This is a genomic window from Streptomyces sp. NPDC058457 (assembly GCF_042720695.1).
GTDB lineage: Bacteria > Actinomycetota > Actinomycetes > Streptomycetales > Streptomycetaceae > Streptomyces.
The window spans coordinates 1-43027 of the sequence record NZ_JBHXLU010000057.1; the positions used below are offsets into that span (position 1 = coordinate 1).

Below are 43027 nucleotides of genomic sequence, written 5' to 3' on the forward strand. Positions count from 1 at the left end.
GGTACGCCCGTGAGGTTCGCCCGCTGGTACACCGACTGGCTGCAGAAAGCCGAGCACACAGCCCTGTCAGCACCATAGGCCCGACGCCCTGTGCTGCTGAGCAACGTGGTTGGCCAAACGGGCCAAGTAGGGCGCTCAGTCACACGAACGGCCCGCGGGCACCTGGCCACTGGGTGCACCACTCGCCTCGTGGCCCCTGGTGCAGGCGCCAAAGCCAAGCTCACCTCAGCGGACCGGGTCCTGGTCACCGTGCTCCACCTGCGAAAACACGCGACCATGGACCTCCTGGGCCAGCTCTTCAACACCACCGCCATGACCATCAGCCGCGCAGTGAAAGACGTCCGCCCGCTCCTGGAAGCCCAGGGTGTTCATCTCCCCGCCTCAACAGCCCGTTTCCGCACACGGGGAGACGTCGCCAGGTTCCTCGACCCCGACAACACCAAGATCAAACCGACGGGTTGATTCCCGGCAAGCCCTAAGCAAGAGGCCGAAATTGGCCCGGCCGAAACCCATGCGCTTGAGGAAGTCATGTGTCCCTCGACCTGGCCAGAGCTGCAGGGCGTGGACAGACTGGCGGTGACCGCGTCCAGTGACAGGCTGGGGCGCAGGCTCGTAGCGCTCCGCCCCAGGCCCCTCCCCGCGGTGTGGGCTACGACGCTGAATCGAAGGTACTGACGTGGCCAACTGTGACGCTCAGAGTGGCCAACTGTCGCGCTCAGTCACAACCGCCCCCCTGAACGACGACCAGCGCGCCCGCCCCCACAAGGGCGAACGCGCTGGGCCGGTCGGTCCGGCAGCGCTCCGAAGGGGCGCGGGGCCGTATCCGATATGCGGCTACCGCCGCGTGGGCGCGACCAGCCACGACGGCGCCGCAGTCGCACGACGGCCTGTCGCGGCACTCACGGATGCCGCGGCCCTTCCAGCGGAGCGCCTAGTCGACGTCCACCGGACCGTCGTCCGACTTCCGTCCCTTGCTGGTGGGCAGCTGGAGCAGGCCGCCGCCCTCGCTCTCCCCGGAGCGGCGGCCGTCGGGGCGCTGCCCGTCGGAGTCCTGGCCGCCAAGGTTCTGGCGGACCGAGTCGAGGATCGTCAGGCCCTGGGACACCAGGCCGGCGGCGAGCTCGCCGAGGCCGTCCGCGCCGTTGAGGACGTTGACGTTGGCGCCCGCGAGACCGCCCGCGGCCTCCTTGACGATCTGCGGCAGCTGGTCGATCAGCATCCGGTCGAGCGCGACCCGGTCGTAGGACGCGGCCGCCTCCGCCTGGATCTTCATCCGCTCCGCCTCGGCGGCCGCGAGGATCCTGACCCGCTCGGCCTCGGCCTCGGCGGGCCGCACGATCTCGGCGACCAGCTGCTCCTGGCGCAGCTTGGCCTGGCGCTGGGCCAGCTCCGTCTGGGCGGCGAGCACCTCCTGCTGGGCGTGCGCCTGCGCCAGCGGTCCGGCCTGCGCGGCCTGCGCCTGGGCGCGGTCCACCTCGGCCGAGTACTCGGCCCTGACGATCGCGGTCTGCCGGGCGTACTCGGCCTGGTTGCGGGCCGCCACCTGCTCCGCCTCGACCGAGGCCTGGGTGGCCTGGGCCTGGGCGATCTGCGCCTGGCGCTGGATGGCCGCCTTGTGCGGGGCGGACATCGCGTCGATGTAGCCGGTGTCGCCGTCGTCGATGGACTGGATCTGCAGCGAGTCGACGATCAGCCCGATCTTCGCCATCTCCGTCTTCGAGGTGTCCAGCACCTCCGCGGCGAGCTTCTGCCGCTCGGTGACGATCTCCTCGACCGTCATCGAGCCGATGATGGCCCGCAGGTGACCGGCGAAGATCCGCCCGGTGAGCACCGACATCTGCTCCTGGTCGGAGAGGAAGCGCTGACCGGCGTTGATGATGCTCTCGTGGTCGTTGCCGACCTTGAAGGCGATGACCGCGCGGACGTGCAACGCGATGCCCTGCTTGGTCACGCAGGTCTCGGTGACCTCGGACTCACACATGGACAGGGTGAGGAACCGGACCTTCCGGAAGACCGGCAGCACGAACTTCCCGTGCCCCGTGACCACTCGGAACGGCGCGCCCCCCAGTCCCCGCCTGCCCCCCGAGATCAACATCGCCTCGTCGGGAGCGGGTACGCGGTATCCGAACATTCCTGTTTCTCCTCAGCTGGCCTCGGCACTGTCGCCGAGCGCGTCCAATGGATCCACCCACTCGATGACGCCGACCTCGCGGCATCCCCGTGATTCGATCACGAGCACCGTCGCGCCGACCGGCAGGGGCTCCTCCGACCAGGCGAGGAACGTCTCCGAGCCGCCTCTGACCCGCACCAGGACTTCGCCGGGGCCTGTGGCACCGCGGGTTCCGATGAGCACCTTCCCCGTGCAGCCGATCACGGCCTCGTCCTGCGGCATCACCGGCCGTCCTCCTCGTTCTGGCCCGATGATTCCGACGATAGACCCGTTCCGTGCGGGACCCAACGGTCAGGGGGGACCGTCCTGCGCCACCGGCTGTCCGCCCCGGCGGGACGGAGCAGGCGAAGCCGCTGTCCTGGCCGGTGGGATGCCGCGCGACATGAAGGACGATACGGTGTAAATGCTGTCAGGCCACGCACAGTTGCCCGCATGGTGGGCGGGATGGATCGCTCCTGTGGGGCGGCATGTGCGCGACGCGGCGGAGTCATCACGTCCGTCACGTCCGTCACGTCCCACCGGTCGCATCAACGGCATCCGAAGCAGGTTGAATGATGAACCGAACACGTCGTCTCGCAGCGTTCGCCCTCCTTGCCGCCCCCGCGCTCGCGGCGGGCCCCACGATGACCGCACACGCCGCTGCCGCCGCAGCTCCCGCTGGCACGCCGCACGCTCCGTCCCGCGCGGCGTGCCATGTCGAAACGGAGTCCGACGGCAGGTACCACCTCTGGGGTGTGGGGTTCCCCGGCGGTGCGAAGGTGACCTACTCCGGTTCCGCCTCGGGCACCGTCGCCACGGACCGGACGGGGCGGTTCGACATCGGCGGCCTCAGCGGAAGCAGGTTCGTCGTCAACACGGCCGACGGGAAGGCCACGGTCACCTGCACCATGGTCCGTCACTGAGCGCGCCGCGCGCCGGCGGGTGCGGCAGGTGCGGCGGGACCGCCGGCGGGGGCGTCCCGGAATCGGATCGGAAGCGGTTGGCGGGTACCGGCGGAAGCGTCCGGGGTGGTCTCGTGGACAGCGGTGGGGCCGGGCGAAGCGGCGCGAGGCGTGGCCGGCGGGACGATGCCGCCAAGGGGGAGTCTGGAGATGTGGAGCAGCCCGCCGGCCCGGGGGACACGCCCGGGCCTCCGCCCGGTCCCGCCTTCGCCGTCAGTCCGCCGCGCGCAGCCCGAGCACCAGGTCCTCGAACCGCTGCTCCACCGGGGCCAGGTCGGTCCGGGCCAGCTCCTGGGGCAGGATGACGATCCGGAGTTCGGGGGTCAGGGCCGGGTAGCGGCGGCAGGCGTCGATGAACGAGTCCACGATCAGCGCGGCCAGCTGTCCCCGGTCCAGGTCGGTGACACGGGCGAGGCCGGAGCCGATCAGCGGGACGGCGACCGGCTTGAACAGGCCGTGCACCGCCACCGAGGCCCACAGGTTCTCCAGACTCAGCCGCAGGTCGAGGTGGTTGGACCTGGCCACCAGATCGTTGCCGAGCCGCGAGTAGGCCGTGGCGAACACCCGGCGGCCCTCGACCGGCACCATCACGGTCGTGCCCACCGGGTAACGGACCCGTCGGCCCAGCGGCTTGGTCCGCACGGTCTCGGTGCCCGCCGCCTTCACCGAGCGCAGCCCCGCCCGCAGCCGGTCGTCCAGCAGACGCCGCCGCCCGGCGAACAGCCGGTCGACGAGCTGGCTCTGCAGGCTCTCCCGGCTGATCACCAGGTCTTCCGCGGTCTCCGTGTCGAAGGTGTCGGAGAACCCGATCACCAGGTTGCAGTCCATCTGGTCGAACAAGTCGCCGCGGACCAGCACCACATCCGCCCGCTGGCCGGGCAACGGCACCCGGTGCCGCAGCAGTTCGGCCCCGTGCCGGGCGCGCAGCTCGGCGCGCAGCGCGTCGAGGACACGCGCGGCCTCGGCGTCGTCGGGACGCTCGTGGGCGATCAGTTCGGCGACCGGCAGGGCGAGTTCGGGCCGTCCCAGGTCGGTCTGCACGCGGACCAGTTCGCGTCGGGCGGAGTCCTGAAGGGTGGTCAGGCGGCGTACGAAGGGCACCGCGAACCCCTCGCCGTTGACCTCGGCCAGCGGCCGGCCGTGCACCAGGGACAGCGCCTCGGCCAGCCGGTGCGCGGCGGTGGCCGGCGGTGCGAGCAGGGCGTCGCCGACGATCGCGGTGAACCGCGCGCTGTCCAGTTCCTCGGGCCGCAGCACCAGACGGTAGGCGGTCTCCGGGCCCTGCACGGTGACCTGCTGCTCGGTGCGCAGGACCTGCGTTCCCGCGCTGTCCTGGCCGGGGGCCAGCGCCCGCCGCAGCTCCAGGACCCGTTTCTGCACCTCGTTGCGGTTGCGCTGGTCCAGGTGGCGCGGCTCGTCCGCGAGTCCCCATACGTCGCGGCGCAGCTGCCGTACCGGCACCGCCTCGCCCTCGGCCGCCACCAGGCGGACCAGCAGCCGTACCGTCAGCGGGGTCAGCCGGACCGGAACCCCGTCGACCTCGAGCTGGACCGGGCCCAGGACCTTCACCCGGATACGCGCTCTTGCACCGGCCATCCGCGTCGCCCCCCGGCGGTTGTGCGTCACTCTGCGTCAGCCATAGTGACTGAAAGATTATCATGATGCCTTGGGGAATCAATGAGTTCGGGTGATTCCGGCGGGCTGGACCCGATGAGCCCGATACGGCCCCCGGACGCGATCCGGCCACGCCCCCCGCGCCGCCACCTCCACCCGCATCCGCGTCTGCGTCTGCGTCTGCCACGGGGCACGCGGCGGGCCCGGCAGGTCTTCGTACGCGACACGATGGTGGCGTTCGGCGGGTTGTCCGCCGTGTCCCAGGTCGTGGGCCCGTTCGTGCCGTACGGCGCCTCCGGCGCGGTCGTCGGGCTGTCGGTGGGGGCCTGCCTGGGCTGGGGGCTGCTGCGGTCCCGTCCGGCGGCCCGGGTACGGCAGGTCTTCCGGCGGCCCGACATGACGGTGGTCGTCGAGACGGGCGACGTGTTCGACCAGCCGGCCCATCTCGTCGTCGGGTTCTGCGACACCTTCGACACCCTGTCGGCCGGCGGCCGGGTCATCAACGGCGACAGCGTGCAGGCGCAGCTGCTGGACCGCCGCTACGGCGGCGACGCGGACCGCCTGGACGCGGAGTTGGGCGCGGCGCTCGCCTCCGCCCGGCCCGTCGCGCGGGAGGAGCGGGCGGACAAGCCGCTCGGCAAGCTCGACCGCTACCCGGTCGGCACGGTGGCGGTGCTGGGCGCCCGGCCCCGGCTGGTGTTCGGCGTGGCCTACAGCCGGATCGGCAACGACTACGTGGCCTCCTCCGGCGTGGAGGACCTGTGGCGGGGCCTGGGCGGACTGTGGGACGCGCTGCGCGCGCACGCCCAACTGGAGCGGGTGGCCATGCCGTTGGTCGGTTCCGGTCTTGCGCGGCTCGGCCACCTCGACCGGGACAGCCTGCTCCGGCTGATCCTGATGTCCTTCGTGGCCCGCTCCCGGGAGAGCGCGATCTGCCGCGAACTGCACCTGGTCGTACGGCCCGAGGAACTGGAGGGCATCGACATGCGCGAACTGGCCGCGTTCCTGGACGCTTTGGCGTCGGGCCCGGAGCGATAGCACACAGGCAGGGGGGCGGGCGGCCCGCGGCCCCCGCCCCCCTGCCTGTGCCGTCCGTCAGGCCAGCCGCCGGTAGGCCGCCAGATTCCTGAAGTACGAGGTGTCACGCCAGTCCGGCCGGGTGTCGTCGAGATCGCACTCGGCCCCCTTGAGCCGTTCGACGATCTTCGAGACGGCGGTCTCGGAGCCGTCGAACTGGATCACGTTGCGCCCCGCGAGGTCCGCGGCGGGCCGCACCTGGCCGACCTCCACGATGATCGTCCGCTCCGGGTAGGCCATCAGCGCCATGCCGAGTTCGATCAGCACGTTCTGGCGGGGCTGGCCGGTCAACTGGGTCTCGTAGGGGTGCTCCCGGTCGCCCAGCAGGTGCGGATGGAGCTTGGCGACGTCGTCCGGGGTGAGCAGCACCAGCGCCGCCTGCGCCTGCGACAGCGCCGTCTCGATGACCTCGCCGAGGAACGGCGCGGTCCCCCCGGTGCTCCGCACCAGCCGCTCCCACTCCAGCGGGCGCAGGTCGAGCCGGCGCAGCAGCCCGAACATCGCCGTGCGGACCTCCTCGTCGCGGCCGTGCACGACGAAGACGCTGCGGCTGCGGCCGTAGTCCGCGCGGGCCTGTGCCGCGCGGGCCGCCTCCTGCTCGGCCTCCTGTTCGGCGGACCGCCCGTCCGGCTGCGGGGTGTTGTGGACGTTGTACCCGAAGTCGCGCTGCTCGCCGCCGAAGAAGTTCTGGCTGTTGTCGCCGCCGGTGTTTCCCTGGCTCATGGTCACGTCCCCGCTTTTCCTGATGAACCGCCGCTTGACGGCTGGTAGTTGTAGCCGAAGTTGCTCTGCTCGCCGCCGAAGAAGTTCTGGCTGTTGTCGCCCAGCAGGATGTTGGTCTGCGCGCGGTTGTGCTCGGCGAGGTCCACGTCGTGCTCGTGGAGGAACGCACCGATGTTCTCGAGCAGTCGGCGCTCGACGATCTGCATGTACTTCACCGCGTCGGACTGCTGGAAGAAGTGGTGGTACGTCTCGCTGGTGGCCAGTTCCCGGACGCTCGCCAGCGCACCGCAGTTGCGCCAGCGGTTGACGTAACGGCCGATCCGGAACTCGCTGGTGTCCGTCGTCCGGTCCGAGAGCAGCAGCGCGACCGCGGCCCGCCTGGCCCTGCTGACCCGCCAGGGCCGCATCCACTGGGCCACCCACGTCGGCAGGAACCGCTCCGGGACCAGCAGCAGCGGCCACATCCACAGCGTCACCCACCAGCGCACCATGGCCGTGAACATGTCCCACGCCACCCGCACCGCCAGCCGCCCGTCCACGGCGGCGGGCAACTGGTCCGCGAGGTGGAAGTCCGCCACGAGCGGCCCGAGCACATAGGTGTAGAACTCGGTGTGCAGCGTGTCGCCCTTGATGTCGAACCCGACGAAGATCGAGGTCACCAGCTCCTCGTCCCACGACCCGACGCGCACGCACAGGTACTCGCGGGCCGCGTCGTAGTCCTCCCGCCAGTGGATGCCGGGCAGGTCGTCCGCGCCGGGCAGTTCGGACCAGCCGGCGCCGGTGGTGCGGTCGTTGGTGCGGATCGCGGTGGTGTAGCGGCGCTGCTCGACGGTCAGCCCCTCGATCCGCTCGTCGGGGCGGGGCTCGTCGCGCAGATCGGCCCGCAGCCGGGCGGCGACCTCGCTGGTGATCTCGTCCACGGTGAACGGGACGACCCGCCTGCGCTCGACGGTGTCGAGGTCGGGCGGGGTGCCGTCCGTGCTCTTGCGCGCCATGATCCGGGTCTTCGGGGCGCCGAGCAGCAACTGCGCGTTGGACCAGTCGCGCAGCGGCAGGCCCGCGCCGACGAAGGGCCGGTAGCCGCCGTAGAAGACCAGTCCGCTGCGGCCTGCCTGCTCGTGGTCGATCTTCCGGGCGAGTGCGTCGGTCAGCCTGGGGTGCGCCGGGCAGGCGCCGTCGAAGCCGCCGTCCGGGCCGCTCTCCCGCACCCGGGTCATCAGGACGTGCAGGGTGACGATCCGGCGCAGATAGGCCGCCGCCCACGGCACCCAGCACAGCAGGACGACGCCGAGGAACGCGTTGAGCACCCCGTTGCCCAGCAGCACCAGGATCAGGACGTCCACGCCGGCCGCGACCGCCCACTGGATGCGGCGCAGCCGGCGCGCGGCGAGGGCGTGGGCGAGGACCGACACGGCGTCGTAGCCGTAGGAGGGCGCGACGACCCGCCACCGCCTGCGGAGCAGTTCCCGGATGACGGCGCGCCGGTAGCCGGGATGGAGGTAGGCGCCGGCGGACAGCAGCCGGGTGGCTCTGGTGCGCGCGTACGCGCGGTGTTCCGGCGGCTCCTGCGGTGCCGGGCCGGGAGGACTGGGGTCGAGTACCTGTGTGGCCATGGTGGTTCAGCGCTCCGCTCGTGCGGACGCACCCCTGCGGGCACGCCCCGGTGGGTGTCAGCCGGTCTGGGTGGCCGTGCCGCTGGTGATCACGCCGTCCTGGACGGTGTAGGTGGCGTCGTACGAGTGCGTCGTGCCGTCCGTCTGCAGGGCCTCGATGGTCAGCCGCACCTTGGTGCCGGTCACGGAGACGATGGCGATGGTGTCCTGCTCGGTGGTGGAGTAACCCGAGACGAAGCTGTCGTAGCTGGAGTCGAGGTTCTTGCCGCCGAGGGCCCAGGCGGTCTGGTAGTCGCGGGCGGAGATCGCCGCGAAGTAGGCGGTGACGACACCACCCGGCCCGCTGCTCGCGCTCGCACTCGGGGTGTCGGCGGCGGTCTCCGACGGGTAGCCGAACCCGTCGGCCGTGGTCGTGGCCGTCTCGGGGGTGCCGTAGACGTCCGTCGGTGTACTGGTGTCGCCGTACGGCCATGCGGACGCCGTGGTCGGATCCGCGTAGGTCGGCTGGCCGCCGGTGCCGCCGCCGTCCGACCCCGAGGTGCCCGAGCCGTACAGGCCGGAGCCGGAACCGGACGACCCGAACGCGTCGGACGACCCGGACGATCCGGAGCCGCCGGCCAGGCCGCCGATCAGGGCCAGGAGCAGGACGAGCAGCAGGGGCGTGGCGATGACCACCAGCCCCCAGGTGCGGGCGGGGCCGCCCGGCGGTATCAGCCCCGGGGCGCGGTAGGAGGGCGGCGCACGGTGGGTGGACGGCGGGTCGGGACGCTCGGCGGGCGGCGTCAGCCCTGGGTCGGTCATGGGTTCTCCAGCGGTCACGGCAGTGCACCGCGCTCCGCTCCGGCCGGCCCGGCGGCAGGCCCGTACGGTGCCGGACCTGTCCTGGGCCGACGGTGAACAGCGGGGCACGACAAGGCGGTTGACGCCTCCGATGCGACCAGCGCCACCGCTTCCGTGGCCAGAACCGAGCTGCTTCCGAACCGCTTCCGGCCCGCTGTGAACCCCTTCGGGCCGCCCGCCCCGCCGCCCACGCCCCAGACATGAATCAACTCCCCGCCCGCCGCCACGCCATCACCGGATCCGGCCATCGCCTCCCGGCGGCGCCATCCGCCTGCATCCGGGTACCGGTGCTCACCGGCCCGTTCCTCGACCGTGCGCCGGAGAACCCCGCCGCCGGTCGATAACGCCGCCGGTCGATAACCCTGGCGTTCTATAACTCCGTTGCCGGAGCAGGGGAGTTGATGTCTAGTGACCTCGCACATCAGCATCTGGAGAGGAGAAGAGAGTGATCGGACTCAGACGTCTGCTGGCGTCGATGACCGCCGCCGGGGTCGCGTGCCTGCTGGGTGCGGCTCCCGGGGTCGCGGCGCCCGCAAGGGCAGAGCACCACGCGACGGCCCCGGGCACCGCGTCGGCGATGGGCGTTTCGGCACTGTCGTTCAGCGCCAAGTCGGTCGATGCCACCTCGGGGTCGGCCACCATCGAACTCGACTGGACGATGACCTCGTCCAACCCGAGCGCCTCCGGCTTCGGGGGCGACATCCACCTGCGCCGGATGAATCCGAAGACCGGCGCCTACATCGGCACCGAACTCGCCGTCGACTACGACTCCCAGGGTTCGCCGTCCGGCGGCGTCACCGTCGGCTCCGGAGCCACGCCCGCCTCGGCCACGTACACATGGACCGTCGCCGTCCCGCAGTACGGCGCCACGAAGAAGACGACCTGGGCGGTCTCGGAGATCCGGGGTGCCGACGGCGCCGGGGACTCGATCGACTGGACCGCGCCCGAACTGTCCGCGTTCCCACGCACCTTCACCGCCACGACCACGGCGGACCAGGGCTCCCCGAGCCTCGATCAGATCGCTCTGGCGCAAGGTGCGCAGGCCACCGTCTACGAAGCCCCCGGCCAAGGCGCCGCGCTGCGGTACCAGCTGGACAGCCAGGAGACCAAGTCCGGTGTGTACGGCGGAACGGTCGTGGCCACCGGTCCGGACGGCCGTACCGCCCGTGGATCGTTCGCCATCGGCTGGGACTGGAGCGAGGGCTACCAGGGCTGCGGCTACATCGACTGGATGCAACGGCAGGTGCTCGACTGCGCCGTGACCGTGTCGCTGCCGGCCGGCCTGCCCGAGGGCGACTGGAAGGTCACCGAGGTGGACCTGACCAGCAACGCCGGAGTCACCCATGCCTACACCGGGCTGTCCGAGGCCGCGGTGCACGTGACCTCCGACAGCGTGCTGTCGGCGACCGGCTTCGCGTTCACGCCGAGCCAGATCGACAGCTGGCACTCGCCCGTCCCGACCGCACAGCTCTCGCTGCGGCCGTCCGGCGCCGTGGGCGGGGTCAGCTCCGTTCAGCTGACGAGCTGGGGGAACAACGCCAACGAGTGCACCCAGCTGTCCACCACCCCGACCGTGCAGGACGACGGCACGATCACCGTGCCGGTGCGCGGGCTGCCGCGCACGTTCAGCTGTCAGCTCACCGGTGTGATCATCACCGACGGTCACGGCGACCAGGCCGTCTACGGTTCGTCGCTGGGCGCCCCTGACATCGATGCCACGCTCACCAACATCCCCGACACCGTGTTGCCCACGGTGGACACGGTCACGGTCACCCCGGACACGATCGCGGCCGGGGACACCCAGACATGGATCAAGCTGACGATCGACGTGTCCGCCTCCACCGCCGGGGTGAACGGCCTCGACCTGTACCTGGTGGACGCCTCCGGGCACGCCGCCTCGATCCAGTCCGGTGGCGTGCCCACCACCTTCTCGGGCCCGATCGACGAGTACTTCACGCTGCCGCAGGGCACCGCACCCGGCCAGTACGCCATCGGTTTCCGGCTCCAGGACCAGGCCTACAAGACCGTGAGCTACGGCCTGCCCGGCAGCGGCAGCCAGCCGACGCCCGGCGGACCGGTCACCCTTACGGTCACCTGAGCCGGAGGCGTGCAGGAGCCGAGGCGGCGTACGCACGTCGAATGAGGCCCGCACCCGACTGAGGCCCGGCTCGGGAGAAAACTCCTCCCGAGCCGGGCCCTCCCGTCCTCATGTGGGCTGAACCCGCGCTGCGGGACGCCGAAGCGGGCGACAGCGGTGATCGCGGCCCGGGCGGGGAGCGGCTCGGCGACAGGATCGCAGCTGAGCCCGAGGGCGACGACAGTCACCTTGCCTACACGACCGACACCGTGACGAGCCTCTTCGTGGTCGTCATCGAGGCCGACATCTACGACGCGGCGCGCGGCTTCAACGAGGTGCAGTCGGCCACGAGAGGGCTCCGATCGCCGGTTGTAACGCATGCCGGCGAGTCGGCCGGGCCCCATGGATCGGCTGCTCAGGCAGAGGCGCCCCGGTCGTGCGTGGCCGCCCCGAGTCCTCCCACCCGTGCACGCCTGGCGGTTTTGCCACGATTGGGTGAATCCCTCCGGTTGGCGGCAACCGCACGCCATCTCCACATGTCACACATATCGCTTCCGGCAGGAGACACCTCAGGGGGACTCATGAGCAACCATCAGCCGCACCAGTCCGGACGGGCCGGCCCGCAGCAGCCCTACGGCCAGGCCTCTTACGGCCAACAGCCTTACGGGCAGCCGCCGTTCCAGCCGCAGCCGCCGAAAAAGGGACCCGGTGCAGGGAAGGTCGTCGGCCTCGGCTGTCTCGGCCTCGTCGGCGTGGCCGTCGTCCTCGGCATCGCCGCCGCGTCCGTCGGCGGCAGCGGTTCGAACGACTCCAGCAGCAGCACCTCGAAGTCCACGTCCACCACCACGACCGGCAACAAGGCGGCCGCCGGCGCCAAGGACGACAGCGAGAAGGCCGGCGACAAGAAGGCCGGCGCCCCGAAGACCGTCGTCTTCAAAGTCTGGGGGACCGCCCCGACCGAAGCGCTCGGCAGCCTCGACATCAACTACGGCTCCGACAGCGACACCCGCAAGGGCGCGTTCAAGGACGGCAGGTTCGAGGCCACCCTGCCCCTCGAGAAGGGGGCGATGTACTACACGCTCAACGCCCAGCTGCAGGGTTCGGGGGACATCAACTGCAGCGTGACCGTGGACGGGCAAACGAAGTCCGGGCACGCGTCGGGCGGCTACAACATCTGCGACGCCCAGCTCAGCAGCGACCTCACCGGCGGCTGGCAGTAGGAGCGGCCCCGGATCCCCGGCCGCCCACCCTCCAACCGACCAACTGCCCCTGGGGGAACCATGACCGACGCCGGCCCACCGCCGATGCCGTCGTACAGCCCGACACCACCGGTGACGAAGTCCCGCATCAACCTGATCGTCGCGGCTTCAGCAGCCGCCGTCATCGCGGCGGTCGTCGGTACCGGAATCGTCGTCGTCCACTCCGGTCACGACAGCAAGCCGGCCGCGGCCGCCAGGCCGACGGGCCGACGGGCGGCGCCACGGAGACACCGACCCCCACACCGTCGTACGAGATCACTTACGAGATCCACGGGGACGAGTCCGGCCCGGTCATCGAGACAGCCGAGCTGTCGGACCAGACGAGCCTGAACTACACGCCGTCCACGATCAGCACCGCTTCGGCGGGCACGAATGTGTCCCTCGATGGCGGACGGGACGGGACGGGACGGGAGCACCCTACGCACGGCACAACTCCACCGGCGCTCGCCGACGGCGCCCTCACCCTCTCGGAGCCTGGGGATGTGGCACCGTAGCGGCACCGCTGGCACTGCTGGCGCACGTTCGGCGCGGCCGTGATCACGGCGAAGGGCCAGTTCGAGGCGCGCTCCAGATTTTTCGGAGTTCGGCGGTCTGCGGGTGTCGAGAACGTGCCATCGGTTCCGTCCCAGGGGCATCAGCGGCCACCACCGGCCGTACGAGGAAGAAGGAGAAACCGGCATGGCGATTCAGCGGATGGACAACGTCGGCATCGTCGTCGAGGACATGGATGCCGCCATCGCGTTCTTCGTGGAACTCGGTATGGAGCTGGAGGGCAGGGCGGAGGTCGAGGGCCTCGTCGCCGACCAGTGCACCGGACTCGACGGCGTCCGCTGTGACATCGCGATGGTCCGGACCCCGGACGGTCACGGCCGGCTCGAACTGGCGAAGTACCGCAGCCCCGCGGTGATCAGCGCCGGGCCGCGCAACCGGCCGCACAACATTCTGGGCACGCACCGCGTCATGTTCGCCGTCGACGACATCGAGGACACCGTTGCCCGCCTGCGCCCGCACGGCGCCGAACTCGTCGGCGAGATCGCCCGGTTCGAGGACAGCTACCTGCTCTGCTACCTCCGCGGCCCGGAGGGCATCATCGTCGGACTGGCCGAGCAACTGCACTGAGAGCCACCTGCAGGTGCGGCAGCCATCGAGCCCGGCATCCGGGCCTCCCTCCACAGCCGACCGGCGGACGCTCCCTACGCCGATCACCGTGGGGTCGTGGCGCGACGGCCCGGGCGACGCCCGGCCAGGGCTGGGGATGTGCACCAACGTGACCTTTGGACCCACGTCCGCTTCGTCCGGAACCACCCGGCGCAAGGTCCGCCGAGGGGCAATCCGAATGGGCTCCTCGGACGTATTGGAAATAGGGCGCATCCAGGGAGTACGCACCTGGCCGGCTGGTTCCCGTACATCGGGATCTCGGATGCGGGGCGTGCTCCGCGGCTGCGGCCACCCTTCTCGTGCCGCCGAGAGCCGCGCGAGACGACGGAAGGAAGGGGGCGTATCCATCATGCGAGCACAACGGGCGAGGCGTTTCGTCGCGGCGTCCGCTGCCGGCATTCTGCTGGCCGGCGGCGCAGCGATCGGCGCAGCCGGCACGGCCGCAGCAGCCCCTGCCGTGCACACCCAGGTGCCTGCCAACTGGTGCTTCGGCCACGACGATTGGCGCTGCTTCGACCACGGCGGGTTCCGCTTCGATCACGGCGGGTTCCGCTTCGACCACGGCGGGTTCCGCTTCGATCACCCCGGGTTCTGCTTCAACCACTCGGGATCCTGCTTCAACCACCGATTCGACAACGGAAGCTTCGTGATCATCCTGGTCCGGTAGTCGTCACCGCAGGCACGCGAGGGCGCGCCCGTGACGGGCGCGCCCCGAGCCGCTCCGCACCCTCCTCGCAGCGGCAGGAGTCGCGCCCCGCGTCGTGCGGGAGGTCCTCGGGCACTCCCAGGTCGGCATCACCATGGACGCGTACACGCACGTCGTGCAGGAAACCCGGGGCGAGGCCGTGAGCCACCTCTGGGCGCTCCCTTGACCTGCGGAAACGTCGGCTGTGTGGTGCCGGGCCCGGGAAACCACCGCTCCGTGGTTCTCACGTGTCCGCAGGGTTTCCCGTCCCCGAGTGTGCCGAATGCGTTCCGTGCGGTGGGGTGACCGACGAGACGTCGACGGCTGAGCGTTCACCGATGCTGGTGGACAGTCCGCTCACGCATGGCGCACGCTCGCCTGTCTCCCCGGGCCGCCGGGCGTCTTCGTCGGCGTCGTTCAACGCCCCCCGCGACGCCGTCGCACGGCGGAGTCGGTGCCGCCGCCCAACTGGTCCGCCAGACAGGCGAGGTAGAGCGCCATGGTGGTCCGGTGTTCGCGCAGCGGGCGGCCGGTGATCTGCTCGATCTTGTTCATCCGGTAGACGACGGTGTTGCGGTGGACGTGCAGGGCCTCGGAGGCCCTGACGAGGTTGAACCCGCTCTCGCACCAGGCGGTGATCGTGTCGCGGAGCGCCGGCCAGTCCGGCTGGGTGCGCAGGTCCCCGGTGGTGAGGTCGACCAGCCGGTTGCGGGCGGACTGACCCACCGCGGTCAGCACCTGGTGGACCCGCAGATCGGTGATGAGGTGGACGGCGGAGCCACCGGCCACGCGGCTACCGAGGCGAAGCGCCTCGCACGCGTCCTGGTAGGAGTCGTGCAGTCCGCCGACGGAGGTGGCCGGCTCGCCGATGCCCGCACGGGCGGCCAGCCCCTCCCGGGCGGCGATGACGTCGGTGATGCGGCGGCAGTCGGCGGCCAGGGACTCCGTGGAGCCTGCGGCCGGCAGCCGGTGCAGGACGCCGATCCAGCCGGGGGCCGTGGCGGCGATGATGTCCTGGGGGTCGGCGAAGACCTCGCCGACGGTGCGGAGCAGCTCGGAACGGACCAGTGCCAGGGTGGGGGCCCCTTGGCGGTGCGCGGCCGCGGCCGGCACGGTCACCTCGAACGCCACCGCGACCCGCCGCAGCCGCAGGTCGAAGCCGAGTTCGGCGGCCCGGAAGACGAGGAAGTCGCCCTCGACGACCTCGGGATCGTAGGCGGCGATGTCGGCCAGCAGCTTCTCGCCCGCGCGCTCGGCCAGCAGCCGGGAGCGCAGCATCACGGACTCCCGCAGCAGGATCTCCGTCTGCCGCTTCACCAGCAGCCCGAAACGCCGGACCTGGGTCGGCGTCCCGGTGATCCCGACCGTCCCCACCGCCTGCCCGCCCGCGATCAGCGGCAGGGTCATGCCGGGGCGTACGCCGCGCAGCTGCTGAGCCTGGGACGCGTTGTGCGTGGCGGCCTCCTGGGTGCGGACGACCTGCACGGACGCCTCGTGGAAGGTGCCGACACGGCTGCTGTCGCCGCTGCCGATGACCATGCCCTCCGCATCGGTGATCAGCACGTTGAAGCCGATGACGGCGGAGGTGTCCCCGGCGATCTCCTGCGCGAGCGACGGGCTCAGCACGGGCGTTCCTCCCGTCGCGGGGCGGCCCTGGCTTGGACGCACCGTACAGGGAAGGGGACGATTCCAGCCACAACTGTGTACGAAGTGACCGGTGACGTACGACGGGCCGCTCCTTAGCGTATGGCCCCAATCACATCCCCGCCGGGGGCACAGCGCGGTGAACGGCGGGCTCCCTCAGCCGGAACGGAAGGCTCATGCCGATGATCCGTGTGCGCTCCATCGCCGCCTCTTTGTCAACATTCCTCCTGCTTTCCTCCGTCGCCGCCTGCGGCTCGGGCGGTGACGACGCCCCGAAGAACGTCTCCGCGAAGACCGCCGCGCTGGGCACCCTCACGCCCGGCGTCATCAAGGTCGCCGTCGAACCGTACGCGCCGTACACCACCGTCCAGGGCGGCAAGATCGTCGGCCTGGACGGCGACATCCTCGCCTACGCGGCCAAGAAGCTCGGCCTGGAGATCAAACCGCAGGTGACGGACTTCGCCGGCATGCTCGCCGGGGTCCAGTCCCGCCGGGTGGACATCACCATCGGCGGGGTCGCCTGGTCCGCCGACCGGCAGAAGCAGGGCCTCTTCACCGACCCGCCCTACTACTCGCCCCCGGCGATGGCCGTCCGCGACGGCAAGACCTACAAGACGGTCGGCGACCTGGAGAACCTGAACCTCGGCACGGTCGAGGGCTACGTCTGGGTCAAGTCGATCCAGGCCGTACCCGGCGCCAAGCTGCACGCCTACCCGGACGCCAACGGTGTCTTCGACGACCTCGGCGCGGGCCGCATCGACGTCGGCTTCCTCGACCCGCTGCTCATCATCGCGGCCCAGAAACAGCGCCCGGACCTCAAGATCAGCACCGAGTACCTGACCCCGCCCACCGCCGCGCAGGTCAAGGCGAAGCCCGCCTATTCCTACTTCCAGCCGTACCAGACCGGCTTCTACCTCCCGAAGCAGGAGTCGAAGCTGGAAAAGGCGATCTCCGCGCAGATCGACGCCATGTACAAGAACGGCGAGCTGGCGAAGCTCATCAAGAAGTACGGCGGCGATCCCGAGCAGTTCCTCAAGCCCTCGGCCGACATGGCAGCCGCGCGCCGGGGCGTCGACCGGCCCGCGGACTGGACCCCGCCGACCGTCGGCGCCATCGGCTCCGTCGGCCAGTGAGGGGATGACATGTCCGGTTTCTTCCAAGTCCCCTGGTCCGACTACCGCCCCGACCTGACCGCCGCACTCGGCCGCACCCTGTCCTACACCGTGGTCAGCTTCGCCGGCGCGGTGCTCCTCGGCCTGGCGGTGGCGCTGCTCCGGCTGAGCAGGGTGTGGCCCGCCCGGGCCCTCGCCGCCGTCTACACCGAGGTGTTCAAGAACATCCCCCTCCTGGCCATCATCTTCCTCGCCTACTTCGGCCTCGCCTCGGCCGGAATCCGGCTGGACGTGTTCACCGCCGGATGCCTGAGCCTCATCGTCTTCTACGCCGCCTACCTCTCCGAGATCTTCCGCTCCGCGATCAGCGGGGTGCACGCCGGACAGACGGAGGCGGGCGAGGCGCTGGGCCTGGGCCGGGCGGGCATCTTCGGCCACGTCGTCCTGCCACAGGCCGTCCGGTCGGCCCTGGCCGGCACCAACACCATGCTCGTCGACCTGCTGAAGTCCACCTCGCTGCTCGTCACCATCTCGGCCGCCGAGCTGATGTCGGAGGGGCGGCTCATCACCTCGGCCACCTTCCGGGCACTGGAGGTCTACCTGGTCATCTCCGCCGTCTACTTCGTCCTGTGCTACCCCCTCTCCCAGCTGCTCCTGCTGCTGGAACGGAAGGTACGGGCCGGCGTCCCCCTGTCCCCGTGGCGACGGCGCCGGATACGCGCCGCCCGCGCCCTGCTCGCCGCCGAACTCACCGCCGACCTCGGCGCGGCAACGGCAACCGACCGGAAGGAGGCGGCCGTATGACCGAGCCCGTCACCACCGCGCACACCTCTGTGCCGCCGACCCCCGCTGAGGCGGTCGTACGCATACGAGGGCTCCGCAAGGCCTTCGACGGCCGTACGGTCCTCGACGACGTGAACCTGGAGGTCGACCGGGGCAGCATCGTGAGCGTCATCGGACAGAGCGGCGGCGGGAAGACGACGCTGATGCGGTGCGTCAACCTGCTGGAATCCCCTGACGCGGGCACGGTCGAAGTGGCCGGCGAAGTGGTGCACCAGGACGGCCGGAAGGTCTGCCGGGACCTGCCCCGGCTGCGCCGCACGGTCGGCATGGTCTTCCAGCGGTTCAACCTCTTCCCGCACCTCACCGCCGTGGAGAACGTCGTACTGGCCCAGCGCACGGCCGGTGTCCCCGAGGAGGAGGCGCTGGAGCGAGCCGTCACGCTGCTGCGCCGGGTCGGCGTGGCCCACCGCGCCCTCGCCCAGCCCGAGACGCTCTCCGGCGGAGAACAGCAGCGCGTCGCCATCGCACGGGCCCTCGCCCTCAGACCCGAGGTACTGCTCTTCGACGAGCCCACGTCCTCCCTCGACCCGGAGGCCACCCGAGAGGTGCTGAGCGTGATGCGTGAACTGGCCGCGGACGGCATGACGATGCTGCTGGTCACCCATGAACTCCCCTTCGCCCGCGAGGTGTCCGACCACGTCGTCTTCGTCGACCGGGGCCGGATCGTGGAGGAGGGCAGGCCGCAGGACGTCCTGGAGAACCCCGCCCAGCCCCGGACCCGGGAGTTCCTCGCCTCGTACGGATCCGCGTCATGACCACCACGCCCGGCCTCGGCGGAGACGGCCCCGTGGTGGTGGTCGGGGGCGGCGTGGTGGGCCTCTGCACCGCCTACTACCTGGCCGAAGCCGGCGTCCCCGTGGAGATCGTCGAGCGGCGCGGCCTGGCCTCGGGCGCCTCCCGTGGCAACGCGGGCTGGATCTGCCTCAGCCACTCCACCCCCGTCCCGGCCCCCGGCGTCCTGCGCTACGCCCTGCGCTCACTGGGCCGCCCGGACTCGCCCCTCTACCTGCGTCCGCTGCCCGACCCGGCGTTCGCACGGTGGCTGTGGCGGTTCTGGCGCAGCAGCACACCGTCCGCCTTCCAGCGCGGCTATGCGGCGATCGCCGAACTGAACCGCGACACCTTCGGCCTCTTCGACGGCCTGCGTGCGGCCGGGGTCGACACCACCCTGACCCGCCCCGGCATGGTGCACGCCTTCCTCTCCCCGGCCGAGGCCCGCCACCACCTCGCCGTCCAGCGGGAGATGGCCCACGACCGCTATCCGCTCCCCGACGACGTCGTCACCGGTTCCGCGGCGCGACTGCTGGACGAGGCGCTGTCGGACGGGGTGCGCGCGGCGTACCTCGTCGAGGGGGAGGGCGTGGTCGACCCGGAGGCGTTCGCCCGTGCGCTCGGCGAGACGCTCGCCGCATCAGGGGTGAAGATCCACGAGAACATGGAGGCAACCGGCTTCCGCACCTCCTCGGACCGGGTCACCGCGCTGCGCACCACCCAGGGCGAGATTCCCTGCGCGGCCGTCGTCATCGCGGCCGGCACCCGCTCCTCGACCCTGCTGGGCCGCCTCGGACATCCGCTGCCCCTTCAGTCGGGCAAGGGCTACAGCTTCTCGGTCGACCTGGACCCGGCACCCCGGCACACGCTGTACTTCGGCGAGCGCCGCGCCGTCGCCTCACCGATCGGCACCACCACGCGCATCGGCGGCACGATGGAGCTGAGCGGCAACAACAACCGCCTCGACTGGCGCCGCGTCGTCGCCGTCGCCCTCGCCAGCCGGCACTACCTGGGCCGCTGGTTCGACGACCCGGACGACCTGGTCGGCCTGATCCGCGACCCCTGGGTCGGCGGCCGGCCCTTCCTCCCCGACGGCCTCCCCGTCATCGACCGCGTCCCGGGCCGGGCCAACGCCTACGCGGCCACCGGCCACGGCATGCTCGGCGTCACCCTGGGTCCGGTCACCGGCCACGAGCTCACCCGGTACGTCCTCACAGGCCGACGCCCTGAGGCTCTGACCCCCTTCCGTTTCGACCGGCTCCGCCGCTGAACTCGGCGTTCCGCAGTCAGGACGGCGGCTGGAGAACCGCGTCGATGACGTAGATGGTGGCGTTCGCGGCCTTGATGTTGCCGCAGACGACGTTCGCCTTGCCGTTGACCTTGAAGTCGGTGCCCGAGCCCGACGTGGTCAGTTTGCTGCCTTCCACTGTCTTGAAGGAGCCGTGGGAGAGCTCGTCCGGGGTGATCTGCCGGTCCACGACGTGGTAGGTCAGCACCTTCTTCAACTGCCCCTGGTCGGCGAGGAGCGAGGCCAGCTGCGACACGGTCACCGTCTGGAAGGCCTGGTCGTCGGGGGCGAAGACGGTGACGCCGGGCTTCCCGTCGAGGGTGCCGTTCAGATGCGCCCTGACCGCGGCGGAGACCAGATGGCTGAGTTGCGGATACGCGGCCGCGGCCTCCACGACCTTGTCCCTGATCGTGCCGACCTTCTGGGAGAGCCCCGCACAGCCGGGTCCGAACGTGCCGGACGGGCTGGGAGACGCGTCCTGTGCGGGGTGGCCCTGCGACGCCGTACCCATCAGCGCCAGCGGGACGGCGACCAGGGCTGCCGCCGTGGCGTTTGCCGTGCGGATGCGCATGCGAGTGAACCTCATCGCGACCTTCCTCCCGTGGAGGCGTGAACACTGCAGAGGTCTGGACTGCGGAATTCTTCGTTTCCGGGGGCAGGGGTGGGGGCGGCTGCCGCGCCATGGCCTCGGGGCATCGTCACCCGGCCACCCAGCGAGCGTAGCCAGCAGCAGCCGATGACCGCATCTCGAAAGCCCGGACCCGGCGCATGCCCGTTGCCGGGTGGCGGCCGGAGCTGCCGCACGCTGCTCTCGATGCTGTCTTACCTGGTCAGTGCCGGTCGGCTACGGGCGCTGGATCGTGCCGTCCTCCGAGATGTGGGCGGCGTGCGAGCCGAAGTCCTCCTCGGACACGCTGGAGACGAGGTCGATTGCGTCGCCGCCGGGCTCCGGCGTGCCGGGCTCCACGATCCGGGTCGGGTGCAGGCGCCCGGACACGTAGGTGCCGTCGGCGCCGAGGGTGACGTGCAGTACGCCGCTGGTGGAGAGCGTGCCGCCGAGGCCGAGCACCTTGTAGCCGGAGAAGTTCCCCAGGCTGTAGGCGATCAGACGGCCCTTGTAGAACTCCATCCCCCGCATCACGTGCGGGCCGCTGCCCACGACGAGGTCGGCGCCGGCGTCGATCACCGCACGGCTGAAGCGGTAGCTGTCGCCGCGGTCCTCACCGACGAAGTACTCGGTACCGGGTTCCACATGGGTGCGGTCCGAGCCCTCCGCACCGGCATGCATCGTGACGATCACGATGTCCGCCATCGCCGCGGCGCGGGCGGTGAGCCGCTGTGCTGCGGGGATGTCCGTGAGGTCGTTCGCCCCTCGGTCGGGAGCGAACCCGATCAGCGCGACCCTGATGCCCCGTACGCGCTGGACGGTGATCTGGCCCAGGCGGCCGGTGAACGGCAGGTTCACCGAGCGCAGCGCAGCGAACGTGTCGCGCCGCCCCTCCGCCCCGAAGTCGTCGATGTGGTTGTTCGCCGTGTTCAGGACCGTGAACCCGGCCTCCTTGAGCCGGCGGCCGTAGGACGGCGGGGCGTGGAACGCGAAGCAGTTCGGGCCGTCGATGTAGTCGCACTTGCTGGAACCGCCGGTGGTGAGCGTGCCCTCCAGGTTCCCCAGCACCACATCGCCGGTGAGCAGGTCTTCGACGGGGTCGAAGAACGAGGCGCCGTCATCCGGCGGCAGGTCGTCCGGCAGCGAGCCCATGACGATGTCTCCCACGGCGGCGATCCGCACGGTGCCGACCGGGCGCGGCGGCGCAGGTGCACCGGACCTCGTGGTCCCGATCGTCCGCAGGGGTGTCGGGGCGGAGCCGACCGAGGCCGCGTCCTCGGAGCCACCGCTGAATACGAACGCCGCGGCCACCACCACACCGGTCCCGACCAGACCGAGGGCGAACAGACGGCGACGGCGCACCGGCTTCTGCCGCCCACACCGCTGCCGGGGGCGCCGTTCTACCGACCTGATCATTGGCTCATGCTACGAAGCGAACACCCTTCCTCCACGGAGGGTCACCGGCCGGTGTGTCCCGACGGCGTTCGCGTTCCCGTTCGCGCTCGACGCCGCCCGCGCCGCGCAGCTCGTCCGGAACTTGCCATCGCATGATCCCAGGAGCACTGTGGATACTGCCTGCGACGAGAGATCAGAGACCACCATGCACACCTGGGGCAGGCGCAATACCCGCCAATTCACCGGTGCTCGCCTGGACGAGTCCCCCGCGGTGGGCGTGCTGGACCGGGACGGCTGCATCACCCGCTGGAGCAGTGGTGCGCAGGAACTACTCGGATACGCCCCTGCTGAGATCGTCGGCAAGCCGTTGGAAGACCTGCTGACGGCCGAGGGAACGCTGCGGCACCGCGACGGCCTCCCGCTGCACGCGCAGGTGAACCTGTGTCCGCTGCAGGACACCGATCGGGACTGCGGCTTCCTGCTCCTGCTGACGGCCGTGCCCGAGGCCACGGCAGGCACACCCCGGGACGCCTTGCTCCCGCAGTGGACGTTCGAGCAGCAGCCGCTTGCCGTGGCCATCTGCGACCTCGACGCGTGCCTGTTGCGCGGGAACCGGCCGATGCTCGGCGTGGGGGGCTTTTCCGAGGAGGAGGCCCGCGGTCGGCGCCTCACCGAGATCCTCCAGGGCAACGCGATCGAGGAGGTGGAGCGGCGGGTCCTTCGCGTGGCCCGGACCGGGAAAGCGGAAGCGGCGGAGCCCATCGTCAGGCTCCCCGGGGAATCCAAGGCGCACGCCTGGGCCATGGACGTCTTCCCGCTCAAGGATGCGGACGGCTCGGTGCGTGCGGTGTGCGTCGCGGCGTCCGACTACTCCCAGCAGTACGACTCCAGGGAGCGCATCGCCCTGATCAGCGAGGCCAGGACCCGCGTGGGTACGAGCCTGGACATCGTGGGAACCGCACGGGAATTCGCGGAACTCGCGGTCCCTCGCTTCGCCGACTTCGTCAGCGTGGACCTTCTGGAACCCGTCTTCCACGGTGAACTGCCCGCACCCGTCCTTCCTCGGGGTGCCACTGCCCTGCGCATGGCGGCGTACCAATGGGCCGCCGGACACCCGCTCGACACGGTGATCAGCACCACGGAAGTGCGCACCCATCCACGGTCGTCGCCGGTCGCGCGGTGTCTGGCCGAGGGCCGGGCCGTTCGGCACAGCACCGACGATCCCGAGATCATCGGTTGGCTCGCCGAGGATCCCGTTCAGGCGTCCCTGGTGGAGACGTTCGGCCCCCACTCGATCATCGCCGTGCCGATCCGTGCGCAGGGCGTTTCCCTCGGGGCAGTCCTGTTCGTCAGGTACGCGGCCTCGCACGAGGAAGCCTTCGGCCCGGACTGCACGGCGATCAGCGAGGACCTCGTCGACCGGCTCGCGATCTGCCTGGACAACGCTCGCCGGTTCACACGGGAGCGCGGCATCGCGCTCGCACTGCAGCGGGCCCTGCTTCCCCGGGAGTCGGCCGTGCACCCCGCTGTGGAGACGGCCGCCCGTTACCTGCCCGCGGGCGGCGGCGCCCAGGTCGGCGGTGACTGGTTCGACGTGGTGCCCCTGCCCGGAGCACGAGTCGGCCTGGTGGTCGGCGACGTCGTCGGCCACGGCATCAACGCCTCCGCGACCATGGGCCGCCTGCGTACCGCCGTGCGCACCCTCGCCGACATCGACCTGCCGCCCGAGGAACTCCTCACCCACCTCGACGACATCATCACCCACACCGCGGGTGATGATGTCGTCGAGCCCACCGGTGAGATCCCCGGCGACATCGGCGCCACCTGTCTGTACGCCGTCTACGACCCGGTCTCCGGCACCTGCTCCCTGGCCCGCGCCGGCCACCCCGCCCCCGTGCTGATCCACCCGGACGGCACCAGCAGTGTCATCGACATGCCCTGTGGCCCTCCGCTGGGACTCGGCAGTCTGCCGTTCGAGGCGGCGGACGTCATCGTGCCCGAAGGGGGCCTGCTGGCCCTGTTCACCGACGGTCTCCTCACCACCCGGAACCGCGACGTCGACGAAGGGTTCTCCGACCTGTGCAGCGCCCTGGCCCTCCCGGCCACCACGCTCGACGCCCTGTGCGACACCGTCCTGGACAGGATGTGCCCCGAACCGCACGCCGACGACGTCACCCTGCTCCTGGCCCGCCCCCGCGTGTTCGACGAGGACCGCCTCGCCAGCTGGGACCTGCCCGGCAATCCCGCAGTCGTCGCCGACGCCCGCCGGCTCGCGACGGAGCAGCTCGCGCTGTGGGGACTGGCGGAGGCCGCGTTCGTCACGCAGCTGGTGGTGAGCGAGCTGGTCACCAACGCGATGCGGCACGCCGGAGGGCCGATCCGGCTGCGGCTCATCAAGGGCGAGACGCTGATCTGCGAGGTCAGCGACGGAAGCAGCGTCAGTCCTCATCTGCGCCGGGCCCGAGTGTTCGACGAGGGCGGCCGCGGCCTGTTCATGGTCGCCCAGTTCACGCGGCGCTGGGGCACCCGGTACACCCGCACCGGCAAGACCATCTGGGGCGAACAGGTGCTGCACATGCCGTAGGCACGGCAATCCGCCGCCTCCTCCGATCCCCCGACCCGTGACCGCCGTACCGCCTGAGCCGGGGCTTCCCGCCACCGCGAAGCCCGAACGACCGTTGCCAACCGCTCGCTTCCAGCACGACCGCGGCACGAAGGCCGGGCTCCGGGGCCCTGTCCCTACTCGACCAAGTGCCCCGGGCAGGATTCGAACCTGCGACACCCGCTTTGGTGGTTTTCCCTGAGCGAGGCTGTGACCTGGGGAAAATCCCCTCTTTGGTTCGCCGCGGAGCCCCCCGGCCGCCCGCCGCTTCGCGGAACTCGCGGCCGACGTCTTGGCCCGCGACGACACCGCAACCCCACGGTGCGAGGGCGTCCCTCGCTCGCCGGACGATTCCCCGCGCTCGTGGTCGTGGTCTACGGCCAGGTTCGAGCCCTGTTGCTCGCGCACACGCCGTTCCACCGCTCCCGGAGCTTGAGTATCCGTACTCAGGACGCCGCGCGCCCACTGGCAGACGCTTGGTCCATGACGACGACACCTCCACGTAGCGGGGAGAAACAAGACCGTCTGCACGTGGCAGCGGACCTTCTGCTCGCGATCGTGCTGCTCGTCGTGGACGCCGTGGCAGCCCTCATCGCGTATTACAAGGGCATGGACGCCGCCGGGTACGCATTCTTCGACACCGGAGCCGATAACTCGACCGTCAGTATGACCAAGCCTGCCGTGTACGTCGCCGTGGTGGGAGTCCTCGTCCTGGCCGTAGCGCTGCCGGCCTACAAGGGCCGGGCATTCGTCACCATGTGCGCCCAGACCCTGGCCGGCCTCGCCCTGGTCCTCATCGCGGGAATCGCCCTGGCCAACCAGTACCGCGAGGACCACCCTCCCACCCCTGAGTCCGGCTACAGCGGACCGCAGTCGCAGTGCCGGTCCGGCGGCGACAACAGCGAGTGCCACGGATCCTGATGAGCCTCCGGGCCCTCGTCGACGGCGTACCGCCCCTCGACCGCCGGGTGACCAGCGTGGACGAGTCGGCCCGCCGACCGATCTCAGCGAAATCTGACTGACCAGCGGTGCGAGCTGAAACGATGCACGAGATCCACCCGCCCGCGAAAATCGGAGGTCGATGGTGCTGCCCGCTGTGAGCGGCCGCGACGCGTTCGCTGCGCTGGTCATCAGAACGGACTACAGCGACGACACAGCCTGGCAGGCCGTCCGCGCCGAGTTGCTCCAGCCGTGGGGCGATGGCGACTACGAGCCTGTCGTCCACGTCGTCGATGATCCAACCTGGGCCGAGGCCGCGGCCGACGAGGTGATCTCAGTCGTATCCGCGGACGAGGAGCTGAGCGTCGTCTTCCTGGCAGACCGCGCCACGATGCTCTCCCGCCACCACGCAATGCTGGCAGTGGCCGTCCTGACCAGGGAGGAGTGCGCAAGCGATGAGGAGTTCGATGTCTACGGCGGAGCGGTCCGTACTGTCCCGGCCGGCGTCCACGACATCCATGCGAACCTGGCGATCGCCAACCTGGACTTCGCAGACGTCCTGGAAGCTGCCCGGAGCACCCCTGAAGGAGTCTTCCGATCCTTCTAGAGATCTTTAATGGCTGGGGTTACAGCGGTTGGAGGTCGAGTCCGGTCCTGGCGATGAGGCCCTCGATGAGGCGGGGTCGGTACTGCATCCGGTTGAGGCGGGTCTTCACCAGCGCGGTGAGTTGGTCGAGGTTGTGTCTGGTGAGGTTGGCCAGAGATCTCTACAGGTGCGACCACACGCCCTCGCCGAACCGGCGGCGCACGATCTCAGTGATCCTGGCCAGCGTCCAGCACTGGTCGGACCAGCCCGAAGCGGCCGGGCCGGCGTCCAGCACGGCTTCCAGGTGACGAAGTTGCTCCGCATCGAGTTTGCAGCGGGCGCCGCCGGGGCCCTTGGAGACCAGAGCCTGCCGGCCGCCCGAAGCCAACGCCCGCCGCCACCGGTTCGCCGACATCCGGGTCACCCTGAACCGGCGGGCCACCTCCCGGTCACTTGCCCCGGCCTCGATCAGATCGGCGGCTGCGAGCCGGACCTGCTCACGCCGAGCCCGTTCCTCGGCCGTCAGTCCACCGCCGCGTGTTGCAGGCCGTGAGCATCCCTGCGGGGGATCCGGTACAGCACACACAGGCGAAGCGGCCCCTCGGGCACGCTCGGATCCTCGAAGTCGTCGGCCGGATTCCGGGTCATGCCGATCCGCCGCATCACTGCCTGGGAACGAAGGTTGTGGACGGTCGTCGACGCCACCACTTCCGGCAGCCCGAGGACCTCGAAGCCGAAAGCCAGACAGGCCAGGGCAGCCTCAGTGGCGTAACCCTGCCCCCACGCCGAACGCATCAAGCGCCAACCGATGTCCACCCCCGTGAACGGCATGTCCTTGCCCACCTCGGCGAAGCCGGCACGGCCGATGAACTCACCGGTCTCCCGTGCTTCGAGCGCCCACCACCCAAACCCTCGCTCGTCGAAATCGGCCTGCATGAGTGCCACCGTGGCATCGCTCTGCTCCCGCGTGAGCAGTTCCCCCAGGTGTTCTCGGACTTCAGGATCGGCGTTCATAGCCGCCCACGGTTCGAGGTCGGACTCCCGCCACCGGCGGAGCAGAAGACGATCGGTTCGCAGCTCTGGCATGCCACCCAGCCAATCCGATCAAGATCAGGGTGTCGATCGGTCATGCCGGACCTTACGGTGCTCGTCCATGCCGGACCCGCTGCGCAGATCCTCACGGCCCACCGCCACCCGGCGGCACACCATCCCGTCACGACCCGAAGCAACCCGCACAGTCAAAGATCTCTAGTGGCTCGTCAGGGTCTCCGGTTCAACGCGGGCGTTGCGCCGCCGGACGTGCCGATGGCGGCGTTCTGCTCGGCAAAGGACCCATCCCGCATTAGACCGTGTCCTACGTGTGCCTATGAAAGCTTCTCTCCATGGTTCTACCAGCCAATGCCGTTTGCTGGGCGGGACGGCCCGATCGCGGTGAACGGTCACAGGCGGGCGAAACCCTGGCTGACGAGCGCGCGCAGTTCGTGGGCGGACTGCGGCGCCAAGCGGTCTTCGTGGCCGGGCAGAATGGGGCGCCCAAGAACGACCGTGGAGGCATACGTGACGGTGTATCTGGCCGAGGCTGATCCGCGATGGGCTGAGCACTCTGGCGAACAGGGGCACTACGGTGCCCCGGAATGGGGCCCGGAGGACTTGGACCGCGCCGCGGTGTTCCTGGCCGAACTCCCGCCGCAGGCCGGGCGGGTACTCGACTACTTGCTGAGGAACCCGGGCCGGGCGATTCACTGCACAGAGCTGGTGGACAAGGCCCTGGACGGGCCGAACGAGGGCGATCCCGCTCGCCGCGTGGCGGGTGCGGTGTCAGGGATGAGCAAGGCACACGTCAACAGCGGGCGGCGCTACCCGTTCTACTGGTGGGAGGCCCCTGAAGGGAGCACAGGAGCAACGTACGCGGTCCGCCCCTCGGTGGCGGCCGTGTTCCTGGCCGCTCAACTCGGGCAGTGACAGCGGGCACCGAAACCCTGGCCGCTGTCTCTGTCTGTGGCTGCGTCAAGCAGAGTTGCCTGGCATGGCGCGTCTCTCCGCGAAGAGGTGCGGTGTACGGCGAGCGCGGCTGTCAGTCGTCATCCTCGTCGTCCGGTTCGGGCTCCCGGGCGAAGGCCAGGTCAAGGACGTAGCGTTCGTCGGCGGGACACTGGTTCCAGGACTGCCGGATCTGCTCGGGGATCCAGTCATCGCTGATGCTGGTCAAGGTCTCGTCGTAGTAGGCGGAGGCCGCTTCGCGTCCGGCCCACCATGCGTAGCCCTCGTACACGCCCGGGCGGGGCAGGGTCATCTCGCCGGCCGGTCCCAGCGTCAGCTGGTTCACGACGAGGGTGCCGGTCTCGGACTCGATAGTGATCGGCGTGTGGCCTTCGGCCTCGGCGGGGGGCTTGGGGGGCGTTTCCCAGATGCGGACGGTGACCCGTACGTCGATGCCGGACTGCAGGCTGAGCAGGTACAGGTGGTAGCCGTTGCCCGCCACCACCTGTACCTCCGCGGCTTCCATGGCTGCCTCGTCACCGAGGCAGGCGTCGGCGTCGTGGACCTCGACAACTCGACGGTCAGGGCTTGCGGTGACGGTGTGTTCGGCGAGGAGCCTTGCGGCGACTTCCCGCAGTACTGGACCCTCCACACCCGCAGAGAGCGCGAACGCCTCCACCCCCGCCCCGGTCGGGCCAGGAGGCCGTAGTCACGCCGGCGCGCCGGAGTGAGCGACGGCACCTAATCCGGGAACGGCCGCAGGCCGATACGTGCGTGGATTTCGGTGCCGGTCCGGGTGTGTGCGCGTCTTGCAAGATCCTCGAAGTAGACCGCGGTCCCGGCACCGTCGATCTCCCGCTGGGCGGCGATGTAGGGGGCAAGAGCCCGCCACATCGCCAGGACCGAACCGCCGTACGCGCCGAGGATCAGATCCTCGTCGACGACCCGGTGCGCGACGAGTTTGCCGAGGTCGTCGAAGAAGAACGCGACCTTGCGCACCTGGTGCTTGATCGGCTCCGGAAGACCGACGAGCCCGCCACGCGGATCGTGCTCCATCGCGAGACGCTCGTTGATGTACTCCCGGCAGACGGTCCACTCCTGGGTTCTCGTCTCGCTGAAGCTTTCCAGGACTATCGGCAGGATGTTCGCGCCCCTCATGAGAGTGAGCTGCCGGTACGCGGTGGCCGCCGAGATCAGCAGCGCCAGGAACGAGAGTGCAAGAGCGGCCACGGCCGCGAACTGCTGGTCCATCCGAGGCCCTTCGAGGCGGAGGCGGCCGAACCATCACCCAAAACAGCGCAAGCAGGCACTATCCCGGCCAGAACGTCGAGAGGCAAGGGATTGAGGTGGCCGGTAAATGAAAATGATTACCGCGCGAACGCCGCGCCCGATCAGCGAGCTCACTTCAGGAGAGCCACACCCGGGTCGCTTCGGCGCGCGGCGGAACGCCCCCTGCTTTCTGGCTGCTAGGGCAGGTGTCGGCGGACCAGCGCCTGAGCGAACGGTTCTCCGGTGGCCCGGGCGTAGGCCATCCGTTCGCGCACCTCGCTGAGGGTGCGTGGGCGGTAGCCGGGGCCGCCGCAGCAGCTCTTGTGGAAGCGCACGCCGGCGTGCAGCAGTACGGAGAGGGTGCGCCAGGCGGCGGTGTCCCGTCTCTTGGGTGCAGCGAAGGCGGAGCCGACGTGGATCAGTGGTTCGGCGCAGCGTGGACAGACCCGGTCGTGGTCGTGGTAGCCGGGGTAGGGCTGCTTGTACGAGGCCCGGCAGGGCAGGCAGACGTACGAGGTCTTGGCATGGGCCATGCGGGAAGGGTAGAGCCACTACGGTGGCGGGCTCGACAGATTTCCGACCTGCTGTACTGGCTCTTCGGTAAAGCTGGGGTGGTGACGGCCGACCGTAGTTCGCTTCTACGCGCCGCCTCGGAGTTCTGCGTCGACGGCGTCAGCAGTATCCCCGGCGGCCAACTCGCCCATCTCCTCAAGATCGCCGCTGCTCAGGATCAGCTGCCCGTGGTAGCCCTGGTGGCGAGGCTTCAGTGAAGCCCGCATCAGGCCCTCCAAGCGGTCGACCAGCTTCTCGTACCGGCGCCGGGCCAGCTCGTCCTTCGCGGGCATCTCGCACAGCTCCCCACCTGTGCCCGCAGCCGCATGTGTGCCATATGTGTGCTACGAGTACGAAGGCCCTCCCGTCCGATGGACGGAAGCTGTGACCAGGTGTTCCTCTGTGCCCCCGGCACTTGATCCGGCTCATGCCGCCCTGTGCCGGAACGTCCGCTCACGCATCGCTCACGCGCTGTCGGCTGCTGAGCAGCGCCAGGTCAGACCTGCCCGAGGTCGATCTCCACCGGGAACGGGGCCACTACCTTGAGGACGCCGGTGAACACGTCTCCGTCCCGGTAGGTCTTCGTCGCGGGGTCGAGAACGTAGGTGTACACGAGAGGGACGCCTGTCGCGGCCTGCTCGATCCGCCAGTAGAAGCCGATGCCCGCCTTGGCGTACTGGTCGACCTTCACAATCCGGTCGGTGGTCTCCGAACCCGGCGACACCACTTCCGCGACCAGTAGCACGTGCTCGGGGCGGGTGGGGGTGATGTCGATCGTGTCTGCGCGGTACACGACGACGTCCGGTCGCCGATTGGTGAGCGGGACGTCCTGGAGCCGGACGTCGAAGTCCGTGTCGGCGTTCCACTCCGGGCCCGCGGCGGCATCCAGGGCGTTCGCCAGAATACGGGCCAGCCGATTGTGCCGCTTGGACGCGCTCGGACTCACGACGACCATCCCGTCCACGATCTCGATGCCGGCGCACTGCTCGTCGGACCAGGACTCGTACTCTTCCGCCGTGATCTGCTCATGCATCCACGCCGGGGCCACCATCTCGGCCGTCATGAAGCACCTCCCGGACGCTGTGCTGCGGGCCCGATCCCGCTGGGTTCAGCGTACTGTCTGCCATCCGCCCGGCATGCTGATCCCGCTCACGCCCCTCCACGTCGGCCGGCATCCGACCAGCGATCCCAGAGCAAGACTGATCTGCCACAAGGACACGTGGGCATTCCTGCTTGAGCAGACCTCCCGGCACCAGCACTTTCGCCTGCCGGACCGAATCACCGACCTCGAAGACGGGCGGATCGAGACGTTCGTCTCCGGCCGCTCCCTGCTCGCGGTTCTGGTCACTACCCGGGAAGTTCTCGATGATCACGGGCCCGATACCGACATGGTGACGTGGGCCCTGGCAAGCGCGGTGTACTCACGAACTCACCTGGCTATCGAGAACGCCACGCTGAATCGACCCGATGACAGCGAGGTCACGACCATCGTTCTGGACGACCGTCCATGCCGCCCGGTGCAAGGCAGCGCCGCGTGATCTCCCTGAGCCCGACCGCCGGTTCGTGCCCATGAAGCACTGCGGCGTTCGCCCAGAGGGCGATGTGCGATGGGTGAACTCGGTAAGTGACCGCGGAGTGGCGCCCCTGGACTTGGTTCGCCCGGTCTGCAGGGGGCGACGTCCCTGGCCTTGAACCGAGCGCGACTGGTGCGAGTGATCCAGTCGAGTACGGTCCGTGCGTCGTCGATGGCTGGCTCGGTCGCCATGAGGTCGAAGGCGGTGAGAGCGTGCGCCGTACGCCGCCAGGGCGCTTCCGCGTTCGCTGGTACGACCCCGATGGCAAGCCGAAGATGAGGACCTTCACCCGCAAGGTCGATGCCGATGCGGAGCGGACCCGGATGGAGTTCCGCCTCCACGATGGCTCTTACCGCGATCCCGCCGCCGCGCGCGTGAAGTTCGCAGACGCTGCGGAGCCCTGGCCGGCCGCGCAGATCCACCTCAGGCGCTCCACCCGGGCCCGCTACCGCGGCGTTCTCGACGTCCACGTGATCCCCAAGTGGGGCACCACGCCACTGGACCTTGTCGACGCGCTGGCCGACGCGTCGGGCGGCGAACGGGTGTTCGTCCTGTTGCTGGCCTGCATCGGCCTGCGCTGGGGCGAGGCGTACGCCGAGGACAACGGCAGGCTCTACCTCGACACCGCCAAGATCCATGAGCGTCGGCCCGTACCGCCCCCAGTTCCTGGCCGAGGAGTTGAAGCCCCACGTCCAGGGGCGGGGAGACGAGCAGTTGCTCTTCACGGCCCCGCAGGGCGGACCGCTGCGTGTGTCCCAACTCGCCCATCTCCTCAAGATCGCCGCTGCTCAGGATCAGCTGCCCGTGGTAGCCCTGGTGGCGAGGCTTCAGTGAAGCCCGCATCAGGCCCTCGCAAAGGCCCTTTCACCCGTCGGACGGAAGGGCCTCTGAACAGGCGTTCTGTTGTGCCCCCGGCAGGATTCGAACCTGCGACACCCGCTTTAGGAGTTTTCCCTGGACGGGGCTGTGACCTGCAAAAACTTCGACGTTGAGGTGTCTGACCTGGGGAAACACTCCTCCGTAGTTCTCGCGTGTTCACGGCGCTTCCCGGCCTCATGGGTGCTGAGCCCGTGCCGGCGGGCCCTTCCCCGACAAATGCTCGGCGGCCAGGTCGTCGGCAGGGGAGTCGATGGCTTCGTGAACCACGAACTGGTTGGGGAGTCGTTCGACGGCGTCAGGGGGCTCGACGGGGCCCGGAGCGCTCAGGTATCGAGGGCCAGGACGGGCGCACGGGTGTGGAAGGATCGGGTCCGTGAATGGGCTTCCCCCGTCCGGTGCGGGTGCGGCAGGCGGTGGTGAACTGCGGCGTGTTCTGGAGCGCTTCGACGTCGGCGTCGTGGTGCGCCGGATGGAGGCCGGGTTCGGCCGGTTGCCGGCCTACACCGGCTTCGAGTGGCCGGTGGACCGTACGGCCGTGGTGCGCTGGAACGTCGACCTCGTACTGCGCTGGATGATCAACGGGACCCCGCCGGACAGTTACCTCCGGTCCGAACTGCATGAGTTCCTGCGCGTCCGCGCTGTCGCCGGCCAGCCGATCGAGGACAGCATCCTGGTCTACCGACGTGGTGCGCGGATGTTCTGGGAGGCGCTGCTCGACCTGGCGACCGACGAGGACCGGGCGGTGCTCGTCGCGGAGTGGGACACCGTCTGGGGCTGTCTGGAGGACTACCTCGATCTGGTCGTGGACGTGTTCGCGCGGGCGTACGCCGACCAGCAGGACGTGCCGTCCACGGCCGGTGACCGGCGCGCCCGGGCCCTGTTCGACCGGTTGTGCGCGCGGCTGCCGGTCACGATCGAGGACCGGGACCGGGCCGCCCGGCTCGGGTTCGAGCTGGCGGAACCGTACCGCCCCTTCGCCGCCCTACTGGCCGGGGCCACGGTCACCGGGCAAGCCGATCTCGCCTCGCGGCTGCGTACGGCAGGGGCGCTCGCGTTCACCGAGGGGGTCCGGGTGGCCGGGCTGACACCGCCCGGGTTCGGCTGGGCGGCGTTTCTCGAAGACCCGCGGCTGATCCTGGCCCAGGACCCGCCAGTCGCCCGCGACCGGCTCGGCGCGGCGGTCGACGGCCTGCGCGCGTTGCTCGCGATCGCGGCCCGGTCCGGACGCCGGGGCCGGGTACGCGCCGACGACTACCTGCCCGAACTGCTGCTGGCCGACTCCCCGGAAGCCTCCGACCGGATCGTCCGGCGGGTCTTCGGTCCGCTCGAGCGGGCCGAAGCCGTGGATCTGGCGGACACTCTGCGATGCCTCGCCGTCCACGGCTTCGACAGCACGGCGGCAGCGGCCGCGCTGCCGGTGCACCGCAACACGCTCCTGTACCGGATGGGCCGGATCGAGAAGCTGACCGGTCTGTCGCTCAAGGACCAGCGGGACCGCACCCTCGTGCTGCTCGCTGTCACCTGGGAAACCGTCGTCCCGGCCCTGCAGTCGGCCTCGGGGCGGTCGGACGTCTTCGACTAGGTCCCGTCTCTCCACGGGGGACCCGACCGGGAAGACCGATCGGCCGAAGTGAGCCGGCCGCTGATCAGTGCGGGTTCCGGGTCGCAGAAACCGCCGTGGCGCAACCGGTCCGGGACCGTGACCGAAGTCGAAGGCCGCGCGGAGGACCGACCCCGCGGCGGATGGAGTCAGGCCGGTCGGGCGATGCCCCGGATCCGGCGGGCCAGGCCGAGCTGCATGGCGCCGAGCATGATCAGCCAAAGCCCGGCCAGGAAGGACAGCGTCAGCAGCGACAGCCCCGGCCAGACCAGCAGCGTCAGGCCGGCCAGGACACCGAGCAGCCCGATGAAGACGTTCCACGCTCGTCCGGGCAGGCCGGGATGGTCGACCGCCGCGAACACGGCGGTGAAACCGTCCACGATCCAGTAGACGCCGAGCAGTAGGCCCAGTGCGAGCACCGTGATCAGGACGTGCCGGATCGCGTACAGCCCGAGCAGCAGGCTCACCACGCCGAGGACCGCGGTGAGGGTGCGGGCGGTACCGGTCTCCCCCAGGCTCGCCGATCCCACCAGCCGGAAGACCCCGGTGGCGATCAGCTGAGCACCGAGGACCACGGCGAGTACGACGAGGGTCGGACCGGGCCACGCCAGGGATATGACGCCGATGACGATCGAGACCAGCCCGTAGAGCAGATGCCAGGTCCAGGAACCGCCCAGGCGGGCGACGGGGCTTTTGTTCATGCCGCGAAGCTATCGGCGCTCCCGTTGGGCGAACTCCCAAAAAGCCACCGGGCCTTCGTGCCCCCGCACAGGGCGGAAGGGCGTTGAATGGAGCGGACAGAACGCGCGTTCGGAGGGGATCCTGCACCGGAGCCCGTCACGCGCCGGACACCGGCCGCGGTCCCGGCGCGGCCCCCGCGGGAAGTGGCCGCCGGGGCAGTGCCCGAGCGTCGCGGAAGCTGTCCGGAAAGACCTGTTCCAGTTGCCTACACGGGGAGTGCGAGGACATGGCCGGTCCCGTTGACTGGGAAAGCTTCGCCGTGATGACCGGAGGGGCCAGCGGTGCCCTCACCGGCCTGTTGTTCGTCGCGGTGTCCCTCAACGCCAACCGGATCGCCGGGCACCCGGTGCTGCGCGCGATCGCGGCGCAGACCCTCGTGCTGTTCCTTGCGCCGCTGGTCATGGCGACGATTCTGCTGGTGCCCCGCCAGGCCGACCGGGCCCTGGGCGCCGAGCTCATGACCGCCGGGCTGGCCGGGGGCCTGAGCCTGCTGGCCATCGGGCGACGCAGGCGCGCTCCGGTCACCGCCGACAAGCGACTGACCGGCCTCTTCGACCGCCGTGACACCAGCATCGTCGTCATGCTGCTGTTCGTGGCCGGCGGAGCCGTCCTGGCGTCCGGCAGGCCCGCCGGGCTCTACCTGTTGCTGCCCGCCTCGCTCGTGGCGTTCGTCAGCGGGGTGCTGAGCGCATGGAACTTCCTGCTCCCGCCGCCGGACTTGCTGTAGCGGTCTCGCGCCCGCGATCCGCGCGCCCTGGATGACGTTGAGACCGATCCCACCGGTGCCGACGGTGACCATGGCAGCGGCCACCCCGCTCACCGGTCGTCGTCGGCCGCCCGGACGCACCTGCCGCACCGGCCATCCCTGTGCGTCGGTCGCCACCGGCTGCCCGTGCGTGGACGGCCCCCCATGCACCGGCGAGAACCGGTCCGCACCGAGCATCTGGAAGGTAACAGCCATGTACGCCACGCCCCGGGCCGACGTCGGGCTCGCGGCGGCCGGCCGGCTGCGCGGCGTACTCCACGACCTCGACAGCGAGGCGCTGGCACGGCAGTTGGCCCGCGATCTGAGCGACACCCCGGCCGGACGAATACCTGGCCGTGGTTCCCAGGCGGGAGCAATGGAGGACATCATCCGCCGAAGCCTGGAACTGCTCAGGAACTGGCTGCTGAGCGGACAGGAGCCCGGCGGGGACGTGCTGTCGGACCTGTACGAGGCGGCGCGCGAGGCGGCGCGGCACGGCCTCGCTGCCGAGGACGCGATCCGTGCCTGCTGCGGTGCGGCGCGGGCGGTGCGGAGCAGCGTGACGGAGGCCGGCCCGCCCGAGGGCGGTGCCTGGCCGCCGCCTCACCTGGAGGTGCCGTGGGCGTTCCTCGACATCGCCCTGACGACCGTCACGCGGGCGTTCGCCGACCAGCGGGACCTGCCGTCCGCCGACGGCGACTCCCGGGCGGCGACGCTGTTCGCCCGGATCTGCGCCCGGTCGGCGACGACCATCGAGGACCTCGACCGGGCGGAGCGGCTGGGCTTCGAACTCGCCGGCCCCCACTGCCCGTTCGTCGCCGCGATCGACGGCGGCTCGGCCGCCGCGCACGCCGGCCTGGCGGCGCGTCTGCGGTCTGCGGGCGCACTCGCCTGCACACAGGGGCACCGCGTCGCCGGGCTGACCGGTCCGGGCTTCGACTGGGCGGGCTTCCTCGCCGACAGCGCGCTGGTCCTCGCCGCCGAGTCGGCCACCGGCGCCGCCGGGCTCGCGGAAGCGGTGGGCAACCTGCACGACCTGGTCACCCTGGCGGGCCGGGCCGGACGTCGGGGACGGATCCGCCCTGACGACTTCCTGACGGAGCTCATGCTCGCGAACTCCCCCCGGCTGGCCGAGGACATCGTGCGGCGGGTCCTCGGCCGACTGGACGCCGAGGACCCCTCCGGGACGTTGTCGCAGACGCTGCGGTGCCTGGCCGCGCACGGCTTCAACCGGACCGCGGCAGCGGCAGCGCTCCCGGCCCACCGCAACACCCTGCTCTACCGCATCAACCGGATCGAGAAGCTGACCGGCCTCGACCTCGACAGGCACGCACACCGCGAACTTGCCCGGCTGGCCGTCGTCTGGAGGGACACGACAGGCGGCGACACCCTGGCCCGGCCCGAGTGAGAGTCGGCGGGGGCCGCCGGGTGCACCGACGGGGCCCGGCCCGGCCTCGGAACAGGCTCAGGGCGGCCGGTGCCGGACGACGACGCGCCCCGGCACCGCTCGCGGTCGGCATCCTCGACTTCCCCGCCGTCAGGGGTTGTTGCCGTGCACAACAGCCGGTCGAATCCTTGGCCCCGTGCACAGTGCGAGCGGTGTAACGCTGACGGCGGCAGGACAGAACCGGCCGGGCGTCCGCCCTGACGGCTGCCGTAGCGAGGGAGGGATGCGGGCATGACTTCCGCACCGAACACCATCGTCCTGATCCACGGCCTGTGGATGACACCGCTCGCCTGGGAGCACTGGGCGGCCCGGTACGAGGAGCGGGGCTTCACCGTGCTCACGCCCGGATACCCCGGGATCGAGCCGGGGGAGGCCGGGGTGGCGGCGCTCCGCGAGGACGCCTCGGCGATAGCCGGTGTCGGGGTGCGCGAGGTACTGGATCATCTCACCGCCGTCATCGGGAAACTCGACTCCCCGCCGATCATCATGGGGCACTCGTTCGGCGGGACGTTCGCCCAGCTCCTGGTGGGCGCCGGGCTCGGGGCGGCCGGAGTGTCGATCGACGGCGCCGCGGTCAAGGGCGTGAACGCGATGCCGTTCTCGGAGCTCCGCTCGGTCCTGCCGGTCCTGAAGAACCCGGCGAACGCACACCGGGCCGTCCCCCTGACGGCCGAGCAGTTCCACTACGCCTTCACCAACACCCTGGACGAGGACGCCTCCCGGCAGGCCTACGACCGTTACGCCGTGCCGACGCCGGCCCGCATCCTCTTCCAGGGCGGCCTCGCGGCCGTCACCCCGCACGCGGCCACGACCTTCGACTTCGCCGACGGCGACCGGGCGCCGCTGCTGTTCGTCTCCGGCGGCAGCGACCACATCCTGCCCCCGGTCGTCCAGCGGCAGAACTACGAGAAGAACGCGAAGCATTCGACGGCGGTCACCGCCCACACCGTCTTCGACGGCCGCGACCACTTCACCTGCGGCGAGCCCGGCTGGGAGGCCGTCGCCGACTTCGCCCTCGACTGGGCACTGAGCCCGCGCGCCGGAGTCCTCGACGCCACGCCCGGCGAAACCTGCTGACCCGATCCGACGAGACCGGCTGAGAACGGAGACGACACCCGAGATGTCGAAGACGGTGGCCGACGGCCTGTGGGAGATGCTGGTCAGCGCGGGCGTACGACGCTGCTACGGCATCGTCGGCGACGCACTGAACCCGGTGGTCGACGCGATGCGCCGCAATGGCCAGGTCGACTTCGTGCACGTGCGCAACGAGGAGTTCGGCGTCTTCGCCGCGGTCGCGGAGGCGAAACTGACGGGGCATCCGGTAGCCGTGTGCGGGACGGCAGGCCCAGGAGTGGCACACCTGATCAACGGCATGCTGGACGCCCTGAAGGAGAAGGTGCCCGTCATCGTCCTGGCCGGCGACACCGAAACCGGACTGATGGACAGCGAGACCGTCGAGGAGCTGAACCCGTACCGGTTCTTCGCCTCCGCGGCGGTCTACGTGGGCCGGCTGGTCAATCCCGGCCAGCTCCGCACCGTCGTGACCTCCGCGGTGACGGCCGCGGTGACCCGGGGCGGCCCCGCCGTCGTCGCACTGCCCGGTGACGTCGCGGCGGCGCACGCGCCGAAGGACCGCTACGAGATCCGGCTGCCCCGACCGGTACGCGCGCCGGCCGGAGCGGAGGACCTCACCGCCATGGCCGGGCTGATCAACGAGGCGGGCACGGTGGCGGTCTTCGGCGGCCAGGGCTGTGCCGGGGCGCACGCGGAGGTGACGGCGCTGGCCGGAAAGCTGGGCGCACCGGTCGGCTACTCCCTCAAGGGCAAGCAGTTCCTCGAACACGACAACGCGAACGCCGTCGGGATGACCGGTCTCCTCGGCTACGGCGGCTGCCATCACGCGCTCCAGCACGCGGACGTGCTGCTGATGCTCGGCACCGACTTCCCGTTCAGCAGCTTCCTGCCGCACGGCGGGACCAGGATCATCCAGGTGGACCACGACCCGGAACGGCTCGGCCGGCGCGTACCGGTGGACCTGGCCGTCACCGGCGACGTACGGGCCACCGTGGCCGCGCTGCTGCCACTGGTCGAGCCGAAGCCCGACGGCGGGTTCCTCGCCCGCTGTGTGGAGGAGACCGAACGGTTCCACCGCAGGATGCGGCACTACACGGACAAAGGCCCGCGCATCAAACCCATCAGGCCGGAGTACCTCGCCACGGTCCTCAGCGACCTCGCCGCCGACGACGCGCTGTTCTTCGCCGACACCGGCACCCCCGTCATCTGGGCGGCCCGGCACATCAGGTACGGGCCGAAGCGGCGGCTGCTCGGATCGTTCTCGTGGGCGTCGATGGCCACCGCCTCGCCCGGCGCGTTCGGGGCGCAACTGGCCTTTCCCGGACGGCAGACGATCGCCCTGTGCGGCGACGGCGGGTTCACCATGCTCGCACTCGGCGACCTGCTCACGGAGGTACAGCGCCGACTGCCCGTCGTCCACATCGTGCTGAACAACAGCGGCCTGGACTTCGTCAAGATCGAGCAACAGGAAGCCGGCTTCGTCCCGTTCGGGACCGACTTCGCCAACCCGGACTTCGCCGCCGTCGCAGAGGCCATGGGCGCCAAGGGCATCCGCATCGAAGACCCCGGTGACGTGGCGGACGGCCTCGCGTCCGCGCTGGCCCACACCGGCGGCCCGGTCGTCGTCGACGTCCTCGTCGACCCCTACGCCCTCGCCGTCCCCGCCCATGTCCCCGCCGGCACAGCCGCCGGATTCACACTCAGCGCGGCACGGCAGATCCTCGCCGGCCGCCTCGACGACGTCATCGACACCGCCACGCACAACGCCCGGATCGTCTGAACGGCCGCACCGCCGACGGAGGAAGACGCACCATGACAGACACCCACGACTCCCCACCGGACGCACCGGACGCACCGGACGCACCGGACGCACCGGACGCGACGCCCGGCGGCTGGCGCGAGATCTATCACGGCGGCTCACCGGAGGCCGAAGAGGCCCACTTCCGTGACCTGGCGGACGTCGTCGTCGGCGTCCAGCGGACGAACAAGCGGAAATCCGGCTCGCAGGTCTCCCGCCGCACGTTCCACGCCAAGATCGTCGTCGGAGTGGACAACGCCGAACTCGCGTTCCGGACCGATCTGCCCTCCGACCTCTGGGCCGGAGACTTCACCGCCGGAGCCCGGCTGCCGGCCGTCGTCCGGCTGTCCAACGCCAGCGGCACCGTTCGGCCCGACGGCAGCCCCGACCTCCGCGGCGCGGCACTGAAGCTGACCCTCCCCGGTGGCGGTGAACACGACCTCCTCATGACCAGCTACCCGGTCTCCCACGCCCGCGACGCCACCCAGTTCGTGGAGATCGCCAGGATCGGCGCCGGTCCCAAACCCCTGGTCCTGCCTCGGATGTTGGCCAAGTTGGGCCCTTCGGAGACCGCCCGCGTTCTCCGTAATCTCAGGCAGGCCAACCGCCCCTCGCCCGGCCTGGCCCTGGAGTCCTACTGGAGCCGCGGGGCCGTCCTGTGGGGCGCCACAGGCCCCGTCAGGTTCCGCCTCAGTCCACTCGGCCCACTCAGTCCACACGACGGTCCCGTCCCGGCATCGACCCCGCCGCCGGACCCGGCCGACGGCCTCCAGGCCGACTTCGCCGCCCGGCTGAGCGACGCGTCGGTCCGGTTCGCCCTGCACATCCAGAAGTACGTCAGCGAGAGGCTGACACCGATCGAGGACGGGGCGGTCGAATGGAAAGAAAGCGACTCGCCCTGGCTCGCCGTGGCCACCCTGACGATTCCCGCCCAGAACACCCTGGACCCGAACGGCCGGGCCACCCGCGAGCGCGTCGACACCCTCGCCTTCAACCCCTGGCACGCCCCGGCGGAGTTCCGCCCCCTCGGCAACCTCAACCGCGCCCGCCGCACGGTCTACGCGGCCAGCGCGAGGGAGTGGCACGCCCGGTAGCGGGTACGCCGAATCCTGACCCGCCCTCCTCCACACGCTGGTCGACGGCATGGGGCGACCCGGATCACCTATGGGGCCGGCCCGGCCGGACAGGCAACTGCGACTCGGCCGCCGGTACGAGGAGAGGACCAGGCCGCCCCCGAAGAACCGGAAGCAGCCCCGGGCCCTCCCGCCCGCCGGACGGAATGGCCTCTGACCAGGTATTTCTCTGTGCCCCCGGCAGGATTCGAACCTGCGACTCCCGATTTGGGAGTTCGATCTACGCCCCCCTCTGGGGCCGTCGACGGCTGGTCCGGCGGTCGTCCAAGGGTGCCGCTGATTGCCGCCGTCCGGCCCCGTGGATGTCAGCCGTGGATGTCAGCCTGGTTCAGCCGGGTAGATGTCGTTGGCCACGAGCGCGATCTCCTCCGAGCTGCTGAGGATGAGTTTCCCCACTGATATCGCAAGGAGCGCGACAACGTCCGCCCCCGGGCACGAACCGGGCAAGGTGCCCGCTGCCCCGCCGTTCGGGTCGTGGGGGTTTCGACGTGGGCTGAGAGGGTTCGCATGCAGACAGACGGGCGACGAATATCCGAGGCACCCGCCGACGGCGATCAAAGCGATCAAAGGACCGGCCGGACGCCGGTGTCACGGCTGACCGTGTTCGGCTGGGCCGTCGCAGCGGCAGGGGGCGTCGCGGCGGTTGCCGTGGCCGCCATGACGCTGTACAGCGTACGTTCGGTACTGATCAAGGCAGTCATCGGGCTGTTCCTCGCCATCAGCCTGGATCCGCCCGTACGCTGGATGGTCGGGCGCGGAGCCCGACGCGGGCACGCGGTCGCCATCATCTTCCTCACGACGCTCGCCCTGACTGCTCTGTTCCTGTGGGCGTCTCTTCCCCCGCTGCTGAGCCAGGGCACGGGCCTCACCTCCGACTTCCCCGGCTACCTGGCGCATCTGCGCAGGCAGTCACCGGCCCTCGCCCGGCTGGACGACCGCTTCCACCTGCTGGAGCACATCACGGCATGGGCCAGGACAATGCTCGATCGAGCCGGACACAACGCCTGGACGTATGGGCAGCGAGCGATGGGCGCCGTATCCTCGGCCCTGCTCGTGGGCGTACTGACCATCTATTTCATGCTCGACCTGCCCCGGATACGGAAGGGGCTGGTCGCCGCCTTCCCGCAACGGCACCGCCGCAAGGCCGACGCCGCCGTTGCCGTCGTCGCCGACAAGGTCGGCTCATACATGATCGGAAATTTCGCCATCTCGGCGATCGCCGGAGTCGCCACGTTCGTCGCTCTGACTGCCCTACAAGTGCCGTTCGCGGTTCCGCTGGCGGTCTTCGTCGCACTGACCGACCTGCTCCCGATGATCGGCGCGACACTTGGCGCCGTGGTCTGCATCGTCGCCGCCCTGGCCACCACCGACCTGTGGCCGAACACCATCGTCGTCGCAGTGTTCTTCGTCGTCTACCAGCAGCTGGAGAACTACCTCATCGCACCGAGGGTGTTGCGCAACGCGGTGCAGATGTCGGCCCTCGCCGTGCTGCTCGCGGCGCTCATCGGCGGAACGCTACTTGGACTCATCGGCGCGCTGATGGCGATCCCAATCGCCGCTGCCATCAAGGCCATCACTGTCCCGGCGCTGCGAACCCGTCGGCAGGACAGCCTCACGACGACGCACGAAAACCCTCGGCCCAAGGTCATGAAGTGCTGAATCAGCACCTTGATCGACAGGTCGGCACGATCTTGCTCAGGCGGATGGTCCCGGCCATAAAGGGGGGTGTGTCACGTCTAACGTCTGATCTTGGTTGGTCGGAGGGGCCTGGCATCCGGGCCTCCGTCCACAGCCGACCGGAGGATGCTCACTGTGCGGCAGTGCGCCGGCGCTCCGAAGTCCCGTGCGTCGCATTCGGTCTCTCGCCGAGTGCGACTGGGTCGGCGACAGCCGCGCCTGCTGTTCCCACGAGCGCGGCTGGCACGGGGTGAACGTGCAGCGGTCCGCCTGGAGGCAATCCAAAAGGACGTTTCAGACGTACTGAAAGAAGGCCGAACTCTGGGAGTGCGCACCTGATCGGCCGGTCCAGCACAGCGGGATCTTGGATGCGGGGCGTGCTCCGCGGCTGCGGCCATCCTTCTCGTGCCGCCGAGAGCCGCGCGTGACGACGGAAGGAAGGGGGCGTATCCATCATGCGAGCACAACGCGCGAGGCGTCTTGGCGCGACGTTCGCTGCCGGCATTCTGACGGCCGTGGCGGCTGCGACGACGGCGGCGCCCACCCGACCGGCCGGCCCCCACCACGCCCCCCCGGACACCGCCGACCACACAAATAAGTCGCAAAACACACCA

Annotated in this window: 42 protein-coding genes; 25 read left to right on the forward strand and 17 right to left on the reverse strand. The window is 70.3% G+C overall.

Annotation, left to right across the window (positions count from 1 at the left end; all coding sequences use genetic code 11):
* The first annotated feature begins 276 nt into the window (after positions 1–276).
* Positions 277–462 (forward strand): hypothetical protein, encoded by a 186-nt coding sequence (locus ACFWPS_RS34455; protein ID WP_383712646.1) that lies wholly within the window; start codon positions 277–279, stop codon positions 460–462.
* A 469-nt stretch (positions 463–931) separates the two neighbouring features.
* Here the strand turns inward: ACFWPS_RS34455 and ACFWPS_RS34460 are convergent, their stop codons facing one another.
* Both ACFWPS_RS34460 and ACFWPS_RS34465 read right to left on the reverse strand, forming a co-directional pair.
* Complete coding sequence (locus tag ACFWPS_RS34460; protein WP_383712462.1) at positions 932–2131, reverse strand: SPFH domain-containing protein; 1200 nt, start codon at positions 2129–2131, stop codon at positions 932–934.
* A gap of 12 nt (positions 2132–2143) precedes the next feature.
* The gene (locus ACFWPS_RS34465; protein ID WP_383712465.1) at positions 2144–2392 is read right to left on the reverse strand and encodes a hypothetical protein; all 249 of its coding nucleotides are present in this window, start codon (positions 2390–2392) and stop codon (positions 2144–2146) included.
* A gap of 332 nt (positions 2393–2724) precedes the next feature.
* Between ACFWPS_RS34465 and ACFWPS_RS34470 the strand changes: the two genes are divergently transcribed.
* Positions 2725–3072 carry a hypothetical protein gene (locus ACFWPS_RS34470; RefSeq protein ID WP_383712468.1) on the forward strand — a complete coding sequence of 116 codons (348 nt, stop codon included), beginning with the start codon at positions 2725–2727 and terminating at the stop codon, positions 3070–3072.
* Positions 3073–3324: 252 nt separating this feature from the next.
* On the opposite strand, the gene ACFWPS_RS34475 is transcribed toward ACFWPS_RS34470, so the two are convergent.
* Positions 3325–4707, reverse strand: a complete 1383-nt coding sequence (locus ACFWPS_RS34475; RefSeq protein ID WP_383712471.1) for a macro domain-containing protein — start codon at positions 4705–4707, stop codon at positions 3325–3327.
* An 81-nt stretch (positions 4708–4788) separates the two neighbouring features.
* Between ACFWPS_RS34475 and ACFWPS_RS34480 the strand changes: the two genes are divergently transcribed.
* On the forward strand, positions 4789–5763 hold the full coding sequence (locus ACFWPS_RS34480) for a macro domain-containing protein (RefSeq protein ID WP_383712474.1): 975 nt from the start codon (positions 4789–4791) through the stop codon (positions 5761–5763).
* A 57-nt stretch (positions 5764–5820) separates the two neighbouring features.
* Here the strand turns inward: ACFWPS_RS34480 and ACFWPS_RS34485 are convergent, their stop codons facing one another.
* Genes ACFWPS_RS34485 through ACFWPS_RS34495 form a run of 3 tightly spaced genes read right to left on the reverse strand, consistent with a single transcriptional unit; the run spans position 5821 to position 8939 of the window.
* The gene (locus ACFWPS_RS34485; RefSeq protein ID WP_383712477.1) at positions 5821–6525 is read right to left on the reverse strand and encodes a TIR domain-containing protein; all 705 of its coding nucleotides are present in this window, start codon (positions 6523–6525) and stop codon (positions 5821–5823) included.
* 2 nt (positions 6526–6527) lie between these two features.
* Entirely contained in the window at positions 6528–8138 is a 1611-nt protein-coding gene (locus ACFWPS_RS34490; RefSeq protein WP_383712480.1) for a hypothetical protein, read from the reverse strand.
* 57 nt (positions 8139–8195) lie between these two features.
* Positions 8196–8939: a hypothetical protein gene (locus tag ACFWPS_RS34495; RefSeq protein ID WP_383712483.1), complete on the reverse strand. Its 744-nt coding sequence runs from the start codon at positions 8937–8939 to the stop codon at positions 8196–8198.
* A 484-nt stretch (positions 8940–9423) separates the two neighbouring features.
* Here ACFWPS_RS34495 and ACFWPS_RS34500 point away from each other — a divergent pair, with 484 nt between their 5' ends.
* The 5 genes from ACFWPS_RS34500 (at position 9424) to ACFWPS_RS34520 (ending at position 14344) form a co-directional block, all read left to right on the forward strand.
* Positions 9424–11076, forward strand: a complete 1653-nt coding sequence (locus ACFWPS_RS34500) for a hypothetical protein (protein WP_383712486.1) — start codon at positions 9424–9426, stop codon at positions 11074–11076.
* Positions 11077–11636: 560 nt separating this feature from the next.
* Positions 11637–12275, forward strand: coding sequence for a hypothetical protein (locus tag ACFWPS_RS34505; protein ID WP_383712489.1), 639 nt, complete (start codon positions 11637–11639; stop codon positions 12273–12275).
* Positions 12276–12992: 717 nt separating this feature from the next.
* The gene (locus tag ACFWPS_RS34510; RefSeq protein WP_383712491.1) at positions 12993–13433 is read left to right on the forward strand and encodes a VOC family protein; all 441 of its coding nucleotides are present in this window, start codon (positions 12993–12995) and stop codon (positions 13431–13433) included.
* Between the two features lie 301 nt (positions 13434–13734).
* Positions 13735–14139 carry a hypothetical protein gene (locus ACFWPS_RS34515; RefSeq protein ID WP_383712494.1) on the forward strand — a complete coding sequence of 135 codons (405 nt, stop codon included), beginning with the start codon at positions 13735–13737 and terminating at the stop codon, positions 14137–14139.
* Between the two features lie 94 nt (positions 14140–14233).
* Positions 14234–14344, forward strand: coding sequence for an integrase (locus tag ACFWPS_RS34520; protein WP_383712497.1), 111 nt, complete (start codon positions 14234–14236; stop codon positions 14342–14344).
* A gap of 230 nt (positions 14345–14574) precedes the next feature.
* On the opposite strand, the gene ACFWPS_RS34525 is transcribed toward ACFWPS_RS34520, so the two are convergent.
* Positions 14575–15783, reverse strand: coding sequence for a CdaR family transcriptional regulator (locus ACFWPS_RS34525; RefSeq protein WP_383712500.1), 1209 nt, complete (start codon positions 15781–15783; stop codon positions 14575–14577).
* 194 nt (positions 15784–15977) lie between these two features.
* Here ACFWPS_RS34525 and ACFWPS_RS34530 point away from each other — a divergent pair, with 194 nt between their 5' ends.
* From ACFWPS_RS34530 to ACFWPS_RS34545, 4 genes are read left to right on the forward strand one after another with little or no spacing between them, the layout of a single operon-like run.
* Entirely contained in the window at positions 15978–16934 is a 957-nt protein-coding gene (locus tag ACFWPS_RS34530) for a substrate-binding periplasmic protein (protein ID WP_383712502.1), read from the forward strand.
* A gap of 9 nt (positions 16935–16943) precedes the next feature.
* On the forward strand, positions 16944–17717 hold the full coding sequence (locus tag ACFWPS_RS34535) for an amino acid ABC transporter permease (protein WP_383712504.1): 774 nt from the start codon (positions 16944–16946) through the stop codon (positions 17715–17717).
* Positions 17714–18511, forward strand: a complete 798-nt coding sequence (locus tag ACFWPS_RS34540) for an amino acid ABC transporter ATP-binding protein (protein WP_383712507.1) — start codon at positions 17714–17716, stop codon at positions 18509–18511. The genes ACFWPS_RS34535 and ACFWPS_RS34540 overlap by 4 nt, the downstream gene beginning before the upstream one ends.
* Positions 18508–19797, forward strand: a complete 1290-nt coding sequence (locus ACFWPS_RS34545) for an NAD(P)/FAD-dependent oxidoreductase (RefSeq protein WP_383712509.1) — start codon at positions 18508–18510, stop codon at positions 19795–19797. Before ACFWPS_RS34540 ends, ACFWPS_RS34545 begins: the two co-directional genes overlap by 4 nt.
* Before the next feature lie 16 nt (positions 19798–19813).
* On the opposite strand, the gene ACFWPS_RS34550 is transcribed toward ACFWPS_RS34545, so the two are convergent.
* Both ACFWPS_RS34550 and ACFWPS_RS34555 read right to left on the reverse strand, forming a co-directional pair.
* A complete protein-coding gene (locus ACFWPS_RS34550) occupies positions 19814–20401 on the reverse strand; it encodes a fasciclin domain-containing protein (protein ID WP_383712511.1) in 588 nt (195 codons plus the stop codon).
* A gap of 258 nt (positions 20402–20659) precedes the next feature.
* Positions 20660–21838: a CapA family protein gene (locus ACFWPS_RS34555; RefSeq protein WP_383712514.1), complete on the reverse strand. Its 1179-nt coding sequence runs from the start codon at positions 21836–21838 to the stop codon at positions 20660–20662.
* Positions 21839–21986: 148 nt separating this feature from the next.
* Between ACFWPS_RS34555 and ACFWPS_RS34560 the strand changes: the two genes are divergently transcribed.
* The 3 genes from ACFWPS_RS34560 (at position 21987) to ACFWPS_RS34570 (ending at position 25965) form a co-directional block, all read left to right on the forward strand.
* Positions 21987–24401, forward strand: a complete 2415-nt coding sequence (locus tag ACFWPS_RS34560; RefSeq protein ID WP_383712516.1) for a SpoIIE family protein phosphatase — start codon at positions 21987–21989, stop codon at positions 24399–24401.
* A gap of 549 nt (positions 24402–24950) precedes the next feature.
* Positions 24951–25340 carry a DUF6234 family protein gene (locus tag ACFWPS_RS34565; RefSeq protein WP_383712518.1) on the forward strand — a complete coding sequence of 130 codons (390 nt, stop codon included), beginning with the start codon at positions 24951–24953 and terminating at the stop codon, positions 25338–25340.
* A gap of 175 nt (positions 25341–25515) precedes the next feature.
* Complete coding sequence (locus ACFWPS_RS34570) at positions 25516–25965, forward strand: DUF6924 domain-containing protein (RefSeq protein WP_383712520.1); 450 nt, start codon at positions 25516–25518, stop codon at positions 25963–25965.
* Between the two features lie 160 nt (positions 25966–26125).
* On the opposite strand, the gene ACFWPS_RS34575 is transcribed toward ACFWPS_RS34570, so the two are convergent.
* Positions 26126–26530, reverse strand: a complete 405-nt coding sequence (locus tag ACFWPS_RS34575; protein WP_383712522.1) for a helix-turn-helix domain-containing protein — start codon at positions 26528–26530, stop codon at positions 26126–26128.
* Positions 26467–27030, reverse strand: a complete 564-nt coding sequence (locus ACFWPS_RS34580; protein ID WP_383712524.1) for a GNAT family N-acetyltransferase — start codon at positions 27028–27030, stop codon at positions 26467–26469. Before ACFWPS_RS34580 ends, ACFWPS_RS34575 begins: the two co-directional genes overlap by 64 nt.
* A 471-nt stretch (positions 27031–27501) precedes the next feature.
* Here ACFWPS_RS34580 and ACFWPS_RS34585 point away from each other — a divergent pair, with 471 nt between their 5' ends.
* On the forward strand, positions 27502–27906 hold the full coding sequence (locus ACFWPS_RS34585) for a DUF6416 domain-containing protein (RefSeq protein WP_383712526.1): 405 nt from the start codon (positions 27502–27504) through the stop codon (positions 27904–27906).
* Positions 27907–28018: 112 nt separating this feature from the next.
* Here the strand turns inward: ACFWPS_RS34585 and ACFWPS_RS34590 are convergent, their stop codons facing one another.
* The 5 genes from ACFWPS_RS34590 to ACFWPS_RS34610 form a co-directional block, all read right to left on the reverse strand.
* Positions 28019–28450, reverse strand: coding sequence for a hypothetical protein (locus ACFWPS_RS34590; protein ID WP_383712529.1), 432 nt, complete (start codon positions 28448–28450; stop codon positions 28019–28021).
* A 215-nt stretch (positions 28451–28665) separates the two neighbouring features.
* On the reverse strand, positions 28666–29175 hold the full coding sequence (locus ACFWPS_RS34595; protein WP_383712532.1) for a hypothetical protein: 510 nt from the start codon (positions 29173–29175) through the stop codon (positions 28666–28668).
* Positions 29176–29390: 215 nt separating this feature from the next.
* Entirely contained in the window at positions 29391–29726 is a 336-nt protein-coding gene (locus ACFWPS_RS34600) for a deoxyxylulose-5-phosphate synthase (RefSeq protein ID WP_383712533.1), read from the reverse strand.
* A gap of 105 nt (positions 29727–29831) precedes the next feature.
* Entirely contained in the window at positions 29832–30038 is a 207-nt protein-coding gene (locus ACFWPS_RS34605) for a hypothetical protein (protein ID WP_383712536.1), read from the reverse strand.
* 203 nt (positions 30039–30241) lie between these two features.
* The gene (locus ACFWPS_RS34610; RefSeq protein WP_383712539.1) at positions 30242–30808 is read right to left on the reverse strand and encodes a Uma2 family endonuclease; all 567 of its coding nucleotides are present in this window, start codon (positions 30806–30808) and stop codon (positions 30242–30244) included.
* Between the two features lie 73 nt (positions 30809–30881).
* Here ACFWPS_RS34610 and ACFWPS_RS34615 point away from each other — a divergent pair, with 73 nt between their 5' ends.
* The 3 genes from ACFWPS_RS34615 to ACFWPS_RS34625 all read left to right on the forward strand — a co-directional run bounded on the left by ACFWPS_RS34615 (position 30882) and on the right by ACFWPS_RS34625 (position 33780).
* Positions 30882–31283: a hypothetical protein gene (locus tag ACFWPS_RS34615; RefSeq protein ID WP_383712541.1), complete on the forward strand. Its 402-nt coding sequence runs from the start codon at positions 30882–30884 to the stop codon at positions 31281–31283.
* 672 nt (positions 31284–31955) lie between these two features.
* A complete protein-coding gene (locus tag ACFWPS_RS34620) occupies positions 31956–32153 on the forward strand; it encodes a hypothetical protein (protein ID WP_383712544.1) in 198 nt (65 codons plus the stop codon).
* 418 nt (positions 32154–32571) lie between these two features.
* The gene (locus ACFWPS_RS34625) at positions 32572–33780 is read left to right on the forward strand and encodes a PucR family transcriptional regulator (RefSeq protein ID WP_383712546.1); all 1209 of its coding nucleotides are present in this window, start codon (positions 32572–32574) and stop codon (positions 33778–33780) included.
* Between the two features lie 167 nt (positions 33781–33947).
* Here ACFWPS_RS34625 and ACFWPS_RS34630 read toward each other — a convergent pair whose 3' ends face one another.
* A complete protein-coding gene (locus ACFWPS_RS34630; RefSeq protein ID WP_383712549.1) occupies positions 33948–34499 on the reverse strand; it encodes an HdeD family acid-resistance protein in 552 nt (183 codons plus the stop codon).
* 266 nt (positions 34500–34765) lie between these two features.
* On the opposite strand from ACFWPS_RS34630, the gene ACFWPS_RS34635 reads away from it, so the two are divergent.
* The 6 genes from ACFWPS_RS34635 to ACFWPS_RS34660 all read left to right on the forward strand — a co-directional run bounded on the left by ACFWPS_RS34635 (position 34766) and on the right by ACFWPS_RS34660 (position 42395).
* Complete coding sequence (locus ACFWPS_RS34635; RefSeq protein ID WP_383712552.1) at positions 34766–35266, forward strand: hypothetical protein; 501 nt, start codon at positions 34766–34768, stop codon at positions 35264–35266.
* A gap of 232 nt (positions 35267–35498) precedes the next feature.
* Positions 35499–36692: a PucR family transcriptional regulator gene (locus ACFWPS_RS34640; protein ID WP_383712554.1), complete on the forward strand. Its 1194-nt coding sequence runs from the start codon at positions 35499–35501 to the stop codon at positions 36690–36692.
* A gap of 270 nt (positions 36693–36962) precedes the next feature.
* Positions 36963–37808 (forward strand): alpha/beta hydrolase, encoded by an 846-nt coding sequence (locus ACFWPS_RS34645; RefSeq protein ID WP_383712557.1) that lies wholly within the window; start codon positions 36963–36965, stop codon positions 37806–37808.
* Between the two features lie 43 nt (positions 37809–37851).
* Positions 37852–39585 carry a thiamine pyrophosphate-dependent enzyme gene (locus ACFWPS_RS34650; protein ID WP_383712560.1) on the forward strand — a complete coding sequence of 578 codons (1734 nt, stop codon included), beginning with the start codon at positions 37852–37854 and terminating at the stop codon, positions 39583–39585.
* Between the two features lie 32 nt (positions 39586–39617).
* Positions 39618–40697 carry a hypothetical protein gene (locus tag ACFWPS_RS34655; protein ID WP_383712563.1) on the forward strand — a complete coding sequence of 360 codons (1080 nt, stop codon included), beginning with the start codon at positions 39618–39620 and terminating at the stop codon, positions 40695–40697.
* A 546-nt stretch (positions 40698–41243) separates the two neighbouring features.
* The gene (locus tag ACFWPS_RS34660; RefSeq protein WP_383712566.1) at positions 41244–42395 is read left to right on the forward strand and encodes an AI-2E family transporter; all 1152 of its coding nucleotides are present in this window, start codon (positions 41244–41246) and stop codon (positions 42393–42395) included.
* Positions 42396–43027: the final 632 nt, after the last annotated feature.

Bases quoted from the DNA above. Each gene is read 5' to 3' on its own strand.
- ACFWPS_RS34640 (WP_383712554.1), top strand. From the start codon at position 35,499: ATGTACGCCACGCCCCGGGCCGACGTCGGGCTCGCGGCGGCCGGCCGG.
- ACFWPS_RS34465 (WP_383712465.1), bottom strand. From the start codon at position 2,392: ATGCCGCAGGACGAGGCCGTGATCGGCTGCACGGGGAAGGTGCTCATC.
- ACFWPS_RS34660 (WP_383712566.1), top strand. From the start codon at position 41,244: ATGCAGACAGACGGGCGACGAATATCCGAGGCACCCGCCGACGGCGAT.
- ACFWPS_RS34455 (WP_383712646.1), top strand. From the start codon at position 277: ATGGACCTCCTGGGCCAGCTCTTCAACACCACCGCCATGACCATCAGC.
- ACFWPS_RS34530 (WP_383712502.1), top strand. From the start codon at position 15,978: ATGCCGATGATCCGTGTGCGCTCCATCGCCGCCTCTTTGTCAACATTC.
- ACFWPS_RS34505 (WP_383712489.1), top strand. From the start codon at position 11,637: ATGAGCAACCATCAGCCGCACCAGTCCGGACGGGCCGGCCCGCAGCAG.
- ACFWPS_RS34535 (WP_383712504.1), top strand. From the start codon at position 16,944: ATGTCCGGTTTCTTCCAAGTCCCCTGGTCCGACTACCGCCCCGACCTG.
- ACFWPS_RS34540 (WP_383712507.1), top strand. From the start codon at position 17,714: ATGACCGAGCCCGTCACCACCGCGCACACCTCTGTGCCGCCGACCCCC.
- ACFWPS_RS34580 (WP_383712524.1), bottom strand. From the start codon at position 27,030: ATGCCAGAGCTGCGAACCGATCGTCTTCTGCTCCGCCGGTGGCGGGAG.
- ACFWPS_RS34605 (WP_383712536.1), bottom strand. From the start codon at position 30,038: ATGCCCGCGAAGGACGAGCTGGCCCGGCGCCGGTACGAGAAGCTGGTC.
- ACFWPS_RS34610 (WP_383712539.1), bottom strand. From the start codon at position 30,808: ATGACGGCCGAGATGGTGGCCCCGGCGTGGATGCATGAGCAGATCACG.
- ACFWPS_RS34495 (WP_383712483.1), bottom strand. From the start codon at position 8,939: ATGACCGACCCAGGGCTGACGCCGCCCGCCGAGCGTCCCGACCCGCCG.
- ACFWPS_RS34545 (WP_383712509.1), top strand. From the start codon at position 18,508: ATGACCACCACGCCCGGCCTCGGCGGAGACGGCCCCGTGGTGGTGGTC.
- ACFWPS_RS34635 (WP_383712552.1), top strand. From the start codon at position 34,766: ATGGCCGGTCCCGTTGACTGGGAAAGCTTCGCCGTGATGACCGGAGGG.
- ACFWPS_RS34550 (WP_383712511.1), bottom strand. From the start codon at position 20,401: ATGAGGTTCACTCGCATGCGCATCCGCACGGCAAACGCCACGGCGGCA.
- ACFWPS_RS34600 (WP_383712533.1), bottom strand. From the start codon at position 29,726: ATGGCCCATGCCAAGACCTCGTACGTCTGCCTGCCCTGCCGGGCCTCG.
- ACFWPS_RS34630 (WP_383712549.1), bottom strand. From the start codon at position 34,499: ATGAACAAAAGCCCCGTCGCCCGCCTGGGCGGTTCCTGGACCTGGCAT.
- ACFWPS_RS34620 (WP_383712544.1), top strand. From the start codon at position 31,956: ATGAGCGTCGGCCCGTACCGCCCCCAGTTCCTGGCCGAGGAGTTGAAG.
- ACFWPS_RS34590 (WP_383712529.1), bottom strand. From the start codon at position 28,450: ATGGAAGCCGCGGAGGTACAGGTGGTGGCGGGCAACGGCTACCACCTG.
- ACFWPS_RS34460 (WP_383712462.1), bottom strand. From the start codon at position 2,131: ATGTTCGGATACCGCGTACCCGCTCCCGACGAGGCGATGTTGATCTCG.
- ACFWPS_RS34645 (WP_383712557.1), top strand. From the start codon at position 36,963: ATGACTTCCGCACCGAACACCATCGTCCTGATCCACGGCCTGTGGATG.
- ACFWPS_RS34485 (WP_383712477.1), bottom strand. From the start codon at position 6,525: ATGAGCCAGGGAAACACCGGCGGCGACAACAGCCAGAACTTCTTCGGC.
- ACFWPS_RS34470 (WP_383712468.1), top strand. From the start codon at position 2,725: ATGAACCGAACACGTCGTCTCGCAGCGTTCGCCCTCCTTGCCGCCCCC.
- ACFWPS_RS34555 (WP_383712514.1), bottom strand. From the start codon at position 21,838: ATGATCAGGTCGGTAGAACGGCGCCCCCGGCAGCGGTGTGGGCGGCAG.
- ACFWPS_RS34490 (WP_383712480.1), bottom strand. From the start codon at position 8,138: ATGGCCACACAGGTACTCGACCCCAGTCCTCCCGGCCCGGCACCGCAG.
- ACFWPS_RS34595 (WP_383712532.1), bottom strand. From the start codon at position 29,175: ATGGACCAGCAGTTCGCGGCCGTGGCCGCTCTTGCACTCTCGTTCCTG.
- ACFWPS_RS34475 (WP_383712471.1), bottom strand. From the start codon at position 4,707: ATGGCCGGTGCAAGAGCGCGTATCCGGGTGAAGGTCCTGGGCCCGGTC.
- ACFWPS_RS34655 (WP_383712563.1), top strand. From the start codon at position 39,618: ATGACAGACACCCACGACTCCCCACCGGACGCACCGGACGCACCGGAC.
- ACFWPS_RS34515 (WP_383712494.1), top strand. From the start codon at position 13,735: ATGCGGGGCGTGCTCCGCGGCTGCGGCCACCCTTCTCGTGCCGCCGAG.
- ACFWPS_RS34480 (WP_383712474.1), top strand. From the start codon at position 4,789: ATGAGTTCGGGTGATTCCGGCGGGCTGGACCCGATGAGCCCGATACGG.
- ACFWPS_RS34650 (WP_383712560.1), top strand. From the start codon at position 37,852: ATGTCGAAGACGGTGGCCGACGGCCTGTGGGAGATGCTGGTCAGCGCG.
- ACFWPS_RS34510 (WP_383712491.1), top strand. From the start codon at position 12,993: ATGGCGATTCAGCGGATGGACAACGTCGGCATCGTCGTCGAGGACATG.
- ACFWPS_RS34615 (WP_383712541.1), top strand. From the start codon at position 30,882: ATGCTGATCCCGCTCACGCCCCTCCACGTCGGCCGGCATCCGACCAGC.